The organism is Lentzea roselyniae (assembly GCF_039537795.1).
Taxonomy (GTDB): domain Bacteria; phylum Actinomycetota; class Actinomycetes; order Mycobacteriales; family Pseudonocardiaceae; genus Lentzea; species Lentzea atacamensis.
Genome location: NZ_BAABBE010000020.1, coordinates 1 through 54,416 on the forward strand (window position 1 = coordinate 1; position 54,416 = coordinate 54,416).

Below are 54,416 nucleotides of genomic sequence, written 5' to 3' on the forward strand. Positions count from 1 at the left end.
TGCGGCGCATCGGGCAGCAACGGCTGCGCCAGCAGCCACAACGGCTCCGGGCACCACTTCTCCACATCGTTCATCGCTGATCAACGATATAGCCTACCTTGCAACACACCCAAACGAGATGCGGTCTAAGCGGCCGCACCCGCAAGGGAGTGCTGCTCGTGCACATCCTGTCGGCGGCGGCGTGGCTGGGCATCGACCTCGCACTGGGCATCCTGGTGGTGGTCGCACTGTCCACAGAGGACACCGGCATCGCAGGCGTCGCCATACAGGCGATCGACCTGTTCGCGATCTGGCCGATGTTCGGCGCCAGCGTGGTCTGCATGATCTCCGGCGTGGTCCTGGGCCTCGGCAGCAAGTACGGCCTGGTCAGGTACTGGTGGGTCGCCACCAAGCTGTTCATGAACGTCGGCATGTCACTGCTGATCGCGTTCTCGCTGCGCCCGGGTGTGCGGGAAGCGGCCGAGATCGGCAAGCGCATGTTGGCAGGCGACCCGACGGCGGTCATCCCGCCCGACGTCATGTACCCGGTCGTGGTCGCGCCGACGTTGCTGCTGTTCGCCTACATCCTGTCGGTGTTCAAGCCGTGGGGCCGGATCCGCAGGTCAGCGCAGCCAGTCAAGCGCGAGCGCCGCGACCTCGTCGGGGCGGTCTAGCTGCAGGAAGTGCCCGGCGTCCGCCACGATCTCGACCCGCGAACCTGGGGCGAGACCCGTGGCGGCGTCGGTGTAGTTGTCGGGCGTGATGCAACCGTCCTGGGCGCCCGCCAGCACCAGCATCGGGATCGGCGCCGGCTTCTCGGTCGCCTGCGCCATCGAGGACAACGAAGGATCGTGCAGCGACCGGTCGAAGTTCGCCCGGTACAGCTTCAGCGCGTTGACCCTGAGCTGCGGATCCTCGTACATCGACAGCACGTGCGGCGGTACGGGGAGACCCGGCGACCAGGTCCGCCACAGGTACTCGATCAGTGTGGAGTTCAGCAGGCTCTCCGCGACCCCGGGCACCTGGAACATGAACAGGTAGAAGAACCGTTGCTGCTGCGCGGGATCGTCGAAGATGTGACGCAACGTGGCCGGCGGCGGCACGGACATCGTGATCACCCGGCGCACCCGCGAGGGCCAGCCGGCCGCCAGCCGCCCGGCCACACCGGCGCCGATGTCGTGGCCGATCACGTCCAGCGGCTCGGGCGACAGCGCGGCGTTCACCGCGGCGGCGTCGGCCGCCAGCGTCAGGCCGTCGGCGAACGGCAGCTGGTCGAACGTCGACGGGTGGTGCCCGCGCAGGAACGGCGCGACGACCCGGCGGCCGGCGGCCACCAGTCGTTCGGCGAGCGGGCCGAACGACGCCGGGTGGTCGGGGAAGCCGTGCCAGCACACCACGATCGGGCCCTCACCCGCGGCCAGGGCGGGGAAGGAGAGGCGCTCGGTCGGGATGACGATCTCTTCGAAGTCCATCAGAAGTTCACTCGCATCACGAAACGTCGTTTGGTGGGGTGGGTGACCTGCGTGAACCCGGCCTCCTCGAACACCTGACGCGCACCGACGTGCAGCTCGCCCCAGGTGACGGTCTGGCCGGGCGCGGCGATCATCGGATACGCCTCGACCGCGCGAGCGCCCTGTGACCGAGCGTGCTCGACGGTCGCGGCCGCCAGCTCGTAGGTGAGGCCTTGCCTGCGGAAGCCCTTGCGCACCACGAAACACGTCACGGCCCACACGCCGTCGTCGTCCTTGTCCTCGGATCTGCCCTTCCACGGGACGGGCAGGTCGAGCAGCTTCGCGTAGTCGCACCGGGGTTCGACGGCCACCCAACCGGCGGGCTCACCGTGCACATAGGCCACCAGCCCGCTGCCACGGGCGGCCTGCGACTCGTGCGAGGCGTAGCGCTCGTCGAACGTCGAGTCGCGCCACATCCAGCCCTTCACCTTGTAGCGCTGGCAGCGGCACTTGCCCGGCTCGGACCCGTCGAAGATCGCCTCGACGTCCTCCCAGGGCACCTCGCCAGACGGCACGATCCGGATCACGTCGCCAGACTAGTGTCCTGCGTCGGAAATCCGCCTGCAAAATCGGGCGAGTGACTCAAGGATCTCTTCGGCGGTCTTGGTCCAGATGAACGGCCGTGGGTGGGTGTTCCAGTCGGCGATCCAGGCGCGGATGTCCTTCTCCAGCGCCTGGACGCTGCGGTGGGTGCCACGGGTGATCTGCTGGTCGGTGAGGAAGCCGAACCAGCGTTCGACCTGGTTGATCCAGCTGGATCCGGTCGGGGTGAAGTGCATGTGGAACCGGGGATGGCGGGCCAGCCAGGTCTTGATCGCCGGGGTCTTGTGGGTGCCGTAGTTGTCGCAGACCAGGTGCACGTCCAGTTCAGCGGGGACGGTCTTGTCGATCGTGACCAGGAACTGGCGCGGCCCGGAACGTCGGCTGGGTGATTCACGCTCGGCAGGGCGCCTCGCGGCACCACGATGCACCCGTCTGACCGCGAATTCGCCCGGCAACGTTCCGGGCCGCGCCACTAGAGCTCCTGGGTGAGGTTCACGGGGTTTCCGTCAGGATCGAACACGTGGGCAACGCGTTGTCCCCACGGCATGTCGTTCGGCGGTCCCTGCACACGGCCTCCCGCGGCCTCGACCAGGGGCAGCAACGCGTCGACGTCGGGAACGTCGATGCTCAGCGCGATCCGGGGCGGCGCCGAGACGTCGGCCTTCTCGGCGACGAGCCCGAGCTCGGCATCACCGATCTTGAGCGTCTTGTAGAACACCGGACCGGACTCCGGGTACCGGAACACCTCGGTCGCGCCGAGAACCTGCTCGTAGAACGCCTGCAAGGGCGGAAGATCCGGGGTCACGATGATGGGCTGGATCGCCATGGTTCCTCCTAGTCGTCCACCGTTGTACGGGGCGGCTGGCCGGAACTCATCGGTGCACCGAACAACGGCAGGAGTTCGGGAACGTTGAGGAACGTCGTGGTGCCCGTGACCAGCCCATCGCGCACGTCGATGAACACCAGCCCGAACGGCCGGTCCATCCCCGGCCGCATCTGCCAGTACGCGGGCGACGCGTTCGCCCGCGCCGGCACCAGCCACGCGCCGGCACACGTCGCCTGGGGATCGTTCAGCGCGACCGAGATCGGGCCACGGCCCCGCAGCCACCAGCTGAACGGCGGCATCGACATCGTCGCGTCCTCGTGCAGCAGCGCCACCAGAGTCCGCACGTCGTGCCGGTCGAACGCCTCGCAGTATCGGCTGAGCAGTGCCTTCTGCTTCGGGTCGGCGGGGTGCAGCGGCTCGCCTGGATCGACCACCTGCATCGTGGCCCGCGCCCGCTGCAACGCGCTGTTGGCCGCAGCCACCGAGATGGAGAGCAGATCGGCGACCTCGGCGGCCTGCCACGCCAGCACGTCCCGCAGGATCAGCACCGCGCGCTGACGGGCCGGCAGGTGCTGCAGTGCCGCCACGAACGCCAGCCGCACGGTCTCCTTGCGGATCGCCTGGTCCTCCGGCAGGACCTTCGCGTCGGGCATCGGCTGCACGAAGGTCCGCTCGGGCAGCGGCGCCCCGAAGTCCCCGCCGGGCGATCGCAGGTCGACGGCCAGGGCCCGGCGCTGGGCGGACCGCAGCATGTCGATGCAGATGTTGGTGGCGATTCGGTACAGCCAGGTCCGCAGCGACGCCCGCGACGGGTCGAAGCTGTCGTACGCCTTCCACGCGCGGACGAGCGTCTCCTGCACGGCGTCCTCGGCCTCGAAACCGGAGCCGAGCATGCGGTAGCAGTAGCCGGTCAGCTCGATCCGGAACGGCTCCAGCTCCTCGATCACGAGAAAGACCCTACGCGGACCGATGAGTTTCCGTCGGCTGATCCGTACCCCTGCCATGACCGAAGAAATCCGGGCCGCCGTGGCGGCGGAACGACGTGACCAGGCAGAGCTCCTCGCCGGGCTCACCGAGGAGCAGTGGCACGCGCCGAGCCTGTGCGAGGGCTGGCGCGTCAAGGAGGTCGTCGCGCACACGACCCTGCCGTTCCGCAGCTCAGTCGGACGCGTGCTGCTGGAGACGCTCAAGTCCGCCGGCCGGTTCAACCACGCCTCCGACCGCATGGCCAGGAAAGACGCCGCGGCCCTGTCCATCGACGACCTGCTCGGCACCCTGAAGGCCAACATCGGCCACCCGTGGACCCCACCCGGCGGCGGCCCGGCCGGCGCGCTCTCGCACGACATCATCCACGGCCTTGACATCACGGTCGCGCTCGGACTCGACCGCCAGGTGCCGCACGACCGCCTCAAGATCGTCCTCGACGGCATGAACCCGCGCAGCGTCAAGTACTTCGGCGCGGACCTCGACGGCAAGAGGCTGGAAGCCACCGACATGGACTGGACGTTCGGCGAAGGCGAGCCGATCAGGAGGCCGGCCCAGGAGCTCCTGCTCCTCGTGTGCGGCCGCTCACTCGCCTGACGAGGTCACCGCTTCACGCACCCGCGCCGTCGCCTCTGTCGTCGTCGCGAGGAACCGGGCCACCACCTGACGGTCTTCCGCGCTGAGCCGCTCCCACGCCGAGGAGAACTCGCGCGCGAGCGGCTGGAAGAACGTCGACGCCAGCGCCGTCGCCGTGGAGAGCACGCGGAGCTCGACGCGGCGGCGGTCGTCCGGGTCCCGGTCGCGGACCACGTGACCGGCCCGTTCCAGCCGGTCCAGCACCGAGGTCGTGGCGGAGGCGCTCAGGTTCAGCGCCTTCGCGAGCGCGCCCGGTGTCATGGGGGAGCGGGCAGTCATGATCAGGTTCAGGGCCGTCATGTCGGTCGGGTGCAGCTCGTGCGCCGCGCTGAAGATCTCCAGAAACCGGTTCGACTCCGCGACCAGCGCACGCAGCAGCATGCTCAGGTCGTAGTCGCTTGCGTCGCTCACGGGGTCAGCATACTGTTTCGTCCATCGAAAGATTCGACGACCGAAGGAATGCGGATGCGCGTCCTCGCCGGGATCCTGCTCGTCGTCTGGCTCGCGCTGGGTGGGTTCACCGGGCCGTACGCGGGCAAGCTCTCGGAGGTCGCGGAGAACGACAGCAGCGCGTTCCTGCCGAACTCCGCCGAGTCCACGCAGGTCGCTGAGCTGCAGAAGAAGTTCCAGCGCGCCAACGCGATCCCCGCGATCGTCGTGGTCGAACGGTCCGGCGGGCTGACCGACGAGGACAGGAAGTACCTCGCCGACCGCGGCAAGGGCTTCCAGGCGTCACCGGTGATCCCAGCACCCGACGACAACGAGGCCGCCCAGCTCGTCGTGCTGCTCGACCCCGCGAAGGAGGTCCGCGACTCGGTCCTGCAGCTCCGCGACGGGGCGCGCGGTGCGCCACCAGGGCTGAAGGTGCTGGTCACCGGCCCGGCCGCGCAGATCGCCGACCTCGTCGAGGCGTTCGGCGGCATCGACGGGCTGCTGCTCGTCGTCGCGGGCGCGGTCGTCGCGTTGATCCTGCTCGTCGTCTACCGCAGTCCGCTGCTGCCGGTCGTGGTGCTGGTGTCGGCGGTGTTCGCGCTCGGGCTCGCCAGCTTCGTCGTGCACCTGCTGGCGAAGAACGACGTGCTGGCGCTGAACGGCCAAAGCCAGGGCATCCTCTCGATCCTCGTGTTCGGCGCGGCGACGGACTACGCGTTGCTGCTCGTGTCGAGATTCCGCGAGGAGCTGCGGGACACCCAGGACAGGTACACGGCCATCCGCACGGCGTGGCGCGGCACGATCGAACCCATCGCGGCCTCGGCCGGCACGGTGATCCTCGGCGTGCTGTGCCTGCTGTTCAGCGACCTCGACTCGAACAAGGGCCTCGGGCCGGTCGCCGCCATCGGCATCGGCGCCGCACTGCTCACCACGATGACGTTCCTGCCCGCGACGCTGGCGTTGCTCGGACGCGTGGCGTTCTGGCCGTTCGCGCCGAAGCTCGGCTCACCGCACCCGGAGACGACCGGGCTGTGGGGCCGCACGGCGGACCTGGTGCGCCGCAGGCCACGCGCGATCTGGATCGTCACGACGCTCGTGCTGCTCGTCGGCGCCGCGTTCCTGCCGCAGCTCAAGGCGTCCGGTACAGCGCAGTCCGACGTGTTCCTGACCGAGGTCGAGTCCGTTGCGGGACAGGAGGTCCTGTCGAGGCACTTTCCCGGTGGGACCGGCTCGCCGACCGTCATCGTCGCAGCAGAGGGCAAGACCGCCGAAGTGCTTCAGAAGTCCAAAGTGGACGGCGTCGCCGACGTCCGGCCCACCGGCACGGCGGACGGGCTCGTCCGCGTCGAGGCCACGCTGAAGGACGCGCCGGACTCCGACGCGGCGGTGGCGACGGTCGAGCGCATCCGTGCGGCGGTGCACGGGATCGGCGACGCGAAGGTCGGTGGGCAGACGGCGACGTTGCTGGACACCAGGACGACGTCGGAACACGACCGGCTGCTGATCATCCCGATCGTGCTGGTCGTGATCTTCCTGGTGCTGGCGCTGCTGCTGAGGTCGTTGCTGGCGCCGGTGCTGCTGATCGCGACGGTCGTGCTGTCGTTCGCTGCCACCATGGGCGTCTCGGCGCTGGTGTTCAACCACGTCTTCGACTTCCCGGGTTCCGACCCGGTGGTACCGCTGTTCGGGTTCGTGTTCCTGGTGGCGCTGGGCATCGACTACAACATCTTCCTGATGACCCGCGTCCGCGAGGAAACCCAGCGCCTGGGCACGGTCGAGGGCACGTTGCGGGGCCTCAGCCTGACCGGTGGCGTGATCACGTCGGCGGGTGTGGTGCTCGCGGCGACGTTCGCGGCGCTGGCCGTGCTGCCGATCCTGTTCCTGACGCAGATCGCGTTCATCGTGGCGTTCGGCGTCCTGCTGGACACGTTGCTGGTGCGGTCGTTGCTCGTGCCGGCGCTGTCGGTGGACATCGGTGGCCGAATCTGGTGGCCGTCGAAGCTGAGGTGAGTCAGGATTCCCGGCATGACCTACACGGCACGCCAGCTCAACCGCGCGACGCTCGACCGGCAGATGTTGCTGCGGCGTGAGCCCGTTGACGTGCTGACCGCGGTCGAGCGGATCGTGGCGATCCAGGCCCAGGAGCCCGCGTCACCGTACATCGCGTTGTGGAACCGGATTGAGGGCTTCGACCCTGCCGACCTGGACCAGGCGTTCACGAGCGGGGCGATCCGCAAGGCCGCGCTGATGCGGATCACGTTGCACGCCGTCACCGTCGCCGACCACGAGGTGTTCCACCACGCGATGCTGCCCGTGTTGCGCGCGTCCCGGCTGAACGACAAGCGTTTCAGGGCCATGGGACTCACGATCGAGCGGGCCGACGAGGTGCTGGCGCACCTGCTCGAGTTCGCCGCCGAGCCGAGGACCAAACCGGAGCTGGAAGAGCTGCTGCACTCGCACGTCGGCGACGTGGGGGAGCCGGGCATCTGGTGGGCGCTGGCCGCCTACGCGCCCATGGTGCGGGTGCCGACCGGTGGTCCGTGGGCGTTCGGGCCGCGGCTGTCGTTGCAGACCGCGGTGATCGAGCGGCGCGAGCGGATGGCGGCGCTGGCCGAGATGCTGCGCCGATACCTCACCGGGTTCGGGCCCGCGACCATTGCGGACATGAACCAGTTCACCATGGTGCCACGCACGTCCATCAAGGAAGCGCTGGAACGGCTGGACCTGGTGAAGACCGGCGACCACTACGACGTTCCGGATCGGACGGTTCCGGACGAGGACACCCCGGCGCCGCCGCGGCTGATGGCCATGTGGGACAGCACATTGCTCGCCTACGCCGATCGCAGCCGGATCATCCCCGATCAGTACCGCAAGGCCGTGATCCGCAACAACGGCGACACACTGCCGACTCTTCTCGTCGACGGTCATGTGGCAGGGGTCTGGCGTCCGGCCGAGGACGGCGGCATCGAGGCGACCGCCTTCCACGCCCTGAGCGAGGAACAGTGGGCCGGTCTCGCCGAGGAGGCCAGGGCGCTGCGCAAGTTCCTCGGTGACCGGGACCCACAGGTCTACCGGCGTTTCAACCGCTGGTGGACCGGTCTGCCGGTCTCCGACGTCCGAATTCTGTGAATACGTCAAGATCCACAAAGGGTCATGCACAAGTCACTGTTCCTCCACCCTGCATGGAGGAAAGCCCAATGTTCCAAACGAGAAAGCGCGCCGCTACAACCAGTTCACCCCTGGCCAGAACACCCGCATGCAGAGCGCCTGGACGGCGTACCGCAGCGGTAGGTGATCCAGCCCGAGTGGAGGGACGTCGCTCGATGAGCGGCGTCCCTTTCGCTTTCTTGCTTGGAGAGCTGCCAACGGCCAAGCTGTGACAGGTGACAGATCCCGTGCCGCACATGTCGGGCGTCGATCATCCCGAGGTCGACGAGATGCTCAGCGAGGTCGCGCACCAGCTCTTCGCGGCGAACCTCGACCTGCAGACGGTGCTGGGTGTGTTCAGCAGGCAGCAGGGCGCCGGCCGCGACCGCGTGCACGCCGTCATCGACCGGCTCGACGACACCATCGCCGCCATCCACCACGCGGGCGCGCGGCTGCAGATCTCGCTGGCCGACCAGGCCGCCCTCAACCAGGCCAGGGGAGTGCTGGCCGCGCGGCGGGACATCTCCGTCGCGGAAGCGTCCAACCTGATCACCGGCCACGCCGCACGGCACGAGCTGGACGTCTCCGCCGTCGCCCGTGCCGTGCTGGCCGGAGATCACCTGTAGCGACCCGGTCAGACCTTCTGCTGCTCGGCCGGCCGCATCTCGGGAACCGTTCCGTTGGGCGCAGCTTCGTGTGCCGTCTCGGGTGCGGCGAGCCGCTCGGTCATGGTGCCGCCCTCGGGAGCGCCGGTGGGTGACGGGATCTTGCTCAGCAGGTACCCGGCGTGGCTCACCGCGAGCAGCACGAGCAGCGTGTCCGAGAACGCGGGCAGCCCGCCGATGCCCGCGGGGTTGTCGACGGCCCTGAGCGCCGCCACCGCCTGCGCGCCGTAGGCCAGCAGCAGGAGGATCGTGATGAGGAAGTTCTGGAACTTCGCCAGGTCGATCGACTTGCCCGCCGACGCGCCTTCCTCGACGGTCAGCATCTCCCAGACCCGGCCGCCTCCCCTTCCCCGGGGTGGGCCGCGACCGAGTCCGGCCGCGTCGTGCTCTTCACGACCTTGATCGCAGCCGCCCCCACCGCGGAGCCGATCGCGATGCTGAGCAACGTCAGCACCTGACCGGCGATGGTGAACCCGGCGACGTCGACCTGCCCGGCCGCGAACCGCCCGAACGCCATGCCGCTGACGAGAGACAGCAGCACGACGGTCCACATCATCATCTGCAGGCGGGACAGGCTGTACCGGCCGCGCGCGTCCCGCAGGACGTTCTGCGCGCCGAGCGTGCCGGGACCGCGACCGCGAGCAGCACGATGACGAGAGCGGACACGAGCCAAGCCCAGAACGTGGTCGCCATGGCGGCCTCCTCGTTACGCCTTTCGGACGCTGTGAGGAGTACGTCGTCGCGAGGTGACCAGGTGTTATCACACCGGGTAACGATTCGGGGGGATCTACCAGTGGCAGGCGGTGTCCGGCTCGCAGCACGGCGCCAGGAACCGGCAGCTCGGGCAGATCCACTTGGAACCGTTGCCGTAAGGACGCAGGTCGTCGGACTCGCACTGCGGGCACTGGGGGAGTTGGACGGTCTTCCTGGCCGGCTCGGTCACGCGTGACACGGTACTTCAGGTGGTGCGCGGGCGCGGGTCGGCGAGGTCGTCGTAGTCGATCACGAGGCTCGCCCGCCTCGCCGGTTCGCACTTCGCGAGGTAGAGCCGCTGACCCTCGACGTACCGATGGTTGCGCGGGTCGTCCGGATCGGACGGACTGCCGTCGCGCACCGCCATCCGCGCGACGGAAACCGCGAAGTCGACGGACAGGAACACCGAGAAGTCCCAGTGCTCCACGAGCTCGTCGCGATGCAGGAAGATGCCGTCCACCAACAGGATCGCCGGACGTGACACGACTTCCTCCGGTGCGTCGACGTACTCGTCCGTCGCCAGGTCGTGGCTCGCGCGCCGGAACGGCCGGCCGGCGGCGAACGGCACGAGCAGGTGACCGGCGAACCTCTCGTGGTCGAAGCTGTCCAGGAAGAAGCCCTCCGGGGACGCCGGGCCGCGCCGGTGGCGGATCTCGCGCGGGTGGTGGAAGTCGTCCACGGAGGCGCGGACGACGGTGCGGCCACGGGACCGCAGCACCGCGGCGAGGTCATCGCAGAACGTCGTCTTGCCCGCGCCGTCCACTCCGTCCACCGCGACCAGGCCGTCGGCGGGCAGCAGGTCGGCAACGGTGTTCAGCACCCCGGTTCGCGTCACGGCACCGACGATCTCACGGAAGGTCACCGTGACGGGCCCCATCGGATGAGACCCACGTCTCCTGAGCATCAAGAACGCGTAAGGGCCGCCCCCAAGCCCGTAAGGACGTTGTCAGGTATCGCCTGATCAGGGATTTCCTGCCGCACGCTGCCGGGTGTCATCAAGAAGACCTCGTCGTTGAAGGGAGCGGCGTCATGGCCGACCTGGCCTGCGCGTTGCTGCTGATCGGGAGTTTCGTCGTGCTGGGCCTGACCGTGCGCGGACTGGAGAAGTTGTGAGCGGCACGGGACTCGTCGCGAACGCCGTCGCGGGCGTCCTCGCGCTCCTGCTGATCGTCTACCTGTTCATCGCACTCATCAGGCCGGAGAAGTTCTGATGCCACCTCTCGTGGCCGGCCTGGTGCAGGCCGGCATCCTCGTCGCGGCCCTGGCGGTCGTGTACCGGCCCCTCGGCGACCACATGGCTCGCGTGTTCGAGCACAAGAGCCACTCGAAGCTGGAGAAGGCGATCTACCGCTTCGCCCGGATCGACCCGGATGCCGAGCAGAAGTGGAGCACCTACGCGTACGGCGTGCTGGGCTTCTCGTTCGTCGGCATCGTGTTCCTGTACGTGATCCAGCGCGTGCAGGCCTTGCTCCCGTTCGGCTTCGACCGGGGCAACGTCGGGCCTGCAATGGCGTTCAACACCGCCATCAGCTTCGTGACCAACACGAACTGGCAGTCGTACGTGCCGGAAGCCGTCATGGGCCACACGGTCCAGATGATCGGGCTGACCGTGCAGAACTTCGTGTCGGCGGCGGTCGGGCTCGCCGTCGCGGTGGCGTTGATCCGCGGTTTCGTGCGGCACCAGACCGATCGGCTCGGCAACTTCTGGGTCGACCTCACCCGAGGCGCCATCCGGATCCTGCTGCCGATCGCCTTCGTCTTCGCCGTCGTGCTGATCGCACTCGGCGTCACGATGAGCCTCAAGTCCGGAGTGGACGTTGACGGGCAGACCATCGCGAACGCTCCCGTGGCGAGCCAGGAGGCCATCAAGGAGCTCGGCACCAACGGCGGTGGCGTCCTCAACGCGAACTCGGCGCACCCGTTCGAGAATCCCGGTGAGTGGACCAACCTGGTCGAGATCTTCCTGATCCTGGTGATCCCGGTGTCGCTCACCCGCACGTTCGGCCGGCTCGTCGGCCAGCACAGGCAGGGGTACGTGCTGCTGAGCGTCATGGCCACGATCTGGACCGCGATGCTCGCCGTGATCTGGGGAGCGGAGGCGAGCGGGCTCAGGCCGTTGGAGGGCAAGGAACTCCGCTTCGGCATCGCCGGCAGCGCGATCTTCGCGGACGCCACCACGGGCACGTCGACCGGCGCGGTGAACTCGTTGCACGACAGCTACACCGGGCTCGGGGGCGGCGGTGCGCTGCTGAACATGCTGTTCGGCGAGATGACGCCGGGCGGTGTGGGCACGGGCATCTACAGCATCCTGGTGATGGCGGTCGTCGCGATGTTCCTGGCCGGTCTGATGGTCGGCCGCACACCGGAGTACCTGGGCAAGAAGCTGGGGCGCAAGGAGGTCACGGCCGCCGCGGTGTCGATCCTCGCGATGCCGGCGGTGCTGCTGGTCGGCGCGGGCATCACGGCGATTCTGCCAAGCACACGGGGAGCGTTGAACAACCCCGGTGCGCACGGCCTGTCGGAGATCCTCTACGCGTACGCGTCGGCGTCGAACAACAACGGGTCGGCCTTCGGCGGCATCACCGCGACCAGCGACTGGTTCCAGTCGTCGCTGGGGCTGTGCATGCTGTTCGGCCGGTTCGTCCCGATCATCGCGGTGCTGGCGCTGGCCGGATCCCTGGCCGCGCAGAAGAAGGTGCCGGTCACGGCGGGCACGCTGCCCACCACCGGACCGCTGTTCGCGAGCCTGCTCACCGGCTCGATCGTGCTGGTCGCCGCGCTGACCTTCGTTCCCGCTCTCGCTCTCGGTCCCATCGCGGAGGCACTGCAGTGACCGCCACACTCGACCAGGCCGTTCCCGTGCGGACGAAGACGATCACACGGGCCCACCTCGTGGACGCGGTGCCCGAGGCGTTCCGGAAGCTCCACCCGCGCCACCAGCTGCGCAACCCCGTCATGTTCGTCGTCTGGGCGGGTTCGTCGCTGGGCACGGTCTTCACGGTCACCGATCCGAGCGTGTTCACCATCTCGGTGACGCTGTGGCTGTGGTTCACCGTGCTCTTCGCGAACCTCGCCGAGGCCGTCGCGGAAGGCCGCGGCAAGGCGCAGGCGGACTCGCTCAGGAAGGCCAAGAAGGACGCGGTCGCGCGGCTCGTGAACGGTGACGTCGTCGCCGGTACCGAGTTGAAGATCGGTGACCTGGTGGTCGTCGAGGCGGGCGAGGTCATCCCCGGTGACGGTGACGTCGTCGAAGGAATCGCCACCGTGGACGAGTCGGCCATCACCGGTGAGTCCGCGCCGGTGATCCGCGAGTCCGGCGGTGACCGGTCCGCGGTCACGGGCGGCACCACCGTGCTGTCCGACCGGATCGTCGTGCGGATCACCACCAGGCCGGGCGAGTCCTTCGTGGATCGAATGATCGCGCTGGTCGAAGGCGCCGAACGGCAGAAGACGCCGAACGAGATCGCGCTGACCATCCTGCTGTCCACGCTGACGATCATCTTCCTGCTCGCCGTGGTGGCGCTGCAGCCGTTCGCGATCTACTCCGGTGGCGAGCAGTCGGTCGTCGTGCTGACCGCGTTGCTGGTCTGCCTCATCCCGACGACGATCGGAGCGTTGCTGTCCGCCATCGGCATCGCGGGCATGGACCGGCTGGTGCAGCGCAACGTGCTGGCCACGTCCGGCAAGGCCGTGGAGGCGGCGGGCGACATCGACACGTTGCTGCTCGACAAGACCGGCACGATCACGTGGGGAAACCGCAGGGCGACCGAGTTCATCCCGGTCGGACCGACGTCCCACGAGAAGCTCGTGGCGGCCGCGCGGCTCGCGAGCCTGGCTGACGAGACGCCGGAAGGCCGCAGCATTCTGGAGCTCGCGGGCGGGCGGCCCGCCACCGATCACGAGAAGACGGGCGAGTTCGTCCCTTTCACCGCGCAGACAAGGATGTCCGGCATCGACCTGGACGGCAGGAGCATCCGCAAGGGCGCCGCGTCCGCGTTCGAGCTGACCGAGACGGCCCGCGGGGTCGTGGACGAGATCAGCGCGCAGGGCGGCACTCCGCTCGTCGTGGCGCAGGACGGCGAGGTGCTTGGCGTCATCCGGCTGTCCGACGTGGTGAAGCCCGGCATGAAGGAACGCTTCGCCGAACTGCGCGCGATGGGCATCCGCACGGTCATGGTCACCGGCGACAACCCGTTGACGGCTCGTGCGATCGCGGAGGAGGCGGGCGTGGACGACTTCCTCGCCGAGGCCAAGCCCGAGGACAAGATGGCCCTGATCCGCAAGGAGCAGGAGGGTAGCCGCCTGGTCGCGATGACGGGGGACGGCACCAACGACGCGCCCGCGCTGGCGCAGTCGGACGTCGGCGTCGCGATGAACACCGGCACGTCGGCCGCGAAGGAGGCCGGCAACATGGTCGACCTCGACTCGGACCCGACCAAGCTCATCGAGATCGTGGAGATCGGCAAGCAGCTGCTGATCACGCGCGGTGCGCTGACGACGTTCTCCGTGGCGAACGACCTGGCCAAGTACTTCGCGATCCTGCCGGCGATGTTCGCGGCGATCTACCCGGCGCTCGACCGGCTCAACATCATGCACCTGGCCACGCCGCGGTCCGCGATCCTGTCGGCGGTGATCTTCAACGCGGTGGTCATCGTGGCGCTGATCCCGCTGGCGCTCAAGGGCGTCCGTTACCGGCCGTCCAGCGCGTCCGCGCTGCTGCGGCGCAACCTGCTGATCTACGGCCTCGGCGGTATCGTGACGCCGTTCGCCGGGATCTGGCTGATCGACCAGCTCGTGCGACTCGTCCCCGGGATCGGCTGACATGGACAACTTTCTGAAGCAGTCGTGGGCGGGTCTGCGGATCCTGCTCGCGCTCACCGTGCTCCTCGGCGTGCTGTACCCGCTGGCGGTCTGGGGTGTCTCGCGGCTCCCCGGTCTGCACGACAACGCCGAAGCGGTCGGCACCACGCTCGTCGCCGTCACGCGTGAAGGCGACAAGTACTTCGTGCCGAGGCCGTCCGCCGCGACGCTGCCCGCGTCCGGTGGCTCCAACAAGGGGGAGCTGAACGAGGACTACACGAAGGTCGTCGCCAAGCGGCGGGCGGCGGTGGCCCAGCGTGAGGGCGTCTCCGAGAACCAGGTTCCGCAGGACGCCGTCACCGCCTCGGCTTCTGGTCTCGACCCGCACATCAGCCCGGAATATGCCGCGTTGCAGGTGCCCCGTGTGGCGCGCGCGTCCGGGCTGCCGGTGGAGAAGGTCCGGGAGCTGGTCGTTGCCAGCACCGGGGGCACCTTCACCACCACCGTCAACGTGACGGCGTTGAACCGTGCCATCGACGCTGCCACCCGTTGACGGTCGCCGGGGTGAGCTGAGGATCTACCTCGGCGCCGCTCCCGGCGTCGGCAAGACCTTCGCCGCGCTCGGCGAAGCTCACCGGCGCCGGGAGCGCGGCACCGACGTGGTAGTCGGACTCGTGGAGACCCACGACCGGGAGAAGACAGCCTCACTGCTCGACGGCCTGGAAGTGGTGCCGCGCAAGGTGATGCGGCACCGCGGCGTCGATGTGTCCGAAATGGACGTGGACGCGATCCTCGCGCGCAGACCCGAGGTCGCGGTGGTCGACGAGCTCGCACACACCAACGTGCCGGGCTCGCGCAACGAGAAGCGCTGGCAGGACGTCGAGGAACTGCTCGACGCGGGCATCGACGTCCTGTCCACTGTCAACGTCCAGCACCTGGAGTCGCTCAACGACGTCGTGGAGCGGATCACCGGTGTGCGGCAACGGGAAACCGTGCCGGACGAGGTCGTCCGCCGCGCCGAACAGGTCGAGCTGGTGGACATCACCCCGGAGGCGCTGCGCCGCCGGCTCGCCCACGGCAACGTCTACGCCGCGCACAAGATCGATGCCGCGCTGGGCAACTACTTCCGGCCCGGCAACCTGACCGCGTTGCGCGAGCTCGCCCTGCTGTGGGTCGCGGACCAGGTCGACGTGGCGTTGCAGCGGTACCGCAGCGAGAAGTCGATCACCGACACCTGGGAGGCGCGAGAACGGGTCGTCGCCGCGATCACCGGCGGCGCGGAGAGCGAGACGCTGATCCGGCGGGCCCGGCGGATCGCCGTACGGGCAGGGGCCGAACTGCTCGTCGTGCACGTGATGCGCGGGGACGGGCTGACCGGTGTGACCCCCGAACACATCGCCCGCTCGCGCAAGATCACCGAGGACGTCGGCGCGACGTTCCACTCCGTCGTCGGCGACGACGTGCCGACGGCATTGCTGGAGTTCGCCCGCGGGGTCAACGCCACCCAGCTCGTGCTCGGGACTTCGCGCAGGTCACGCCTCGCGCGGGCGTTCGACGAGGGCATCGGCGCGGCCGTGGTGCAGGAGTCCGGCGCGATCGACGTGCACATGGTCACGCACGACGAGGCGCGGCGCGGACCGCGGTGGAAGATCGGTGCCGACCCGTTGCCGTCACGGCGCCGGCTGATCGGCTGGGGACTGTCCCTGGTGCTGCCCGCTGCCGTCACCTGGCTGGGCATGCTGTGGCGCGACGAGCTCGACTTCTCGACAGATCTCGTCGCGTTCCTGCTGGTCACGTGCGTGGTCGCGATCGCGGGCGGCCTCGGCCCCGCGTTGTTCTGCGCGGTCGCCGGCGCAGGGCTGCTGAACTTCTTCTTCACCGAGCCGTACCACAGCCTCGCGGTGAACTCGCCGGAGAACGTGATCACGCTCGTGGCCATGGTGATCGTCGCGACCGTGGTGGCGCTGACGGTCGACAGGGCGGCCAGGCTGGCGGAGCAGGGTGCGCGGGCGCGGACAGAGGCCGCGTTGCTGGCCTCGTACTCGCGGACCGTGCTGACCTCGCCGTACCCGCTGGCCCGGCTGCTGGAGAAGATCCGCGAGAACTTCGGCCTGGAGTCCGTCGCGCTGCTGGAACGGCGTGGTGGCGCCTGGGAACGCGTCGCGTGCGTGGGCCCGCGGCCGTGCGACGAACCGGACGAGGGCGACGCGGACGTGCTGGTGACGCCGGACGTCCACCTGGTGCTGCGCGGCCGGACCTTGCCCGCGAGCGATCAGCGGGTGCTGGAGGCCGCGGCCGGGCAGGCGCTGATGGCGTGGCGGCAGCAGCGAATGGCCGACGAGGCACGCGACGCCCAGCGCAGGGCCGAGACGACCGAGCTGCGCACGGCGTTGCTGTCGGCGGTCGGGCACGACCTGCGGACGCCGTTGACGTCGATCAAAGCCGCGATCGGCAGCCTGCGGGACGAGACGCTGCCGCTGTCCGCGGAGGACGTCCGGGAGCTGATGGCGACGGTCGAGGAGTCGGCGGACCGGCTGACCGGACTGGTGGACAACCTCCTGGACTCGTCACGGCTCGCCACCGGTTCGGTGGAGCCGGTGCTGCGGCCCGTCAGCTACTACGAGGCCGTCGCCAGGGCACTGGCCGGCGTCGACGAGCAGGTTTCCGTTGTCGTGGACGAACATCTGCCGCTGGTGCTGGCCGATCTGGGCCTGCTGGAACGAGTCGTGGCCAACGTCGTGGACAACGCGTTGCGGCACGGGACGCCGGGACCGGTCGCGATCAGAGCCAGCCGCCACGGCTCGCAGGTGGAGCTGCGGGTCGTCGACCACGGCAAGGGACTGCCGAAGAAGACTGGAGACCGGATCTTCGCGCCTTTCCAACGACTCGGCGACCGTGACGCGACACCGGGCGTCGGCCTAGGGCTCAGCGTCGCCAAGGGCTTCACCGCCGCCATGGGCGGTGAGATCAGCGCGGAGGACACACCGGGCGGCGGGCTCACCATCGTGATCTCGCTGCCAGCTCACGAGGAGTCAGGATGACGTCAGTGCTGGTGGTCGATGACGAACCGCAGATCGTCCGGGCGTTGAGGATCAACCTCAGCGCGCGCGGATACAACGTGATGACGGCCTACGACGGCAAGTCCGCCCTGGGCGTCGCCGTGGAGGGCAAACCGGACGTCGTCGTGCTGGACCTGGGCCTGCCCGACATCGACGGCGTCGACGTGATCGCCGGCCTGCGCGGCTGGTCGACGATCCCGATCATCGTCCTGTCCGCCCGCACCGACTCCGCGGCCAAGGTCGAGGCCCTCGACGCGGGTGCCGACGACTACGTGACCAAACCGTTCGGGATGGACGAGCTGCTGGCCAGGTTGCGCGCCGCCGTGCGACGGGGTTTGGCGCGCGAGGCCGGCGATCCCGTGGTGCAGACGGCGTCGTTCGTCGTGGACCTGGTGGTGAAGAAGGTCTGGCGAGATGACCGCGAGGTGCACCTCACGCCCACCGAGTGGGGGCTGGTGGAGATCCTCGCGCGCAACCCCGGCCGGCTCGTGTCGCAGAAGCAGCTGCTGCAGGAGGTGTGGGGGCCGATGCACCTCAACGAGTCCCAGTACCTGCGTGTGTACTTCGCGCAGCTGCGGCGGAAGCTGGAAACCGATCCGGCGCGTCCCCGTCACCTGATCACGGAGCCCGGGATGGGGTACCGGCTGGAACTCTGACGGTTGACGTGGAGGGCGTGAGAGCGCTTCCATGGACGTAGCCGCCGCACGATCGTGACAGAGAGGTCATCATCGTGGCTCGAAAACTGCGGTACGCCCTGCTGGGCCTCCTGCTGGCGCTCCCACTCTCCGGCGCCGCGCAGGCAGCGGTCCCACCGACCCCACCCGGCTGGACCCTGGCCTGGTCGGACGACTTCAACGGCCCGAACAACTCGGCCCCGAACCCGAACAACTGGATCGTCGACATCGGCCACGGTTATCCCGGCGGCCCAGGCAACTGGGGCACCGGCGAGATCCAGCGGTACACCAACGACCGCGCCAACCTGCGCCTCGACGGCACCGGCAACCTCCGAATCGTCCCGCTGCGCGCGGCCAACGGCGAGTGGACCTCCGCGCGCATCGAAACTCGCCGCTCGAACTTCAAGGCACCCGCCGGCGGCGTGCTGCGCATCGAGGGACGCATCCAGATGCCGAACATCACCGGCACCGGCGCGCTGGGCTACTGGCCCGCGTTCTGGGCACTGGGCGCGCCCTACCGCGGCAACTACTGGAACTGGCCGGGCATCGGCGAGTTCGACGTCATGGAGAACGTCAACGGCATCAACAGCGTCTGGGGTGTGCTGCACTGCGGCGTGAACCCCGGCGGCCCGTGCAACGAGACCAACGGCCTCGGCGCGTCCCGTGCCTGCCCCGGCAGCCAGTGCCCCGGCAACTTCCACACCTACCGCTTCGAGTGGGACCGCTCGGTCAGTCCCAACCAGTTGCGCTGGTACGTCGACGGCCAGCAGTACCACGTCGTGCGGCAGAACCAGATGGACGCCGGGACGTGGAACAACATGACGTCCCACCAGGGTTACTTCATCCTGCTGAACGTGGCGATGGGTGGCGCGTTCCCGAACGGTGTGGCCGGCCGCGCCACCCCGACCCCGCAGACCACGCCGGGCCGTTCGATGGCGGTGGACTACGTGGCGGTGTGGACGCGCCCGTGACCGGCGCCACCGTGATCGTCAGAATCACGTCAAGGTGAGGGCCGGCGGTGTCAGGGTCCCGTCCGGGCGCTGGGCACGTGCCGGTGATCGGCGTGCAATCGGGACATGACACTCGCGGAGTTGCTGCCCAGCATCGGCTGTTCCACCGAGCCGGTGCTGGAAGAGGGTCTGTGGCCGGACGGGACGCACCTGTCCGGCTCGGACCTCGTCATCGGTGGAGTCCCCGCCACGCGGCTCGCGGCCCAGTTCGGCACGCCCTGCCAGGTGCTGGACGAGGCGACGGTGCGCAACCGCGCCAAGGCCTTCGTCGCGGCGCTGCCGGAAGCGGAGGTCGTGTTCGCGGGCAAGTCGTTGCCGTGCCCCGAGGTCTACCGGTGGATGGCCTCTGTCGGGCTGTCGCTCGACGTGTCCTCCGCCGGTGAGCTCGCCCTGGCGCGTGCCGCGGGCTTTCCGGCCGGGCGAATCGTCATGCACGGCAACGTGAAAACCGGCGAGGACCTGAAAGCCGCGCTGGAGTACGGGGTTTCGCGGATCGTCGCGGACTCGTTCGACGAGATCGCCCAGCTCGGTGCTCTCGCGCGGCACGGCCAGGAAGTCATGATCCGGGTGACGCCGGGAGTGGACGCGCACACCCATGCCGCTGTCTCGACCGGTGTGGAGGACCAGAAGTTCGGGTTCTCGCTGGCTTCCGGCGCCGCTCTCGAAGCCGTTCTGCGAGTGGTCGAGCAGCCCTCACTCAGGCTCGCCGGCCTGCACTGCCACATCGGCTCGCAGGTGCGGCACGTGGCGTCGTACGAGGAAACCGTGCGGCGCATGGTTGGCCTGATCGCTTCTTGCGGCGTCCGCATCGAGCAGCTCGACCTCGGTGGCGGCTTCTGCGCGCCGTACCTGCCGGGGGAGTCGTCGTTCGACCTCTTCGGCTTCGCGCAACGCGTTCGCGGCACGTTGAGCTACGAGTGCGCGCTGCATCGCGTGCCGGTACCGCGCATCCTGATCGAGCCGGGACGTTCGATCGTCGCGAACGCGGGCGTCACGCTGTACCGGGTCTGCGCGGTCAAGCGTGGCGTCCGCACGTTCGTGGCGGTGGACGGCGGCATGAGCGACAACCCGCGCCCGGCCCTGTACGGCGCCAAGTACGCGGTCCGGCTCGTCGGCCGTGGCGGGAAGCTGCGGCCGGTGACCGTGGTCGGACGGCACTGCGAGGCCGGGGACGTGCTGGCGGAGAACGTGTTGCTGCCCGCCGACGTGCACGCGGGTGATCTGCTCGCGGTGCCGGTGACGGGCGCGTACCACCACGCGCTGGCGTCGAACTACAACCAGGTCGGCCGGCCGCCCGTCGTCGCGGTGCGGGACGGGCTGGCGCGGCCGATCGTGCGGCGCGAGACCGAGGAGGACCTGCTGCGGCGCTATGTCTAGGGCTTGACGGCCTGGGCGACCAGCCAGCTGTCCTCGTGCATCAGGTAACGCGTGATCTTGCCGTCGCGGACGGTGAACTCCTGCACGAACCGCGTCTCGATCCACTTCCCGGTGGCCTGGACCTGCGAGCGGAGATCACCGGTGCGCACGGCCAGCGCACCGTCGACCAGCGTGGCGTCGACGGCGAACCGGTCCGGCGTCAGGTACTTCGGGACGTCCTCGGCGTAGAACGCGCGGACCTCGGCCCGCGTGGCGCGCTTGCCGATCCACGGCACGGTGGCGGTGTCGCCGGGGATCTCCCAGTCCACCTCCTCCGCGAACAGGGCGGCCAGGCCGTCCACGTCCCACGCCCGCATCAGGCGGTCGAACTCGGCGATCACGGCACGGGTTTCTTCGGTCGACATACCTCCACCCATACCAGGTTGATCGTTCTACTGCGAAGTCGAACGTGTGTTCCCGTAAACATCGCGCCGAACCGGGTCGTGCCGGGCCTCGCCAGGCCCGATCTGGGCCGACGTCGCCATCGCACTGCCGAAGCTGTGGACGCACAACCGGGTCGCGGACGTGCTCGAGCTCGCGGTCGAACTGGCACAGCAGGTCAAGCCGGACGGGAACGTCAGCGGCCTCGCGGAGGTGGCCACGCGCAAGGGTTCCAGCAAGGCCGTCGTGCAGGCGAAGCGCCTGGTGGCCGCACTGGAGCTGTCCGGCTGACGGCGGTCAGCCCGCGTACCGGCCTAGGATGACGGCATGGAGCTGGGACAGATCGTCGCGGAACGACTGATCGAGGGTGTGGCACCGGACGGATCACACATCGAGGTGGTGATCAGGTTCGGTGCCCCGCGCCCCGATCCGTTGAGCAGCAACGGTGACTGGCAGTGTCCACATCAGATCGTGGGCTTGGGCGACGACTCGGTCGGTGCCGCGCACGGCGTGGACTCGTTGCAGGCGTTGCTGCTCAGCGTCTACGCGGTGCGGCTGAAGCTGGCCGAGTCGGGCAGCACCCTCGACTGGCTGGGCGCGCCCGACTTCGGCCTGACCATCGCTCCCGCGCTCAGCTAGCGAAAACGGGGTAGTGGTCCGAGAAGTCCGTGTAGGTGTACTCGCGGCCCCACGACCAGATCGACCACTGAGGACTCTTCGCGCGCCGCGTTTCGTTGCGCAACACCGGTCCCTGGATCGTCAGCACGTAGTCGAGGTGCTCGGACGCGTACTCGGGCCCGTACTGGTCGCGGCAGACGCCGTTGTCCGCGCAGTCCCATGAGAACGGGTGTCCGGTCACCTCGGGTGTTGAAGCGCCCAGTTCGGCGACCATCCGCGGGAACTCGTCACTCGCCTTGACGACGTTCAGGTCACCCGCCACGTACACCGGCTCGGACGCCGGGATGTTCCTCGCGGCGAGGAACGCCTTGATCTCGGCACGTTGCTTCGTCCGGTAGCCGGCCGGAGCGCTCGTGCAGGTGGAGTCCTCCGCCTGCATGTGCGTGCCGATCACGTGCATCGGCCCGGCCGGCGCCTCGATCCGCACGTACGCGAAACCCTTGTTGGAGAACCAGTCCGCCCCGCACGCATCGCGGTAGACGTGCTGGACGCGCGTGGTGATCGGCCACCGGCTCAGCACCGCGACCCCGCCGTCCTCCGGCGTCGAGGAGCTGTAGGCACCCGACGTGACGTCCCACCCGGCGGTGCTGCGACCGAGCACCGGCGTCTGGTGCGGGTAGGTGTCGCGGAGGTTGGCGAGCAACCGGTCGGAGGCGGCGTTGTCGAACGCCTCCTGCAGCACGACGACGTCCTGACCGTTCAGCACGCCGGTGCTGTCGATCAGGTCGGCCCGCGCCAGCTGACCCCAGTTCGGGTAGAGGTTGCGGGACAGCATGAACACGTTGTGGGTGGCGATCTTCGGGGCGGCCGGTGCGGCGACCGCGGGGGCGACCGGGATCGTGAGCGCGACGGCGGCGGCGAGCGTGATCAGGCGCATGCGGCCGATGGTGAAGGACGTGAGGATCCTTCACAACCGTACAGCGGTGTCGTATCGATCAAGCGTTGATGAACTTCAGCGCAACCGGTCGAGGTCCGCGCCCGACTTGTCGACCAGGGCGCGCATCGCGTCGTAGGCGGCCTCGGCGGCCCGTGCGGTGATCGCGTCCAGCACCGCGCGGTGCGACGGCACCGGATCGTCGTCCACCGACCCGTGCACGAGCTTGTCCCGCTCGGCGAGGCCGATCGCGATGATCTGCTCGACCTGCGTCAGGAACGCGTTGTGCGTGGCGGCCATCAGCAGCCGGTGGAACTCCAGGTCTGCCCGGACGGTCGCGGCGAGGTCGCGTGCCGAGGCCATCCGGTCCAGGGCTGCGGACAGTGCCTCGATGTCCGCGTCGGTGGCGCGCTCGGCGGCCAGGCGGGCGGCGGCGGGCTCGACGATGACCCGCATCTCCGTGAGCTCCTCGAACAGGCTGTGATCGGCGTTGGCCTGGGTCTGCCAGCGCATCACGTCGGTGTCGAGCAGGTTCCACGACGTGCGCGGCTGCACGAACGTGCCGCGCTTCTGCCTGGCGTCGATCATGCCCTTGGCCGAGAGCACCTTCAGCGCCTCGCGCAGTGCTGTCAGCGACACGTCCAGTTCTTCGCGCAACGCCGGAAGATCGAGGGTGTCGCCCTCGCCGATCTCGCCGGCCAGGATCCGGCCGGCCAGCGCCTCGACGGTCTGGCCGTGCACGCCCCGCAGCCGCTTCTCGCTCATGGCGCCAGATCATACGGCACTCATAAATTATGAATTATTCTTGACTTGATCATGGTGGCAGCGCAGTCTGTCCGCCATGGACAGGCGTCACTTCCTCCGCGTCACCGCCGCCGCGGGAGCCGGGCTGCTGGTCGGCGGCACAGCTTCCTGCGCCACGTCGGCGTCCTCCGGCCCGGTCACGCAGACCGCGGGCACGGTCTCGATCCAGTCGAACCTCTCGGCGCCCGCGGCGAAGGCGGCGATCGAGGCACTGGTCAAGGCGTTCAACGACAGGAAAGGCGCGCAGGCCTCGGTCAACACCGTGGCCTCCGAGACCTTCCGCACCCAGCTGCCGAGCTACCTCACCTCGGCCAACCCTCCCGACCTGTTCACCTGGTACCCCGGCTCACTTCTCAAGGGGTACGAGGAGAAAGGGCTGCTGCTCGACGTCGGCGACGTGTGGCAGACCATGGGCGACTACTCGCAGCCGTTCAAGACGTTGAGCGGCAAGGTGTTCATCCCGACCACCTACTACTGGTGGGGCTTCTTCTACCGCAAGTCCAACTTCGCCAAGTGGGGCGTCACCCCGCCGACGACCTGGGCCGAGTTCGTCGCGCTGTGCAAGACGTTGCAGGGCAAGGGTGTCATCCCGCTCGGCATGGGTGCGGGATCCGACTCGCCGTGGACGGCGTCGAGCTGGTTCGATCACTTCAACATCCGCGTCAACGGCGCGCCGTTCCACCGTGAGCTCCTCGCGGGCAGGCAGCGGTTCGACGACCCGAAGGTCAAGGCGATCTTCACGCCGTGGCGCGAAGTGCTGCCCTTCACCGATCCGAACGGCACCGCGATCGGCTTCCAGGAGGCCACGACCGCGTTGCTGCAGGGCCGCACCGGCATGCTGCTCACCGGCGCGTTCTTCGCCGACGCGGCACCGAAGGACGCGCTGGAGGACGTCGACTTCTTCCGCTTCCCGATCATCGACCCGAAGGTGCCGCTCGCCGAGGAAGGCCCGACCGACGGCTTCTTCGCGAGCTCGAAGTCCCCGCACGTCAAGGAGCTCAAGGAGTTCCTGACCTTCGCGGCGACCGCGGAGGGCCAGGAGGTCTACATCAGGAACTCCTCCGGCACGATCCTGCCGACCAACCCGAAGGCGAAGGACTCCGGCACGCCGCTCGTGCAGAAGGGGCGCCGGCACCTCGAGGAGGCCGCGGAGATCACGCAGTTCTTCAACCGCGACTCGAGCGACGCGCTGCAGCCCACCGCCGACGCCGCGCTGGTCAAGTTCCTGCAGCAACCGGACCAGCTGGACACGATTCTCGCGGACTGGCAGAAGGCCGCGCAGCAGGTGTGGTCGGCCTGAGATGAGTCGCCGAGTCCCTCCTGTCCTGCTGCTGTTCGTGCTCGTCCCATTGCTGGTGGAGGGGTTCTGGGTCTTCTGGCCCGCGCTGCAGGGGTTCTGGCTCGCGCTGACGAACTGGGACGGGGTGTCAGCGCCCCGGTTCGTCGGTGCCGGCAACTTCACCCGGATGATCGACGACCCGGTGTTCCACACCGCCGTCACCAACACCGCGATCTGGCTGGTGCTGTTCGGCGGGCTGTCCGCGGCCGGTGGTCTGGGGCTCGCGGTGCTGCTGCAGAAGGAACGCCGGGGCGTCGGGATCTACCGGGCGGCGCTGTTCGTGCCGGTGGTGTTCTCGCTCGTCGCCACGTCGCTGATCTGGCAGGTGCTGTACCAGCCGGGCGGGATCTTCGACTCCTCGCCGCTGGCCGACCCCGGCACGGCGCTGTACGCGGTGCTGGTTCCCGCGCTGTGGCGGCAGGCCGGGTACGTGATGGTGCTGTACCTGGCCGGGCTCAAGGGAATCGACCCCGGTCTCTACGAGGCGGCCACTTTGGACGGTGCCACGGCCTGGCAGAAGTTCACCCACGTCACCTGGCCGCAGCTGCGGTCGGTCAACTCGGTCGTGCTGTCGGTCATCGTGATCGACTCGCTGCGCTCGTTCGACGTGGTGTGGTCGATGACGCGCGGCGGGCCCTACCACTCGTCCGAGCTGCTCAGCACGTACATGTACTCGACCGCGTTCCAGTCGCTGAAGCTCGGTTACGCGAGCGCTCTGGCGGTCGTGATCTTCGTCCTCGCGTTCGGCGTGATCGTGACGTACCTCGTCCGCGCGTTCCGGGAGAACTGATGTCCAATCGCGTTTTCCACGTCGTGGCGGGCACGATCTCCGTGCTCTGGCTACTGCCGATCGCGGCAGTGATCATCACCGCTTTCCGGTCGTTCGACGACATCGCCGCCAACGGGCTGGCCGCCGTCCCGCAGTCGTTCACGCTCGCCGGGTTCGCCGACGCGTGGACCAACGGCGGCGCGGGCGCGATGTGGAACAGCGTCCTCGTCACGGTTCCGGCGGTGTTCCTGTCACTGGCGCTCAGCTCCGCCGCCGCGTACGCGTTGAGCCGCTTCGAGATCCCCGGCCGGCGCACGGTCATCCTGCTGATGCTGGCGGGGAACCTGCTGCCGCCGCAGATCCTGCTGGTGCCGGTGTCGAAGCTGACCGAGCTGCTCGGGATCTACGACACCTTGTTCGCGCTGGTAGTGGTGCAGGTCGGGTTCGGTCTCGGCTTCTACACGTTCGTGCTGCAGGGCTTCATGCGCGCCATGCCGAACGAGGTCCAGGAGGCGGCGACGATCGACGGCGCCGGTCCCGTGCAGATCTTCTGGCGGATCGTTCTGCCGATGACCAGGCCCGCTCTGGCGGCGTTGGCCGCGCTGGCGTTCACCTGGATCTTCAACGACCTGCTGTGGGCGATCACCGTGCTGCGGTCGTCGTCCGTCATGCCGGTGACGCCCGCGCTGCTGGCGTTGCAGGGTCAGTACGTGTCGAACTGGAACGTCATCGCGGCGGGTTCGGTGATCGCGGCGATCCCGACGGTGGCGGTGTTCCTGCGGTTCCAGCGGCACTTCATCTCCGGACTCGCGGTGGGAGCGGTGAAATGACCTGGACCCTGAGGATGGCCACCACCTCCTACACGGTGGCCGTCGAACCCGGCGGCCGCTGGGCGGAACTGGTGGCCTGGGGCCCGCACGGGGTCGAAGCCGGGCCGTCGCCGCTCAAGAACCTCGGCGAGATCCACTTCATCACCGAGGCCGACGCGGCACCGGTCGAGTACGTGCCGCGCGGGCAGCGTCCGTTCACCGGCGCAGACCTGGAGCTGGCCGGCGACTCGTGGTTCACCTTCGACGGTGCCGCGGAGTCGGACGGCGTGCTGCGGCTGGCGTTCGTCGACGAGATCGCCGGACTCAGGACCGTGCTGTGCTACCGGCCGGAAAGCACCGTTGACGTGCTTTCGCGCTGGGTTGAAGTGACCAACACGTCCGGCCGGCCCTTGCGGCTGGACCGGATCGGATCGGCGGGCGTGTGCCTGCCGGTGCGCGGCCCACGACTGTCCTTTCTGCACGGTGAGTGGGCTCGCGAGTTCCAGCTGGACCACGTGGACCTGCCCGCGGGCGGGTTCCGGATCGGCAGCTCCTACGGCGTTCCCGGGCACAATTACGCGCCCTGGTTGTCCGTGGACGACACGTGGGGTGTGTCGCTGGCGTGGTCCGGTTCCTGGGAGATCACGGCCGAGGTCAAGCCTTCCGGACTCACGCGCCTGCGTGCCGGAATGCTCGGCCCGGTCGTGGTCGAGCCCGGGGAGACCTTCACGACGCCCGAGGTGGCGCTGGCGTGCTCGACGGACGGCTTGGCCCGCGTCTGGCACGCCTACGACCGGTTGCGATCGAGGCCCGTTCGCAAGCCCGTCCTCTACAACTCCTGGGAGGCGACGGGATTCGACGTCTCGCTGCCGGAACAGCGAGAGCTGGCCACGATCGCCGCGGATCTCGGGGCCGAGCTGTTCGTGGTGGACGACGGCTGGTTCACCGGCCGCCACGACGACACCGGCGGACTCGGCGACTGGTACCCGGAGTCGCCGGACTTCGGCGCGTTCGTCGAGGACGTCCGGGCGATGGGCCTGGAGTTCGGCCTGTGGGTCGAACCGGAGTGCGTGAGCCCGAAGTCGAAGCTCCACGCCGAGCACCCGGACTGGGTCTACCGCACCGAGGGTCGCGAACCCACGCTGATCCGCAACCAGCTGCTGCTCAACCTCGGCCTGCCGGAGGTGTACGAGTTCGTGATCTCCACCCTCGACCGGCTGCTGACCGGTTGTCGGATCAGCTACCTCAAGTGGGACCTGAACCGGCCCGCCACCGAACGCCCCGGCGAGCTGGACAACGCCCACGTCCGCAACTACTGGCGCGTCCTGGACCACCTGCGTGCGCGGCATCCGCACGTGCTCGTGGAGGGCTGCGCGGGCGGCGGCGGCCGGACCGACCTGGCCACGACGGGCCGCGTGGACGTGGTGTGGCCCAGCGACAACACCGGGCCGCTGGACCGGCTGAAGATCCAGCGCGGGTTCCTGCACATGCATGCCCCGCACCTGATGTCGTCATGGGTGACCGACGCGCCCGGCATGTTCGACGCCCGCCCGCGTTCGCTCAAGTTCCGCTTCGTCCTCGCCATGGCCGGTGTGCTCGGCATCGGCGCTGACGTCCGGCACTGGTCTCAGGACGAACGCGAAGAGGCCGCCGTGCTCATCAAGCGGTACAAGGGCATCCGCGACGTCGTGCACCACGGCGAGGTGCACCTGCTCAACGACGCGATCCAATACTCCGGGACCGACCGCGTGGTCGTGCTGGCGTGGCACACGGGATCGCTGACGGGCGTGCCGGTGGTGCCCGGCCAGTCCTCGCGGGTCAGGCTGAAGGGCCTGACCGCTCAGTCCTATGTGGACGAGAACGGCGACGTGTACTCCGGCGCGCACCTGACGCACGTCGGGCTGCCGTTCGACTGGTCTCGGACGAACGACGCCGACATGGTGGTGCTACGCCCGTACTAGGGCCTGGATGTCCTCGATCGGCGTGCGGGCGAGGGCCGACCCGACCCCGCACGCCACCGCGCCGGCCTCCAGCCACGCGGGAACGTCGGCCGGTGCCACGCCACCCGTCGGCACCAGCGGCGCGTACGGCAGCACTGCCAGCACGTCCCTGACCCACTGCGGTGTGGGCGCCGGAAACACCTTCACGGCGTCCGCCCCGGCCTCCAGCGCCCGCACGACCTCGGACACGGTGCCGGCGCCGGGCAGCACCGCTGCCCCGTACCGGTGCCCGGCCCGGATCACCGGTTCCTCCAGGTTCGGCGCCACCAGGAACTGTGCGCCCGCCCGCACGGCGGCCACGGCGGAAGCCTCGTCGAGCACGCTCCCGGCACCGATCGTCGCCGCGGGGTACGCCTCACGGAGCTGCCGGATCGCCTCCAGCGCACCGGGGTTGGTCAGCGGGAGCTCGAGAGACGTGAGGCCCGCGTCCAGCAGCGGAACAGCGGCCTTGACCGCCGAGGACGCGTCGGAGGTGCGGATGATCGCGATGATGCCCTGCCGCACGACTGCCCGGGTGATCTCGTAGCGGTAGCTCACGCCACCCAGGCTACTACACATAAATTAGGAATTATTCTTGACACTCACAGGTCACGCGGGCAGGCTCACCGCATGGAATCGGCACAGTCCGTGCTACTGCTGGACCGGACAGTGGTGCGCGGACCGGACAACAGGGTCCACCGGCAGAAGTTCTAGGAGAACGTGCATGAAGTGCGCGGTGGTGTCGGGTGCGGCAGCGGGAATCGGTGCAGCCACGGCACGGCACCTGACCGAGAACGGGTACCGGGTGATCGGCATCGACCTGACGGGTGATGTCGCCGTCCAGGGCGATGTCAGCGACCCCGGAACCTGGCGGCGGGCGGTGGAACTGAGCGGCGGCGGCGTGGACGCGTTGGTGAGCAACGCCTACACGGTCACCGTGGCTCCGCTGGACGAGACGACGCCCGCCGAGTGGGACCGTCAGCTCGCGGTCAACCTCGGCGGCGCCTTCCACGGCCTGCGTGCCTGCCTGCCGTCACTGCGGCAGCGGGGCGGCTCGGTCGTGCTCGTCTCGTCGGTGCACGCGCACATCGGCATCCCGGGACACGGCGCGTACGCGGCCTCGAAAGGCGGGCTGGTGGCTCTGACCCGCCAGCTCGCCGTCGAGTACGCCCCGCACGTCCGGGTCAACGCGGTCCTGCCCGGTCCCGTGCTGACGGCGGCGTGGGACCGGGTGTCCGTCGAGGATCGGGAACGCAGTGCCCGGGCCACCCCGGCCGGACGCCTCGGCGATCCGGCAGAGGTGGCGTCGGTGATCGGTTTTCTGTTGTCTCCGGGGGCGTCGTTCGTGACGGGCGCGGAGATTCTGGTCGACGGCGGCTGGTCCGCGGCGAAGGACTCTTCATGAAGGTGACGGCGGTCGAGACGTTCCTGGTCGAGCCCCGCTGGTTGTTCCTGAAGGTGAGCACGGACGAGGGGGTGACGGGCTGGGGCGAGCCCGTGGTCGAGGGCAGGGCCGGGACGGTCCGCGCGGCCGTGCACGAGCTCGCCGAGCTGGTGATCGGCCAGGACCCGTTGCGCGTGGAGGACCTCTGGCAGGTCCTGCGGCGCGGCGGTTTCTACCGCGGCGGCCCGGTGTTGTCGTCGGCGCTCGCCGGCTACGACCACGCGTTGTGGGACATCGCCGGCAAGGCACGTGGCCTGCCGGTCCACGAACTTCTGGGCGGCCCGGTCCGCGACCGCGTCCGCGCCTACTCGTGGGTGGCCGGCGACCGGCCCGACGGCGTCTTCGAAGCGGTGGCACGACAGGTCGAGGCGGGCTTCAGCGCGGTGAAGATGAACGCCACGGCCGAAATGCGGCCCATCGCCTCGCCCGCCGACGCCGAGGCCGTGCTGGACCGTGCCCGCGAGGCCCGCGAGGCGCTGGGACCTCGCGGCGACCTGGCGATCGACTTCCACGGCCGCGTTTCTCCCGCCATGGCACGACGTCTGGTGCGCACGCTCGAAGAGGTGCAGCCGATGTTCGTCGAAGAGCCGGTGCTGCCCGAGCTGCCGGTCGAGGTGCTGGCGTCGGTGGTCTCCGCGTCGACCGTGCCGATCGCGACGGGGGAGCGGCTCTACTCGCGCTGGGAGTTCAAGCCCGTGCTGGACGCGGGCGTTGCCGTCGTGCAGCCCGATCCCTCGCACGCCGGTGGGATCTCGGAGCTGCGGCGCATCGGGTCGCTGGCGGAGATCTACGGCGCTTCGATCGCGCCGCACTGTCCACTCGGGCCGATCTCGCTCGCAGCGTCGTTGCAGGTCGCGTTCACCACACCGAACTTCCTGATCCAGGAACACAGTGCGGGCATGCACTACCACGGCACCGACCCCGCGTACCTCGTGGACATGGCGCCGGTGCGGGTGGTGGACGGCTGGCTCGCCCGTCCCACCGGACCCGGCCTCGGCGTGGAGGTCGACGAGGCGGCGGTGCGGAGGGCCGCGGAGACCGGGCACGCGTGGCGGTCACCGATCTGGCGGCACGACGACGGCGGGTTCGCGGAGTGGTGATTGCTGTGCACGCATACGATCGTGCGCATGACGCAAGAAGACGGTGAGCTGGACAGCCTCGTGCGCAAGCGGATCCGTGCTCTCCGGGTGGCGCAGGGCTGGTCGCTCGACGAGCTGGCGAGCCGCGCCCGGCTCAGCCCGTCGTCGCTCAGCCGCATCGAGAACGGCCAGCGCCGCCTCGCCCTCGACCAGCTCGTCACGCTGGCCAGGGCGCTGGACACGTCGCTCGACCAGCTGGTCGAGACCGACACCGACGACGTGATCGTCAGCCCGATGATCGACGGCGCCCACGGTGGAATGCGATGGCCGATCAAGGCGGAGCCCGGCATGACCGTGATGCGCCAGCGGATGACGACCCCGCCGCCGGACAACCCCTCCGCCCTGCGCGCCCACCCCGGCCGCGAGTGGCTGGTCGTCCTGTCCGGCACCGCGATCCTGCTGCTGGGCAACCGCCGCCTGCGGGTGGAGGCCAACCAGGCCGCCGAGTTCCCGACGATGCTGCCGCACGCGATCGGCACCGCGGGTGGTCCGTGCGACGTCCTGGGCATCTTCGACCGCGAGGCCCGTCGCGGGCACCGCGACAGGAAGACTCCGGCAGACGCCTGATCTTGCGCGCCCGGCCTGCCGAACCTCGATCGTCTTGCCGAATTGGCAAGGTGTCGTGCGGATGGCGCACGGCCGTCCTACCTTGGCCCTATGAATCACGGACACGACCAAGCGGAGATCCTCGACCTGGACGCGGAGGTCGTCGCCGAACACACCGCGTCCATCACCGAGTGGCTGCCCATGGCGGACCCGCGGCAGATCGTGGACCTCGGGTGCGGCACCGGCGCGGGGACGTTCGCGCTGCTGGCCCGCTTCCCGGAGGCGCACGTCACCGCCGTCGACGCGTCGGTCGACCACCTGCAGCGCCTGCGGGACAAGGCCTGTGAGCACGGCCTGACCGGCCGCGTCAGCACGGTCCAGGCCGACCTCGACGCGGAGTGGCCGGACCTCGGCACTCCCGACCTGGTCTGGGCTTCGGCGTCCATGCACCACATGGCCGATCCTGATCGTGTACTCCGCCAGGTGCACGGCACGCTGGCACCCGGCGGCCTGCTGGCCGTCGTCGAGCTCGCCGGCATGCCGAAGTTCCTCCCGGACGACGCTCCCGAGAGCCGCTTCGAGCAGCACCACCACGACGAACGCGTGCCTCACCGGGGCGCGGACTGGGGCCCGAAGCTGACCGCTGCAGGCTTCACCGTCGAGGGCGAGCGCACGGTCTCCGTCCACATCGAACAGTCCGCTGCGGTGGAACGTTATGCGCGCGTTGTTCTGCAAAGGCTTCTCGACCCCGACGCCCTCGAACGAGTTCTGCGCCGCGACGACCTTGCCCTGCGCAGCGAACGCACCGTGTGGGCAGCTAGGAAGGAAATCGCGTGACCTACGAGGAATGGCGCCAGGCCAGATGGGACGAGGTCGCCGGCCCCGGCGGCAAGGCCAAGGTCGTCGCCAAGGGCACGGTGAGCGGTCACGAACCCCAAGTCCTGGCAGGGATTCCGGGGGAGTGGCGGGTCAACGAAGCGGGCGCGTTGATGCACGCGAACTCCGAAGTGCCCAGCGGCGTCGCGCTGGAGTTCGACGGGGGCCTCGTGGGCTTCGCAGGCGGCGCGGACGGTCACTACGGCGTGGTCGTCATGGACCCGAAAGCACCCGCCCCGAGCGACATCGACACCTACCCCTACGACCCGGCGTGGGTCTTCGAGGGCGAGTTCCGGGCGGCAGAGGGCCGCCGCGTCGAGGTGGAACACCTGACGTCTCCCCGCACCACCGAGTCCGTCCTCGCGCCGGTCGACCTCGTCGTCACGATCAACGGCACCGAGCACGTGTTGACGGTCATCGAAACCATGCCGGGCCAACGACTCGTCGTCTTCACCGACGAGACCAGCGGAACCGAGACGCCCGGCATCGGCCGCTGGCTGGTGCTCCCACAGCTGGAGCCCGGCACCAGGCTGACCGTCGACTTCAACCAGGCCACGCTCTCGCACCACCACCTGGCTCCGTCCATCTTCACCTGTCCACTTTCCCCTCCCGGCAACCATCTCCCCATCCGGGTCGAAGCAGGAGAACGCGCGTTCATGTACGACCTCAAGGACAAGGCCATCACCTACCTGCGCCACCTGGAGAACCGCGAGTGGGACGCCGCGCGGGCGATGTGCTCGCCGACGGCAACGGTCTGGCACAACGACGGGAAGGGTGACTCGTCGATCCAGGAGAACATCGCCGGCATGGCCGCCCAGATCGAGCCGATCGAGTCGATGCGCTACGACATCACCCGGCAGTTCGCGCAGGACGGTGAGGTGTTGCAGCAGCACGTCATCAACGTCGTGATGAAGGACGGGGCGCTGTTCCAGGTGGATGCCGCCGTGTACTTCCGGTTCGAGGAGTACGCGAGCCTGCCCGGCTAGCCGCGGGACGCCTCCACCAGCGCCGTCCTCAACCGGCTGAGCGCGTCGGCCCGCGCACCGGTCAACGACGGTTCGCGGACCGACGCCGCGGCCACCGCCACCGCCCGCGGCCCGGTGGTGATCAGATCAAGCAGTGCCGGACCCCACGGCCCGCCCACCACGACGACCGCTGGATCGGCGAGGGTCACCAGGGCGGTGACGACACCGCCGATCGCCCGCGCCACCACGCTCAGCACCTCGCCGTCCGCGGCCAGCAGGCGCGCCACGTCGATCGCGGTGGATCCGGTCTGCCGCAACCCGAGTTCGCCGAACACCTCGATGAACGGTGTGGCCACCCCGGACGGGCCGATCGTGACGAGGTGCGCGATCTCGCCCGCCAGCCCTGAATGTCCCCGCCGCACCTCGCCGTCGCTGACGAGCGCGCAGCCGAGGCCCTCGCCGAGGTACAGGTAGGCGAAGTCCGCGACACCGGTCGCGACGTGCTCGGCCTGTGCCGCCCAGTTCACGTCGTTGTCCACGATCACAGGGCCGCCGAGGAACGGCCGCAGCACCTCGACCGGGTCCAGCGCGCCGACGAGGAACGGTGAGTCGGGCAGCTGCACGAGCCGTCCGGTGTGCCGGTCGACCGGATCGGCCGCGCTCACCACGGCGAGCCGCACCTGCCGTCCCGCAACGGCTTCCACGGCCGCGACCGGCAGCACCCCGGCAACCTCGGCAGGGCCGGCGATGGGGTGATGCGACCGGGAAACGACGTCTCCGTAGGCATCGATGCACTCGGCCGTCACACCGCCGGGCGCGATCATGACCACCAGTGCGACGCCGACGTCGGCGAGGCTGTAGAACGAACCGACCCGCCCGCGCCCGCGCCCGCCCTGCGTGCGTTCGCCGGTGTCCGCCACCAGGCCGAGCTCGACCAGGCGGCGCACGCTCTCGCCCACGGTCGGCTTCGACAGTCCCGTGGTGACCGCCAGTTCGGCCCGCGTCTGCCTTCGGGAGGCCATCAACGAGCGCAACACGTGCTCGTCGGAGATCGAGCGCAGCAGCTCCTGGGACGGCTTGGTCACGCAGCACATTCTAGTTAGAGGGCTTGCCTACAAAGCGGCGACACGCCTATGGTTCTAAGTAAGGAGGCCTTACTGGAAGGAGTCGGAAGTGCTGCCGAACTGGGAGACCACCCCTGATGACCTGCCGAAAGCCATCCGCGAGGTGAAGAAGGCGATCAGGGCGAACATCGAGGCGTCCGGACGTACCGTCGAGGAGGTCTTCGCGGTCGTCGAGCAACGGATTCGCCGCGAGGTCGAGGACGTCAAGGCCGGCCAGGCCTGGCCGGTGATCGACTACGCGGACATCGAGGCCGGCACCGCGTCCGCCGACCTGGTCCGCAGGCGCGGCTGTCTGGTGGTGAGGAACCACTTCGGCCGCGACCAGGCACTGGCCTGGGACAAGTCCATTGTGGACTACGTGGAGAGCAACCGGTTCTTCGAGAACTACCGCGGCCCCGGCGACGACTTCTTCGGCAGCGTCGGCTCGAAGCCCGAGATCTACCCGATCTACTGGTCACCCGCGCAGATGGAAGCCAGGCGGCACGAACGCATGGCCACGGTGCGGCGATTCCTGAACAGCCTGTGGAAGAGCGACGGCTGGTTCGACCCCGGCCGCGACGTGTTGTACCCGGACCGCATCCGCCGCCGTCCGCCCGGAGCGAACTCCGGTGGCCTCGGCACCCACCTCGACCCCGGCACGCTCGACCTGTGGATGACGCGGGAGTACCAGCAGGCGTTCCGGCACCTGTTCAACGGCACAGTCGAGCAGTACGACCCGTGGGACGCCGCGCACCGCACCACGGGGCCGCAGTATCCGGGAACCACGATGTGTTCGGTGTTCCGCACGTTCCAGGGCTGGACCGCGCTGTCGGACATGGACCACGACCAGGGCGTGCTGCAGACCGTTCCGATCCCCGGCGCGATGGCGTACCTGATGCTCCGGCCGCTGCTCGACGACGTGCCGGACGACGACATGTGCGGTGTGACGGTCAACCAGGTCTTCCCGGTGAGCGCCGAACACCACCCGCTGCTGCTCGAAGCGTTGAGCGGCATCCCGGACGTCAAGGCAGGCGACTCCGTCTGGTGGCACTGCGACATGATCCACAGCGTCGCGCCGGTGACGAACCAGAAGGGCTGGGGCAACGTCATGTACATCCCGGCCGCGCCCTGGTGCCCGCGCAACGAGCGCTACGCCGAGGAGATCGAGCGCGCGTTCAGGACGGGCTCGAGTCCGAGCGACTTCCCGGAGGAGCACTACGAACGCGACTGGCCCAACCGCTCACGGCCCGAATAGCACCCGGAACACCGCGCCCTCACCCGGCGCGGTGTCCAGCTCGATCCGCCAGCCGTGCGCCGCGACCAGCGCCGCCACGATCGCCAGCCCCAGCCCGGTGCCGCCGGGCCCGCGCGCGGAATCCACGCGGTAGAACCGTTCGAACACCTTGGAAGCCTGCTCCGGCTCCAGCCCGGGTCCGTGATCGGCCACCTCGATCACCCCGGGAGCGAGCCGCACCTCGATCGGCGAACCCGCGGGCGTGTGGATCAGGGCGTTGTCGAGCAGGTTGGTCAGCACCTGCCGCACGCGAGCTTCATCACCGTCAACGAGCACGGGCTCACCAGGCAGTTCCAACGACACCGTGCGTTCCGGATCCCGCACCCGTGCCTCGACCACCGCGTCCGTGACGGGCACGACCAGGTCCACAGTGGACAGGTTCAGCGGTTGCTCGGAGTCGAGCCGGGCCAGCTGCAGCAGATCCTCGACCAGCAACCCCATCCGCGCGGCCTGGTCTTCGATGCGCCGCAACACCTCGGCGGCATCCGAAGCGGCACCCTGCCGGTAAAGCTCGGCATACCCCCGAATCGACGTCAACGGCGTCCGCAGCTCGTGCGACGCATCGGCGACGAACTGCCGCATCCGCTTCTCCGAGCTCACCCGCACCGCGAACGCCTGCTCGATCTGCCCGAGCATCGTGTTCAGCGCCGAGGCCAGCCGCCCGACCTCGCTGCCCGGCTGCCGCACCGGCACGCGGCGCGAAAGGTCACCGGCCGCGATCTCGCCGGCCACTTGCTCGACCTCCTCCAACGCCCGCGTGGACGCGCGGACGAGCGCATAACCGGCCATCCCCACGAGAATCAGCGCGCCCAGGCTGATCAGCAGGAACGCCAGCCGCAGGTCGGCGACCGCGTTGTCGACCTCCGACTGGTCGGCCGCCGCGATCAGCTCCTCCCCGTCGAACTGGCGCATCACCAGCCGGTGCGAGCCCACCGTGACGTGCTCGCCGGGCGTCAGCGTGCCGTACGCGGGCAGGTCCTCGACCGGGGTGCCGGCCAGCACTCCGTCGGCGTCGCGCAGCACCATGTTCTCCCGCAGGGGAAACGCCCTCGGCATCGACACCACCCGGTCCAGCCGCGCGTCGAGCTGGCCCAGCAGGTAGTTCTCCATCACCTTCGAGCCGATCAGCCAAGTGCTGAACAGGCCCGCCGCCACCAGGGCGACGAGCACGACCACCAGCCGCACGCGCAACGTCATGGGCGGATCATGTACCCGAGACCGCGGACAGTGTGGATCAAGCGCGGCTCGACCGCGTCCACTTTGCGCCGCAGGTACGAGATGTACGACTCGACCACGCCGACGTCACCGTCGAAGTCGTGCGACCACACCTGGTCGAGGATCTGCGCCTTGGACAGCACGCGCCCGCTGTTGCGCATCAGGTAGTGCAGCAGCCGGAACTCGGTCGGCGACAGCTCCACCACCTGCGAGCCGCGCCGCACGATGTGGCTCTCCACGTCCAGCGAGAGATCGCCGCAGGTCAGCTGCTCGCTCTCGTGGCCGGGCCGGGTGCGGCGCAGCACGGCCGTGACGCGCGCGATGACCTCCTCCAGGCTGAACGGCTTGGTGATGTACCCGTCGCCGCCGACCGTCAGGCCGGTGATCCGGTCGTCCGGGCTGTCCCGCGCGGTCAGGTACAGCACCGGCACCCGCACGCCACCGGCCCGCAACCGCCGCACCACCTCGAAGCCGTCGCGGTCGGGCAGCATCACGTCCAGCAGCACCAGGTCCGGCGTGTCGGTGCGGGCGGACTGCAGGGCCTCGCCGCCGGTCGCCGCGCTGGACACGGCGAACCCCGCGAACCGCAGGCTCGCGCACAGCAGCTCGCGGATGCTGGGTTCGTCCTCGACGACGAGCAACCTGCCACGTTCCACGCGTTGATCCTGCATGAGCCGTTGGGCGGGCGCTGGGTCAGCGTCTGCGCGGTCACCGTGCCGTCCTCGCCGGGCTGGCCCTGCACGACGACCTGCTGGCCCGGCTTCAGGTCGGTCAGCTTGCCGTCGGACGTGATCTGAACCTTCGTCGAGTCCGAAGTGGACACCTTGACGATCTCGCCGTTCTGGGTCTTCACGAACACCGTGGTGCCCTCGACGTGGTCGATCGTGCCGATGGTGCCGCGCCCGTTCGTCCGGTTCGTCCCGGACGGCGGCGTGCCGTTGAACTGCCGTGCGGCGTTCGGGCGGTTCGGGTTCTGCGCGGAGCCGAAGGACTTCTGCACGAACACCCCGCCGACGAACGCGACGATGGCGAGCACCGCGACGCCCAGGACGACCGTGCTCTTGCCGAAGCCGGTCCTGCGCTCTTTCAGCTCAGCCGTCAGGTCGTTCTCGAGCGGCTGGTCGAGTGGGTTGGTCACTTGCCGGACTCCTATTCGTGCCGGAGGGCTTCGATGGGACGGAGCTTCGCCGCGCGCGAGGCGGGGTAGCTGCCGAAGAACAGGCCGATCAGCGCCGACACCGCGAACGCGAGCAGCACCGACGACGGCACGAGCACCGGCTGGATGCCCGCGATGGTGAACCGGCTGCGGATCACGCCCGCCGCGACACCCAGCGCGCCGCCGAAGAGACTCAGCAGCGTCGCCTCGATCAGGAACTGGCCGAGGATCGACGAGCGCGGTGCCCCCACCGCCTTGCGGATGCCGATCTCGCGGATCCGCTCGGTGACGGTCACCAGCATGATGTTCGTGATGCCGATTCCACCCACCAGCAACGAGATCGCCGCCACCGACGCGAGCAGCACGGTGAACGTCTCCGTCGTCGCGGTCCGTGCGGTGAGCAGCTGGTCCTGGCTCAGGATCCGGTAGTCCGGTGTGCCGGTGACCTTGTGCCGGCCGTTGAGGATCGTCGTCACCTGGGCCGACGCGTTCGGCAACGCGTCGGCCGAGCGCGCCTGCACGACGATCTGGGTGAGGCTGCCGTAGCCGGTCAACGCGTTCTGCGTGGTCGTCAGCGGTGCCACGGCCATGTCGTCGGCGTCCTGCAACCCGCTGGACCCCTTCGCCGCGAGCACTCCGACGACGGTGAACGGGATGTTGTTGACCAGCATGGACTTCCCGACCGGATCGACGCCGGGGAAGAGCTGCGTGGCCACGGTAGCGCCGATCACCACGACCTTGCGCGCCTGCTGGACGTCGTTGTCTGAGAACAGGTTCCCCTGCGCGACACCGCTGTTCGTCGTGTCGAAGTAGCGCGGATCCGTGCCGATGAACTGGCTGATCGGGTAGCTGGTGCCGCCGAAACCCGCGGTCGCCTGCACGGACACGACCGGCGACGCGTACTTGACGTCGGGGGAGTCGGGGCCGACGAGCGCCGCCGCGTCCGCCGTGGTCAGCGGCCTGACCGTGCTGCCGGGCTGGGCGCGCTGCGGGCTGATGGTGAGGATGTTGGTGCCCAGCCCCGCGATGCTCTGCTGCACGGAGCTGGACGCGCCGTTGCCGACCGCGATCAGCAGGATCACCGAAGCGACACCGATGAGGATGCCGAGCGTGGTGAGGCCCGACCGCATCTTGTTCGCGGTCAGACCGCGTACCGCGAACGCCGCAATCTCCACGACTCTCACACCAGTACCCCTGCCACTCGGCCGTCGACCACGCGAACCGTGCGCATGGCGTGGGCGGCGACCTCGTCCTCGTGCGTGATCAGCACGACGGTGCGGCCGCTGGCGTGCAGGCGGTCCAGGATGCCGAGGACCTCGCGGCTGGAGTCGGTGTCGAGGTTTCCGGTCGGCTCGTCGGCGAGCACGATCGCGGGTGACGTGACGAGCGCACGGGCGATGGCGACGCGTTGTTGTTGGCCGCCGGACAGTTCGTTGGGGCGGTGGTGCGTGCGGTCGCTCAGGCCGACGAGATCGAGCGCGGCCAGCGCGCGTTCCCGGCGTTGGGCACGGCGGACCCCCGCGTACACCAGCGGAAGTTCCACGTTCGCGAGCGCGGTGGTTCTCGGCACCAGGTTGAAGGACTGGAAGACGAACCCGATTTTCCGGTTGCGCAGCAGGGAAAGCTGCTCCTCGTCGAAGTCACCGGTGTCGATGCCGTCGAGCAGGTACTTGCCGGACGTCGGCACGTCGAGGCAGCCGAGGATGTTCAGCAAGGTCGACTTGCCCGACCCGGACGCGCCCATGATCGCGATGTACTCGCCCTTCTCGACGGTGAGGTCGAGGCCTCTGAGAGCGTGCACGGCCGTGTCGCCGGAGCCGTAGGTCTTGCGGAGGTTCCTGACCTCGATGACAGGGCTCATCGGCCGAACCCGCCGTTGGTGCGCTGGCCGCCCGTGCCGGGGATGTTGCCTTGCTGCTGCTGGCGGTTCGTGTTGGTCGAGGTGGTCACCGGTGGCAGCACGACCTCCTCACCGGCGGTCAGACCGGACTTGATCTCCACGTACTGGTCACCGCGCACGCCGACCTCGACGGTCTTGCGTGTCTCCACGCCGTTCTCCATCACCTGGACCGTGCTCTGGTTGCCGACGGTCTGCACGGCGGCCGCGGGGACGGCGAGCACGTTCGACACGTGGCTGACGGTGATCTCGACGCTCGCCGACTGACCCGGCCGCAGCCCTGCAGGCGGGGCGGTGAGCGACAGCGTCACGCCGTACTGGACGACGTTGTTCGACGTGGTGGGGGTGAGGTCGACCTGGGCGACCTTGGCCTGGATCGGCTGCGTGGCCATGGCGTTGACCGTGACGGTCGCCGCCTGGTCGGCCTTGAGCTTGCTGACGTCGGACTCGGAGACGTTCGCGTGCAGCACGAGGTTCTTCAGGTCGGTGACGACGGCGAACCCGGAGGCGCTGCCGCCGACCTTCTGCCCGACAGAACCGGTGACCGAGGTGATCGTGCCGTCACCGGGGGCGGTCAACGTGGTGGCCGCGAGCGCGTCCTGCGCCTGCTTCAACGCGAGCTCGGCCTGCCGGTACGCCGTGGTGGCCGTGCCCTTCAGGGCCGCGGTGTCGAGGTTGCCCTGCGCGATGTCGACCTGCAGCTGCGCCTGCGTCGGGTCGAGCTTCGCGAGCTGCTGGCCCTTGGTGACCGCGTCACCGACCTTGACGTTAACCTCGGTGACCGTGCCGCTGGTGCCGAACGACGCGGTGGCGCTGAACGAGCTCTGCACCGTGCCCGCCGCCGTGACCACCTCGCTGACGTCGCGGTTCGCGGCCGTGGCGGTGCGTGCGGTGGGTTGAGCGTTGCCGGAGGAACCGAAGAACACCAGGTAGCCGGCCACACCGGCACCGAGGAGGACCACCACCAGCAGTCCGTTGATCAACAAGGATCTGCGACGTCGAGTCATGGGCTGGGATGGTCGTCCGCCAAGCTGTAGACAGGCTGCGAGATTCCTGGCAGTTCCCTGATGATCGGGCATTCCGTTTTCACCCGAATGAGCAGATTCGTGCTCAAAGAGCAAGCTCTAGCGTCGAGGTCATGGCCACGACTACTCCATCCACCGCATACAGCAGGGATTTGGGCGACGAGCTGCGCCGGTTGCGCGAGACTTGTACCGGTTTGACCGGTGCTGCGCTGGCTGTCCGGCTGGGCTGGGATCCGAGCAAGGTGTCGACCGTCGAGCGCGGCAAGTTCCGTCCCAGTGAGATCGACCTCGTGCAGTACTTGTCCATGTGCGGCAAGGACATCGACTTCTTCGAGGACTTCAGGCGGCGTTACCGCAACGCCTTCGAGGAATACATCGTCCAGGTCCCGGACAACCTGCGCACGATGGCGATGGCCGAGTCCACTGCAAAGAAGATCGTGGCCTACGACGCGCAGACAGTCCCGGGGCTCCTGCAGACGCCTGAGTATGCCGATGGTGTCTACCGGGTCGCTGGTCTGGTGACCGAAGAGCGAATCCCTGCACTCGTGCAGTTCCGGACGGATCGTCAGGCGATCCTGCGTCGACACAATCGGCCGACTTGCTTGTTCTACGTCCATGAGCATGCGTTGCAGACGCGAGTCGGCGACGACCGGGTCATGGAAGATCAGTACGCCCGGTTGCTCTTCAACGTGCACCTTGTTCGGATCATCCCCGCCGACACGGCTGTGATCGCATCCAGCTGCACGTTGTGGGAGTACGAGAAGGCCATGTCGATAGCGTTCGTCGAGACCGATCTTGCCAACGTGTTCGTGCAAGATCCAGGCGCGATCGTGCGGACGCGGCTGCTGTTCGACCGCTTGGCTGCGGTCGCCTTGGATGAGGAACAATCGCGGAGGATGCTGGCGGAGTACGTCGGCCGACCGCGAGAGGACCTCGATGACGCAGGAACGCGCATGGCGTAAGAGCAGCTACAGCGGCGGTGCGGAGGACGGGAACTGCGTCGAGGTGTCGCTGGCCCACGACGCACTCGTCCGCGACTCGAAGAACCCGTCCGGAGGCGTTCTGACCTTTGGTTTTGGTGCCTGGAAAATCTTCATCGAAAATCGTTGAACCGTCTCCCGTCTCACCACGTGTTCCCGCCGTCGAACGGGATCGAGGGGACGGGTCATGGACGAGAAGACGGTGCTGCTGGGCAAGGTCGGCCCAACGGTGATCCTGCCGCGCCAGGGCGGTCAGGTGGTGCCGTTGCGCCAGACCGCCCCGCTGCGGGTGGACGTCGCGGGCGGCGGTCCGGTGGGCCTCGCGTTCGCCTGCACCCTGAAGTCGCTGCTGGGTGACCAGGTCTCGGTGCGCGTCCACGACCGCCGCTGGATGCGCCGCGGCAACCGCGTCGTGTGGCGCGGCACCGCCGAGGGCAACAACCGCCGCGAGCAGGTGGTGACGTTGCAGAGCAACGTCTGGGCCGCCCTGCCTTCCGCCGTCCAGCAACGCCTCTTCGTGCCCGGCAAGTTCTCCGAGATGTGGCCGCTGGGCCCCGATTCCCCGGAGTCGAAGGGCCGCCCGCGCAACATCAAGATCCGCTGGATCGAGGATGCCCTGCTCGACATGGCCCAGGACACCTACGGCATCGAGGTGATCCCTGAGGCCTACGTCCGCCCCGACCGCTGGGACGGCCTGCACGTCCTCGCCATCGCCGACGGCGCTCGCTCCGCCACCCGCGACTCGCTGTCGGCCCACTTCGGCACCCCGAGCCGCGAACTGTTCTCAGTGGACGGTTCCCCGCTGGACGAGCGCGTCCTGGGCATCCGAGTGACGGCGAAGGTCCCCGACGAGCACACCGTGCCGCTGACCGTGGCGCAGAACCGTTTCCTCTTCAACTCGCTCGGCGGCGGCTTCATCAACATGCGCCTGACCGCCGAGGAAGCCTCCGAGATCGTGGCCCTGGGCGAGAACGGCCCGGTGTCGTGCATCGGCAACACCGGCTGCACGATGCGTCCCTCCGGCGGACGTTTCGTGTGCGACCGCCACCGCGCCGTCTTCAAGCCGTCCGTGGACAAGCTTTCCTACCTGTGGCCACGAATTCTGGACGGCCTGCGCTTCTTCGGCGTGGGCGCCGCCGACGTCGTCGGCATCACCTCGTTCACCCTGGGCATGACCCAGATGTCGAAGTTCACCGCCCAGCTCGCCCCGTCGACCTTCGGCTTCCTGCTCGGCGACGCCGCCAACTCCCTGCACTTCTGGCCGGGCCGAGGCCTGAACACCGGCCTGAAGAGCGCGCTGTCCCTCGCCGTGAACCTGCAGAAGCGCTGGCGCGGCAAGGCTTTCCGCGCCGCCGACTTCGCTGCGCACGAAGGCACCATGCAGCAGCTGCAGTACCGCGAGAAGTCCCGCGCCTGGACCACGATGCTCATGCCCGACTCCGAGGGCGTGCCGCGCGGCATCGAAGACCGCATCCGCGAGGGCCTGCAGGGCCCGTTCGACCGCGCGGCTCTGGTCTCGACGCTGTTCGAGCGCGTTCTCGACATCAAGAAGCGCCTCGGTGGCCGCATGGGGACTTTGGCGACCGACGAGTGGTACTACGGCCGCATCAACGCCATGGACGTCCGCACGCTGAAGGTCATGGTGGAGTCCGGCCCGTGGATCACCCGCGAGATCGGTGGCGAGGAAGTCGTCGTCCCCTCGGCCGAGGTTTCCTCGCCAGAGCCGATCCGGCGGGGACTGTCGCTGGTCAGTTAGCCAGGTACACCCAGGCGTCCGCGCCCGAACCGAGCCGCACCAGGGCTCGCCGGTAGTCGTCGACCTCGTAGATGTCGGCCGCGGCGAGTTCCGCGGCCGTCACCTCCAGCATCGTGCCGGAGGTCGCGTCCGCGGGGTCGCCGGTGTGCCGGACGATCGGATGCCGGTCCGTACCGCTGACCTCGACCACGGCCGGATCGGTGATCGTCACCCAGTCCTGCCGATAGCCGGGCAGCACGTCCTCCTTGCCGACCAGCGTCCGCCCGAAGTGCTCGATCTGCACCGACGGCGTTTGCAACGTCCCGTACGAGAAGAGGTTCACCACCGCATCAGCCGGCCCGCCGATCCGCCGCAACACGGGGTTCGCGACGTCCTCGTTGCCGAGCACCACCGTCGCGCTTTCCGCCGGCCCGACCTCGTCGAGGTACCGGCGGCTGGCCGCGTGATACCGCTGCTCGAAGGCACGACGAGCCTGGTCGAGCCCGCCGAGCAGTTCCGTGTCCCGGCGCGTGCCGCGTTCGTGCGCGACCTCGAACGGTGTGTCGACGAAGACCACCTCGTCCCACACCAGCTCCCGCTGCAGAAAGCTGCCGTCGACCACCAGCACGAGATCTTCCGGCGCCTCGACCGGCGGCTCGTCGATCGGCGTGTCCGAGGGCAGGTCGATGATCCGCTCCCGGTACTTACGATCTCCACCGGGCCCGAGCGGGTCGAGGACCAGAAGCTGGAACGACGCGAAGTCGTAGGCGTCGGTGTAGTAGCCGTCCGCCGAGTCCCGCCCTTGCCGATGCCTCACAGCCCGCGGGTTGTGGAACCCGTCCATCGACAGGTGCGCCGCGGCCCGCCCACGTGCGGCGACTGCAGCGGTCAGCTCACGGGCGAGCGTGGTCTTGCCTGCCGCGGTGATCCCGTCCACGGCCACCCGCAGCGGACGTCCGGGAAGCTGAGCAGTGAGGTGGTCGGCGATCCTGCCCAGTACGCGGGCCCGTGGTGTGATCATGAGCCCGAGCCTATGTCAGTCCTCGGCAGCGATGACGTCGGAGAGGCTCACGGCGGGACGGCCGAGCATCGCCGTCAGCACGCTGCGTTGGCGCCCGGTCAACGAGGCCACGAAGATCACGGCGCCGGCGTCGGCCTGCTCGCACACGGCAGCCACCTCGCGAACCTTCCCGTAGCTCAGCAAGGTTCGCGAGGAGCGGGGCAGGCTCATCTTCTTGACGCCGCCGTGCGACACACCACGTCTCTGCACGATCTGCGAGACGACTCGTGCGCCGCGTGCGGCCAGCGCCTCGGCTGCCGAGGCCATGAGCGCCGCGAAGTCCTTCTGCTTGGCGGAGAAGTAGCCCACCAGCACCACGTCGGTCCCCGCGACGTCGAGCTGCGGAGCCTCGCGTGGACGCTGCGCCGGACGCCGAGCCGAGCGCCGGTCGCGTCTGCGGGGCTGATGCATGCACCACAGGCTAGATTGCCGGGGTGCCGGGGCGACACGGGTTTTGCGGCGCGGCTAGTCCTCCTCGACCTCGCGCCGGGACAGCCGCACCTCCTCGACGTCGAGCTTGCGCTGCACCGCCCGCAGCACGATGTCGTCGATCGCCCGTTCGTCGCGCAACCGCACCACGGTCGCCCGCTTGTGCGCGATCAGCTCAAGCCTCAACGCCGTGTACTCGAGCTCGGACTGCGCCACCTCCTCGTCGCCGGCCTCCTTGGCCCGCCTGACTTCCAGGTGGTGTTCGTACTCGGCGAGTGCGCGTTTGTAGACGACGTCGCTCACGCCCAGCCTGTCGGCGAGGCGTGGCAGGGCCTCGTAGGCCTCTTCGGACGCCGTCGACTGGGCGAGTCGCAGCTCCTCGTCCAGCGCCGTGTCCTCGGGCAGCTGGGAGAAGCGGATGATCGAAGGCAGCAGCACGGCCTGCACGATCAACGTCAGCACGACCACGCCCGACGTGATGAGGATGATCTCCTCGCGGAACGGGAAAGGCGCGCCACCGACCACCGTCTCGGGCACGGCCAGCGCGGCCGCCAGCGACACCGCTCCGCGGAAGCCGGCGGCGGACGAGACGAGGCGTTGGCGTGCGCCCACGCGGCGAAGGCGTTGCTGGGGGCGGCGGTCGATCGCGCGGATGACGTACGGAGTCGTGTAGCCCCACAAAAGGCGCGTGCCTGCCACGGTCAGCGCCACCAGGCCGATCGCGCCGAACGCTGTGAGGATCTCGGAGCCGTCCAGCGTGCGGATTGCGCCGTTTGCCTGGAGTCCGATCAGGACGAACAGGGCGCCGTTGAGCAGGAACGTGGCGATGCTCCAGAAAGCGGTGCTCTGCTGGCGGGTGTCGGCCGGCACGATGCGCGGACCGACCTGCGACAGCGTCAAACCGCACACGACGACCGCGATCACGCCCGAACCGTGCGCCACTTCGGCCAGCAGGAAGGCGGTGAACGGCGTCAGGATGCTCACCACGCTCTCGTGCAACGGGCTGTCGAGCCGCTTGCGCACCTGGACGGCCAGCCAGGCGATCGCCAGACCCGCGAGCGCGCCACCCGCGTAGGAGAGCAGCAGCCGCAACCCGACCACGCCGGTGCTGAACTCCTGCTCACCGGTGGTGACGGCGACCGCGATCGCGTAGATCACGAGCGCGGTGCCGTCGTTGATCAGGGACTCGGCGCGCAGGATGGTCGTGGTGCGGCGCGGCATGCCCCGTGCGATGGCCGCCACGGCGGTCGCGTCGGTCGGGGCCAGTGCCGCGCCGAGCACCCACGCCGGGCCCCAGTCGAGGCCCAGCGCGTGGGCCACCGAGGCGACCGCGGCCGCCGTCACGAGCACCAGAAGCGTGCTGAGCAGCACGATCGGGCGCAGGTTGCTGCGGATCTCCCGCAGCGAGGTGTTGAGGCTCTCCCAGTAGAGCAGGGCCGGGAGGAAGATCAGCAGCATCGCCTCCGGCGGCAGGCTGACCGACTCCAGGGCGGGAACGAAGCCGAGCACCGCGCCGCAGACGACGAGCAGCACCGGTGCGGCGAGGCGCAACCGTCCTGACACGACACTGCTCGCCAGGATGCAGACGCCCAGCACCACCACGAGTTCGAGACCGAGCATGGCCTCAAGATAGGCCGATCACGCGCTCAGCGCGGCATCCAGTTCGGCCAGCAGCCGCGACTTGGGTCGCGCTCCCACGATCTGGTGGATCGGCACGCCGTCGCGGAACAACAGCATCGTGGGCAGCGACATGACCTGGTAGTCGCGTGCGGTGGCGGTGTTCTCGTCCGCGTTGATCTTCAGAACGGTCAGGTCGTCGCGTTCGCGGTCGATCTCGTCGAGCACCGGCGAGAGCATGTGGCACGGGCCGCACCACTGCGCCCAGAACTCGACGAGAACGGTGCCGGTGCTCACCTGCGAGGCGAACGTGGCGTCGGTCAGCTGCACTGGAACTCCTTGGGTTCGGCCACGAGGCACGGGTCTTGGAAGGCGAGTCTGGCCAGCAGGAACTCCCGCACCGCCTGGAGCCGCTCCAGGCACGCGTCCACCTCGGCGAGCTTGCGCCGGTAGACGTCCCGCGAGTCGGGACACGAGTCGCCGGACTCGTGCCCGGCGCGCAGGCACGCCACGAACGGCCTGGTGTCTTCGAGGGACATCCCGACCGCCTGCAGCGACTGGATCTCCCGCACCAGCCGCAGATCGTGCTCGTCGTACTCGCGGTAACCGTTCGACGTGCGCTGAGCCTCCAGCAGGCCCTGGGACTCGTAGAAACGCAGCGCACGGGTGGTGGTGCCGGCTCGCTTGGCCAGTTCGCCGATCCTCATGCACCGAACGCTAAACCTTGACGCGCACGTCAAGGCAACCTTTTCAGTCAGCGGCAGTGACGGGTGACCGGTGCCTGGTGGTCCGCATGGCCGCCGCGGACAGCAGCCCGAGCAACAACACGCCGATCGGCAGCAGGAGGGAGACCTTGACCGCGTCCGTCAGCCCGTTCTGCAGGACGTCGGTGGCGAGCTGTCGTGCCTGGTCTGCGACCGCCGGTGGCAGGTCCGGCGGGAGCGGGGGAGCGTCGTCCCCGAACCGGCCGATGCCGCCTCCCGCGTCGGCGAAGCCGCTGACGAAGGGTTGCCGGAACTCGGCGGGCAACGCGAGCGCGGCCTCGTCCGCCCTCCTGGCCGTGGACGCGGTGATCTGCGCCTGCAGCAGCGCACCGACCGCCGCGCTGCCGAGCACCCCGCCGGTCTGACGGGCGGTGTTGAAGATGCCCGACGCGCTGCCGACCAGTTCGCGGTCGACCGAGCCGATGGTCACGTTGCTCATCGGGGAGAAGATGAACCCGACACCGAGACCGCACAGCAACAGCCCGGGAAGCACGATCGACGGCGAGCTCACCGGGGTGATCAACAGTGCGATGACGCCGAGGCCCGTGGACAGCGCGAGCAAGCCGAACATCAACAGGTACTTGGGGTTCATCCGGTCCGACAGCCGGCCGACGAACGGTGCGGCGCTGCCGGACAGCACGGCCATCGGCGCGATCAGCAGTCCGGTGTCGGTCGGGGACAGTCCGAGCACCGACTGGGCGTAGATGACCAGCAGAAGCGGCATGCTCGTCATGACGAACCCGACGGCCACCGCGGACAGGCTGCCCGCGGAGAAGTCGCGGTTGTCGAAGACCTGCAACGGGAGCAGTGGCGCGCGGCGATTCATTCGTTGCCACAGAACGAAACCGACCAGCAGCAGCACACCCGTCCCGATGATGTCGAAGACACCGATACCCGCACCGACCGTGCTCCACTCGTACCTCTGTCCATTTTGGAGGCCGAAGACGACGCAGAACATGCCGGCGCCGGAGAGCAGGATCCCCAGAAGGTCGAACCGGTGCGCGTTCTTAGGTTGCCAGTCGGGGACGAGGAGAAGGGTGAGCACCAGCGCGAGCAGCCCGACCGGCACGTTCACGAAGAAGATCCACTCCCAGCCGAGCTGGTCGACGACCACGCCGCCGAGCAGAGGGCCGGTGACCATCGCGATGCCCGCGACACTGCCCCAGACGCCCATGGCAGGGCCGCGTCTGTCCGGTGGGAAGAGATGGGTGATGAACGCCGTCGTCTGCGGGGTCATCAGCGCGGCGCCGAAACCCTGGACCGCACGGGCGGTGATCAGCACTTCCACGCTGCTGGACAGCCCGCACCACAGCGACGCCCCGGTGAACACGAGGAGCCCGGCGACGAAGACGCGTTTCGGGCCGACCCGGTCGCCGAGCCTGCTCGCGGACAGCATCGGAATCGCGTAGGCGAGGAGGTAGACGCTGGTCACCCAGATCACCGCGTTCAGCTCGGTGCCGAGCTCCCGCACCATCGACGGCACCGCGATGTTCACGACGGAGATGTCCAGCATGACCATGAAGAAACCGAGACACAGCGGGAAAAGCGCGGACCACGGACCAGCTCGTCTTGTCATCGTGACTTCCTGTTCGCGTCGGCTGGAGAGACCGGCACACCCCGGCCGGGCGACGAGTGACGCGCGGGGTCGCGCCACTGATCGCCCGGCCGGGGCTCAGCCCGGCAGGCGGATCACGCCGCCAGCGGTGGCAACGGCTTCCGGCTGCCGTCCCGTGACACCGGACGACCGATGCCCTGATAGGAAAGGCCGGCGCGGTCCAGGACGAGCGGGTCGAGGTGGTTCCGGGTGTCGATGACGGACCGGCCACCCAGCCGGACCGCCATGCGCGGCCAGTCGAGGGCGCGAAACTCCGGCCACTCGGTCAGCACGACGATCGCCGCCGCGCCGTGTGCCGCGTGATAGGCGGTTCCCACGATCCGCACCTGGCCCGTCACACCCGCCACCGGGCCGCGGACGCTGGGGTCGTAGCCGGCCAGGTCCGCTCCTTCCGCGGCCAGCAGCTTCGCGATCGCCAGCGCGGGGGAGTCCCGCAGGTCGTCCGTCCCCGCCTTGAACGTCAACCCGAGCAGACCGATCCTGGCTCCGGCCAGGTCGCCGCCGACCGCCTTGCGAACCTTGTCCACCACCAGTTCCTGGTGCCTCTGGTTGGCGTCGATCGCCGCGCGCAGCACCGGGAACTCGCTGCCGACGGACTCGGCGGTCCGCAGCAGCGCGACGGTGTCCTTCGGCAGGCAGGAACCACCCCAGCCCGGTCCGGGCCGCAGGAACGAGTTTCCGATCCGCTCGTCGTAGCCCATGCCCGTGGTCACGTCGTCGATGTCCGCGTCGAGGTACTCGCACAGCTCGGCGATCGTGTTCACGAAGGACAAGCGAGTTGCCAGGTAGCAGTTCGACGCGTACTTGATCATCTCCGAGCTCGCGGAGTCGGTCACCAGAACCGGCGCGTCGATCTTCTCGTACAGACCGGCGACACGCTCGGCACCGGCCAGGTCATGACCTGCCGCGCCGATCACGATCCGGTTGGGGTTCAGGAAGTCGTAGACCGCGCTTCCCTCGCGCAGGAACTCCGGGTTGGACACCACCGAAACGTCGGCACGGTCGAGCAGCTCGCCGACACGGACCGCCGTGCCGACCGGAACCGTCGACTTGTTCACCACAACGCAACCGGGCGACAGCACATCCCGCAGCTCGGTCACGACGGCCTCCAGAGCCCTGAGGTCCGCCGCTCCGCCGGCGCTCATCGGCGTCGGCACGCACAGGAACACGGTGCCGGCCTCGGCCACCGCTGCCCGCGCGCCGAGAACGAACTCCAGCCGTCCGGACACCAGTCCTTCCGCGATCAACGCGGCGATACCCGGCTCCTGAATGGTTGCTTCGCCGCGCCTCAACATGTCGACCTTCTTCTGGCCGACATCCGCACACACGACCCGATGCCCCAGCGATGTGAGGCACGCGGCCGTGGTCAATCCGACATAGCCCGCGCCGACCACGGCGACGTTGGAACCGCGCATTGAACCCATCCCCCTTCACCCAGTGTGTGAATCGACGCCGCCGAGCGACGTTGTTTTCACGCTCGGCGGCGTCGATCCTCGTTCTAGTTCGTCAGATCAGTCAGAAAAGAAGCACGTGCATCGGCGGCGTCGCCGGGTCACTCGTCGTGCGGCAACGCCCGGATTCCCTGGTACGGGGTTCCTTCCCCAGGTAGTCCACGGTCTCGAACAACCCGACCGCGTGCATGGGGAACCGGGCGCCCGCTTCGGCGACGAAGGTGCACGGATGAATCCGCTTCCGCTCCGACGCCGCCGCTTCGCCACTTCCGCGGATGTGCTTGTGGGTGTGAATCAGGATGGGCATGAAACCACCGCCGAGGAACGATCCCTCCTGCAGGATCGCCCCGCCGACGCAGTCGATCACGATTCCCTTGCCGAGAATGGCATCGCGGCCCTGGTAGTAGTAGGACGGCGCGGAGAGGGTGCCGTGCTCCACGTGGAAGACACCGGCGGCGAGGCCGACGATGGAACGGCCGCCGGTGCGCAGCACGGAGCGGTAGAAATCGACCAGAATCGGCCGCACGGTCGTGTCCGGAAGCTTGAACTCCGGGCACATCAGCACGATCCGCATCAGCTCCGCGAGCGTGAGGTTCGTGCCGTTCACTCCGGGAAACTCCTGGTCCCACGGCACCAGGTAGTCCGACGGCGAAGCCATGCTCGTGCGGACGTCCTCGGCGATCAGCCGCTCCGCCTCCGACGCGGCAGCCGCCATACCAGGGCGCTGACCTGCTACTGGCACGCGGTATTCGCCCTGCGCTGGTTCCGGCAGCACGCCGACATCACCGCGCTGGCACGTGATCACGGCATCTCCCGCGCCACCGGCTACCGTGCGGTCCGCCTCCCGCGCATCGAATGGGCCGGCGACCAGGCCGGACGCGACGCCGCGACGCTGCCGAAGCTCGCCCCGCACCTTCCTGTCGCGGTTCCGGAACCGCTGGAACTGGGCGAGCCCACCGAGAACTACCCGTACCCCTGGTCGATCGTGCGCTGGCTCAGCGGTGACATCGCCCCGGTCGACGCGGTCGCCGGCGACACCGGGATCCGCCTGGCCGAGGTGGTCCAGGCGTTGCAGAAGATCGACACCGGCGACGAGCCGTGGACCACCTATCGCGGCCGGCTGGACCTCTCCACCGGCGACGAGGACGTGCGCAGGTCGATCGCGGAACTCGGCGACGACCCGAGGCTCGTCGCCGTGTGGGAGGAAGCGCTGAGCGCGCCGTGGTGGACCGGGCCGGGCCGCTGGCTGCACGCCGACCTGCACCGGGGAAACCTGCTGTTCACCGGCGGCGAGCTGACCGGCGTGATCGACTGGGGTGCCGCGGGCGTGGGCGACCCGGCGGCGGATCTCATGACCGCCTGGCTGTTCCTCGGCGAACGCGGCCGCGAGGCGTTCCGGCGCGAGCTGCGCGAGTTCGACGACACGACCTGGGCCCGCGCGCGTGGCTGGGCGCTGCACCTCGCCGTGCTCGCGCTGCCGTACTACCGCGACACCAACCCGTTGCTCGCAGGCATCGCGCGCCACACCCTGGGCCAGCTACTGGCGGAACGCTCCTGGTGACATGCCCGCCTCGCGGGTGAAGAACTTGGTGAAGTTGGTGGCCTCGCTGAACCCCAGCCGATGTCCGATCGCCGCGGACGACAGGTCCGTGTGCACGAGCAGGCGTTTGGCCTCCAGTGCCACTCGAGCGTCGATCAACGCCTTCGCCGACCGGCCAGTGGCGGCAAGGCAGATGCGGTTGAGGCTGCGCAACGAGTAGCCGATGCGCGCCGCGTACTCGGCGGCGTTCCGCGTGGCAGCGAACGAACGCTCGAGCTCCTGCTGGAAGCGTTCGAACCTGGCGTCGCTGTGCTCGGGGCCGGCGTCGTGCGGCAGGCGAGCGATGCGCAGCAGCAACGCGCCCAGCAACTGGCGGAGCAGGTCGACCGGCTCGTTCGTCAGCACGTTGCGGCGGTACTCCTGCCGGAGGTCCTGCACGGCGCGGGTGACGACCGCCCGCTCGGCCTTGGGGATGGTGCGCGCCGCCGGGCCGAACGGGCTGAGCAACGGGCGCGTGCCGTCGAGCGGTGGCGGGAACGCCGGGGTGAAAAGGACCATGAACGCCTCGGCGTCGCCCTGAGGGAGACGGAGTACGCGGCCGGGGCTGACGTGCAGCAGCGTGCCCGGCACGCACGTGTGGTCCACGAAATCGACCATGGTGGTGGAGCTGCCCGCGGTGACCAGCACCATCTGGTGGAAGTCGGTGCGGTGCACCTTCGTCAGCGTGTCGTCGGTGAGCCTGCGACGGAGCACGGCGAGGTCGAGCACCTCCATGCCGAGCCGGCCGCGGTCGGGGTTGCTGAAGCCGAACTGGGCGACCTGTCCACTTTTGACCATGGTGAGGCGTGATCCTACCTCGCCCCCCGGCTGGTTGATGGGAAAACTTCGGAGCCATGGACAACAAGGAACTCGTGCTCAAGGCCGCCGGCGAGCTCTTCGGTGACAAGGATCCGTCCGCTGTGGACCGTTGGGTCTCGCCGGACTACCGCCAGCACAGCGCGCTCATCGGTGACGGCCCCGAGGCGCTGCGCGGGCTTGTCGCTGATCTTCCCGAGGGCTTCCACTACGAACTGGCGCGCGTGATCGCCGACGACGATCTCGTTGCGCTGCACGGTGTTTACCACGAATTCGGTCCGGAGCCGCTGGTGGCGTTCGACCTCTTCCGGGTGGAGAACGGCAAGCTCGCCGAGCACTGGGACGCGCTCACCCCGGTTGTGCGGGAGACGGTCAGTGGACGGTCTCAAACGGACGGTCGGTCGTTCGGAGGTGACACCGAGCACTCCCGCGCTCTCGTCAGCGAGTTCGCGCAGCGCGTCCTGCAGGACGCCGACTACTCGGTGCTGACCGACTACATCTCCACCGAGACCTACCTGCAGCACAACCCGGACGCCGCCGACGGTCTCACCGGTTTCGGCGCCGCCGCCGCGAAGTGGGCGGGTGAAGGTAAGAACCTGGTCTACAAGACGATCCACAAAGCTGTGGCCGAGGGCGATCTCGTGCTGCTGCAGTCCGAGGGCGAGTTCGGCGAGCCGGTCGCGTACTGGGACCTGTTCCGGGTCGAGAACGGCAGGATCGTCGAGCACTGGGACGTGATCACGCCGATCCCGGCGTCGCTGCCGCACACCAACGGCCTTTTCTGACCACGCTCACCGCGGGCTGCAGGTTTCCGTTCGATGAACTCGTGCCGCGCGTCCTGTGCGGGCGGATCGCCGCGGCGAGGGAGACGACGGAAGGAGTGGAGATGGGCAAACCTGTGCTGCGGAGGCCATAGCACGTCGCGCCATCCGCGAACTGGCGTAATGCGCCCCGCCGTTCGGGGCCATTCGTCAGGTTACGTATATGAGAAAGTTTCACTACCCCTCTCGACGGCACCCGTGGTTTGTGCGTACGGTGAGGCATCGTAACGTACTGGCGAGTAGGTAGTGAGCTGAATTCCTTTCTCCCCACCCCTGCACGGTGAGGAAGCGAGCGCAGTGGACATGCTGTCGGATCGAGAACGGGTGCTGTGCCTGAGTCCGTTCGGCACCCCGAACCCGGCCCTCGTGGTCGCGGCTGAACGAGCGGGTGGAGTCGGTGTGCTCGATCTTGGAGCACATGCTGCCCGTGATCTGGGGCGCGTCACCGCGCGTCACCAGGGTGCGTTCGCGGTGCGGCTGCACGGGCCGTTGGCGGTGGACTTGCCGGACGCGGTCGACACCGTGGTGGTTGATCTCGTTCGGCATCTTCCGAACCTGGCTGAGCTGGGTGAACGCCGGATCCTCGCCGTGGTCACCTCGGTGGCCGAAGCTGTCGAGGCGATCGCGGCGGGCGCTACCGGGCTGATCGCCAAGGGTGCCGAGGCCGGTGGCCGGGTGGGTGGTTCGCCCGCCTTCGTGCTGCTTCAGCAGGTGCTCGCGCTGACCGAGCTGCCGGTCTGGGTGGCCGGGTCGATCGGGGCCGGCACGGCTGCCGCGGCGGTGGCCGGTGGGGCGCGCGGAGTGGTGCTGGAAGGGCAGCT

60 protein-coding genes and 1 pseudogene (1 of these 61 running past the window's edge) are annotated in these 54,416 nt (G+C 68.9%); 31 read left to right on the forward strand and 30 right to left on the reverse strand.

Annotation, left to right across the window (positions count from 1 at the left end; translation table 11 throughout):
• The first annotated feature begins 158 nt into the window (after window positions 1-158).
• Window positions 159-653, forward strand: coding sequence for a hypothetical protein (locus ABFX45_RS30530; RefSeq protein WP_346133641.1), 495 nt, complete (start codon window positions 159-161; stop codon window positions 651-653).
• Here ABFX45_RS30530 and ABFX45_RS30535 read toward each other — a convergent pair.
• The 5 genes and pseudogenes from ABFX45_RS30535 to ABFX45_RS30555 form a co-directional block, all read right to left on the reverse strand.
• Window positions 603-1,451 (reverse strand): alpha/beta fold hydrolase, encoded by an 849-nt coding sequence (locus tag ABFX45_RS30535; protein ID WP_346133643.1) that lies wholly within the window; start codon window positions 1,449-1,451, stop codon window positions 603-605. The two genes, ABFX45_RS30530 and ABFX45_RS30535, sit on opposite strands and share 51 nt — an antisense overlap.
• Window positions 1,451-2,017, reverse strand: a complete 567-nt coding sequence (locus ABFX45_RS30540; RefSeq protein ID WP_346133645.1) for a GNAT family N-acetyltransferase — start codon at window positions 2,015-2,017, stop codon at window positions 1,451-1,453. The genes ABFX45_RS30535 and ABFX45_RS30540 overlap by 1 nt, the downstream gene beginning before the upstream one ends.
• Before the next feature lie 9 nt (window positions 2,018-2,026).
• Window positions 2,027-2,392, reverse strand: a pseudogene (locus ABFX45_RS30545) (transposase); the annotation flags it as partial.
• Between the two features lie 113 nt (window positions 2,393-2,505).
• Window positions 2,506-2,859: a VOC family protein gene (locus tag ABFX45_RS30550; protein ID WP_346133647.1), complete on the reverse strand. Its 354-nt coding sequence runs from the start codon at window positions 2,857-2,859 to the stop codon at window positions 2,506-2,508.
• An 8-nt stretch (window positions 2,860-2,867) separates the two neighbouring features.
• Complete coding sequence (locus tag ABFX45_RS30555) at window positions 2,868-3,806, reverse strand: RNA polymerase subunit sigma-70 (RefSeq protein ID WP_346133649.1); 939 nt, start codon at window positions 3,804-3,806, stop codon at window positions 2,868-2,870.
• Between the two features lie 55 nt (window positions 3,807-3,861).
• Here ABFX45_RS30555 and ABFX45_RS30560 point away from each other — a divergent pair, with 55 nt between their 5' ends.
• Window positions 3,862-4,440, forward strand: a complete 579-nt coding sequence (locus tag ABFX45_RS30560; RefSeq protein WP_109638001.1) for a maleylpyruvate isomerase family mycothiol-dependent enzyme — start codon at window positions 3,862-3,864, stop codon at window positions 4,438-4,440.
• On the opposite strand, the gene ABFX45_RS30565 is transcribed toward ABFX45_RS30560, so the two are convergent.
• On the reverse strand, window positions 4,429-4,890 hold the full coding sequence (locus ABFX45_RS30565) for a MarR family winged helix-turn-helix transcriptional regulator (RefSeq protein WP_233439650.1): 462 nt from the start codon (window positions 4,888-4,890) through the stop codon (window positions 4,429-4,431). The genes ABFX45_RS30560 and ABFX45_RS30565 overlap by 12 nt on opposite strands.
• Before the next feature lie 48 nt (window positions 4,891-4,938).
• Here ABFX45_RS30565 and ABFX45_RS30570 point away from each other — a divergent pair, with 48 nt between their 5' ends.
• The 3 genes from ABFX45_RS30570 to ABFX45_RS30580 all read left to right on the forward strand — a co-directional run bounded on the left by ABFX45_RS30570 (window position 4,939) and on the right by ABFX45_RS30580 (window position 8,684).
• Window positions 4,939-6,921: an MMPL family transporter gene (locus ABFX45_RS30570; protein ID WP_109638002.1), complete on the forward strand. Its 1,983-nt coding sequence runs from the start codon at window positions 4,939-4,941 to the stop codon at window positions 6,919-6,921.
• A 15-nt stretch (window positions 6,922-6,936) separates the two neighbouring features.
• On the forward strand, window positions 6,937-8,040 hold the full coding sequence (locus ABFX45_RS30575; protein WP_109638003.1) for a winged helix DNA-binding domain-containing protein: 1,104 nt from the start codon (window positions 6,937-6,939) through the stop codon (window positions 8,038-8,040).
• A gap of 254 nt (window positions 8,041-8,294) precedes the next feature.
• A complete protein-coding gene (locus ABFX45_RS30580) occupies window positions 8,295-8,684 on the forward strand; it encodes an ANTAR domain-containing protein (protein ID WP_146231611.1) in 390 nt (129 codons plus the stop codon).
• A gap of 8 nt (window positions 8,685-8,692) precedes the next feature.
• Here the strand turns inward: ABFX45_RS30580 and ABFX45_RS30585 are convergent, their stop codons facing one another.
• The 4 genes from ABFX45_RS30585 to ABFX45_RS30600 all read right to left on the reverse strand — a co-directional run bounded on the left by ABFX45_RS30585 (window position 8,693) and on the right by ABFX45_RS30600 (window position 10,311).
• A complete protein-coding gene (locus ABFX45_RS30585; protein ID WP_109638005.1) occupies window positions 8,693-9,046 on the reverse strand; it encodes a hypothetical protein in 354 nt (117 codons plus the stop codon).
• Window positions 9,040-9,396: a hypothetical protein gene (locus ABFX45_RS30590; RefSeq protein ID WP_346133652.1), complete on the reverse strand. Its 357-nt coding sequence runs from the start codon at window positions 9,394-9,396 to the stop codon at window positions 9,040-9,042. The genes ABFX45_RS30585 and ABFX45_RS30590 overlap by 7 nt, the downstream gene beginning before the upstream one ends.
• A gap of 114 nt (window positions 9,397-9,510) precedes the next feature.
• A complete protein-coding gene (locus tag ABFX45_RS30595; RefSeq protein WP_170155012.1) occupies window positions 9,511-9,666 on the reverse strand; it encodes a hypothetical protein in 156 nt (51 codons plus the stop codon).
• 15 nt (window positions 9,667-9,681) lie between these two features.
• A complete protein-coding gene (locus tag ABFX45_RS30600) occupies window positions 9,682-10,311 on the reverse strand; it encodes a nucleoside/nucleotide kinase family protein (RefSeq protein WP_346133654.1) in 630 nt (209 codons plus the stop codon).
• A 274-nt stretch (window positions 10,312-10,585) separates the two neighbouring features.
• On the opposite strand from ABFX45_RS30600, the gene kdpF reads away from it, so the two are divergent.
• The 8 genes from kdpF (at window position 10,586) to lysA (ending at window position 20,396) form a co-directional block, all read left to right on the forward strand.
• Window positions 10,586-10,687: a K(+)-transporting ATPase subunit F gene (gene kdpF, locus ABFX45_RS30605; protein WP_109638008.1), complete on the forward strand. Its 102-nt coding sequence runs from the start codon at window positions 10,586-10,588 to the stop codon at window positions 10,685-10,687.
• Window positions 10,687-12,309, forward strand: a complete 1,623-nt coding sequence (gene kdpA / locus ABFX45_RS30610) for a potassium-transporting ATPase subunit KdpA (RefSeq protein ID WP_109638009.1) — start codon at window positions 10,687-10,689, stop codon at window positions 12,307-12,309. Before kdpF ends, kdpA begins: the two co-directional genes overlap by 1 nt.
• Before the next feature lie 26 nt (window positions 12,310-12,335).
• Window positions 12,336-14,297 (forward strand): potassium-transporting ATPase subunit KdpB, encoded by a 1,962-nt coding sequence (gene kdpB / locus ABFX45_RS30615; RefSeq protein ID WP_346133787.1) that lies wholly within the window; start codon window positions 12,336-12,338, stop codon window positions 14,295-14,297.
• 1 nt (window position 14,298) lies between these two features.
• On the forward strand, window positions 14,299-14,829 hold the full coding sequence (locus ABFX45_RS30620; protein WP_346133656.1) for a potassium-transporting ATPase subunit C: 531 nt from the start codon (window positions 14,299-14,301) through the stop codon (window positions 14,827-14,829).
• The gene (locus tag ABFX45_RS30625; RefSeq protein ID WP_346133658.1) at window positions 14,804-17,317 is read left to right on the forward strand and encodes a DUF4118 domain-containing protein; all 2,514 of its coding nucleotides are present in this window, start codon (window positions 14,804-14,806) and stop codon (window positions 17,315-17,317) included. The genes ABFX45_RS30620 and ABFX45_RS30625 overlap by 26 nt, the downstream gene beginning before the upstream one ends.
• Complete coding sequence (locus ABFX45_RS30630; protein WP_109638013.1) at window positions 17,314-17,991, forward strand: response regulator; 678 nt, start codon at window positions 17,314-17,316, stop codon at window positions 17,989-17,991. Before ABFX45_RS30625 ends, ABFX45_RS30630 begins: the two co-directional genes overlap by 4 nt.
• 74 nt (window positions 17,992-18,065) lie before the next feature.
• Window positions 18,066-18,980 (forward strand): glycoside hydrolase family 16 protein, encoded by a 915-nt coding sequence (locus ABFX45_RS30635; protein ID WP_233439653.1) that lies wholly within the window; start codon window positions 18,066-18,068, stop codon window positions 18,978-18,980.
• A gap of 105 nt (window positions 18,981-19,085) precedes the next feature.
• Window positions 19,086-20,396 (forward strand): diaminopimelate decarboxylase, encoded by a 1,311-nt coding sequence (gene lysA, locus ABFX45_RS30640; protein ID WP_346133660.1) that lies wholly within the window; start codon window positions 19,086-19,088, stop codon window positions 20,394-20,396.
• Here lysA and ABFX45_RS30645 read toward each other — a convergent pair.
• The gene (locus ABFX45_RS30645; protein ID WP_346133662.1) at window positions 20,393-20,800 is read right to left on the reverse strand and encodes a nuclear transport factor 2 family protein; all 408 of its coding nucleotides are present in this window, start codon (window positions 20,798-20,800) and stop codon (window positions 20,393-20,395) included. The genes lysA and ABFX45_RS30645 overlap by 4 nt on opposite strands.
• A 160-nt stretch (window positions 20,801-20,960) precedes the next feature.
• On the opposite strand from ABFX45_RS30645, the gene ABFX45_RS30650 reads away from it, so the two are divergent.
• Window positions 20,961-21,107, forward strand: coding sequence for a hypothetical protein (locus ABFX45_RS30650; protein ID WP_170155013.1), 147 nt, complete (start codon window positions 20,961-20,963; stop codon window positions 21,105-21,107).
• Between the two features lie 36 nt (window positions 21,108-21,143).
• Complete coding sequence (locus ABFX45_RS30655) at window positions 21,144-21,455, forward strand: DUF6968 family protein (RefSeq protein ID WP_109638017.1); 312 nt, start codon at window positions 21,144-21,146, stop codon at window positions 21,453-21,455.
• Here ABFX45_RS30655 and sph read toward each other — a convergent pair.
• Both sph and ABFX45_RS30665 read right to left on the reverse strand, forming a co-directional pair.
• Entirely contained in the window at window positions 21,448-22,371 is a 924-nt protein-coding gene (gene sph, locus ABFX45_RS30660; protein WP_346133665.1) for a sphingomyelin phosphodiesterase, read from the reverse strand. The genes ABFX45_RS30655 and sph overlap by 8 nt on opposite strands.
• A gap of 75 nt (window positions 22,372-22,446) precedes the next feature.
• Complete coding sequence (locus tag ABFX45_RS30665; RefSeq protein ID WP_346133666.1) at window positions 22,447-23,133, reverse strand: FadR/GntR family transcriptional regulator; 687 nt, start codon at window positions 23,131-23,133, stop codon at window positions 22,447-22,449.
• Window positions 23,134-23,209: 76 nt separating this feature from the next.
• On the opposite strand from ABFX45_RS30665, the gene ABFX45_RS30670 reads away from it, so the two are divergent.
• The 4 genes from ABFX45_RS30670 to ABFX45_RS30685 are packed head-to-tail and all read left to right on the forward strand — an operon-like array spanning window position 23,210 to window position 28,050.
• Window positions 23,210-24,472 carry an ABC transporter substrate-binding protein gene (locus tag ABFX45_RS30670; RefSeq protein ID WP_109638020.1) on the forward strand — a complete coding sequence of 421 codons (1,263 nt, stop codon included), beginning with the start codon at window positions 23,210-23,212 and terminating at the stop codon, window positions 24,470-24,472.
• A 1-nt stretch (window position 24,473) separates the two neighbouring features.
• Window positions 24,474-25,301, forward strand: coding sequence for a carbohydrate ABC transporter permease (locus ABFX45_RS30675; protein WP_109638021.1), 828 nt, complete (start codon window positions 24,474-24,476; stop codon window positions 25,299-25,301).
• On the forward strand, window positions 25,301-26,110 hold the full coding sequence (locus tag ABFX45_RS30680; RefSeq protein ID WP_109638022.1) for a carbohydrate ABC transporter permease: 810 nt from the start codon (window positions 25,301-25,303) through the stop codon (window positions 26,108-26,110). Before ABFX45_RS30675 ends, ABFX45_RS30680 begins: the two co-directional genes overlap by 1 nt.
• On the forward strand, window positions 26,107-28,050 hold the full coding sequence (locus tag ABFX45_RS30685) for an alpha-galactosidase (RefSeq protein WP_346133669.1): 1,944 nt from the start codon (window positions 26,107-26,109) through the stop codon (window positions 28,048-28,050). Before ABFX45_RS30680 ends, ABFX45_RS30685 begins: the two co-directional genes overlap by 4 nt.
• Here ABFX45_RS30685 and ABFX45_RS30690 read toward each other — a convergent pair.
• Window positions 28,036-28,626, reverse strand: coding sequence for a bifunctional 4-hydroxy-2-oxoglutarate aldolase/2-dehydro-3-deoxy-phosphogluconate aldolase (locus ABFX45_RS30690; protein ID WP_109638024.1), 591 nt, complete (start codon window positions 28,624-28,626; stop codon window positions 28,036-28,038). The genes ABFX45_RS30685 and ABFX45_RS30690 overlap by 15 nt on opposite strands.
• Before the next feature lie 166 nt (window positions 28,627-28,792).
• Between ABFX45_RS30690 and ABFX45_RS30695 the strand changes: the two genes are divergently transcribed.
• The 5 genes from ABFX45_RS30695 (at window position 28,793) to ABFX45_RS30715 (ending at window position 33,059) form a co-directional block, all read left to right on the forward strand.
• Window positions 28,793-29,473 (forward strand): SDR family NAD(P)-dependent oxidoreductase, encoded by a 681-nt coding sequence (locus tag ABFX45_RS30695; protein ID WP_346133671.1) that lies wholly within the window; start codon window positions 28,793-28,795, stop codon window positions 29,471-29,473.
• A complete protein-coding gene (dgoD, locus tag ABFX45_RS30700) occupies window positions 29,470-30,612 on the forward strand; it encodes a galactonate dehydratase (RefSeq protein ID WP_346133673.1) in 1,143 nt (380 codons plus the stop codon). Before ABFX45_RS30695 ends, dgoD begins: the two co-directional genes overlap by 4 nt.
• A gap of 27 nt (window positions 30,613-30,639) precedes the next feature.
• Window positions 30,640-31,218: an XRE family transcriptional regulator gene (locus ABFX45_RS30705; RefSeq protein WP_170155014.1), complete on the forward strand. Its 579-nt coding sequence runs from the start codon at window positions 30,640-30,642 to the stop codon at window positions 31,216-31,218.
• A 90-nt stretch (window positions 31,219-31,308) separates the two neighbouring features.
• Window positions 31,309-32,034: a class I SAM-dependent methyltransferase gene (locus ABFX45_RS30710; RefSeq protein WP_109638028.1), complete on the forward strand. Its 726-nt coding sequence runs from the start codon at window positions 31,309-31,311 to the stop codon at window positions 32,032-32,034.
• Window positions 32,031-33,059, forward strand: a complete 1,029-nt coding sequence (locus ABFX45_RS30715; protein ID WP_346133676.1) for a DUF1684 domain-containing protein — start codon at window positions 32,031-32,033, stop codon at window positions 33,057-33,059. Before ABFX45_RS30710 ends, ABFX45_RS30715 begins: the two co-directional genes overlap by 4 nt.
• Here the strand turns inward: ABFX45_RS30715 and ABFX45_RS30720 are convergent.
• Window positions 33,056-34,132, reverse strand: coding sequence for an ROK family transcriptional regulator (locus ABFX45_RS30720; RefSeq protein WP_428834203.1), 1,077 nt, complete (start codon window positions 34,130-34,132; stop codon window positions 33,056-33,058). The genes ABFX45_RS30715 and ABFX45_RS30720 overlap by 4 nt on opposite strands.
• Window positions 34,133-34,211: 79 nt before the next feature.
• Here ABFX45_RS30720 and ABFX45_RS30725 point away from each other — a divergent pair, with 79 nt between their 5' ends.
• A complete protein-coding gene (locus tag ABFX45_RS30725) occupies window positions 34,212-35,396 on the forward strand; it encodes a YbiU family protein (protein ID WP_346133680.1) in 1,185 nt (394 codons plus the stop codon).
• Here the strand turns inward: ABFX45_RS30725 and ABFX45_RS30730 are convergent.
• From ABFX45_RS30730 to ABFX45_RS30755, 6 genes are read right to left on the reverse strand one after another with little or no spacing between them, the layout of a single operon-like run.
• Window positions 35,382-36,632, reverse strand: coding sequence for a sensor histidine kinase (locus tag ABFX45_RS30730; RefSeq protein WP_109638032.1), 1,251 nt, complete (start codon window positions 36,630-36,632; stop codon window positions 35,382-35,384). The genes ABFX45_RS30725 and ABFX45_RS30730 overlap by 15 nt on opposite strands.
• Window positions 36,629-37,255: a response regulator transcription factor gene (locus ABFX45_RS30735; protein ID WP_346133789.1), complete on the reverse strand. Its 627-nt coding sequence runs from the start codon at window positions 37,253-37,255 to the stop codon at window positions 36,629-36,631. The genes ABFX45_RS30730 and ABFX45_RS30735 overlap by 4 nt, the downstream gene beginning before the upstream one ends.
• Window positions 37,141-37,788, reverse strand: a complete 648-nt coding sequence (locus ABFX45_RS30740) for a hypothetical protein (protein ID WP_346133682.1) — start codon at window positions 37,786-37,788, stop codon at window positions 37,141-37,143. Before ABFX45_RS30740 ends, ABFX45_RS30735 begins: the two co-directional genes overlap by 115 nt.
• An 11-nt stretch (window positions 37,789-37,799) precedes the next feature.
• Entirely contained in the window at window positions 37,800-38,990 is a 1,191-nt protein-coding gene (locus ABFX45_RS30745; protein WP_346133684.1) for an ABC transporter permease, read from the reverse strand.
• Window positions 38,987-39,667 carry an ABC transporter ATP-binding protein gene (locus tag ABFX45_RS30750; protein ID WP_346133686.1) on the reverse strand — a complete coding sequence of 227 codons (681 nt, stop codon included), beginning with the start codon at window positions 39,665-39,667 and terminating at the stop codon, window positions 38,987-38,989. The genes ABFX45_RS30745 and ABFX45_RS30750 overlap by 4 nt, the downstream gene beginning before the upstream one ends.
• Complete coding sequence (locus tag ABFX45_RS30755; RefSeq protein WP_346133688.1) at window positions 39,664-40,710, reverse strand: efflux RND transporter periplasmic adaptor subunit; 1,047 nt, start codon at window positions 40,708-40,710, stop codon at window positions 39,664-39,666. The genes ABFX45_RS30750 and ABFX45_RS30755 overlap by 4 nt, the downstream gene beginning before the upstream one ends.
• 131 nt (window positions 40,711-40,841) lie before the next feature.
• On the opposite strand from ABFX45_RS30755, the gene ABFX45_RS30760 reads away from it, so the two are divergent.
• The 3 genes from ABFX45_RS30760 to ABFX45_RS30770 are packed head-to-tail and all read left to right on the forward strand — an operon-like array spanning window position 40,842 to window position 43,464.
• The gene (locus tag ABFX45_RS30760; protein ID WP_170166439.1) at window positions 40,842-41,690 is read left to right on the forward strand and encodes a helix-turn-helix domain-containing protein; all 849 of its coding nucleotides are present in this window, start codon (window positions 40,842-40,844) and stop codon (window positions 41,688-41,690) included.
• Window positions 41,665-41,838 (forward strand): DUF397 domain-containing protein, encoded by a 174-nt coding sequence (locus ABFX45_RS30765; RefSeq protein ID WP_211337417.1) that lies wholly within the window; start codon window positions 41,665-41,667, stop codon window positions 41,836-41,838. The genes ABFX45_RS30760 and ABFX45_RS30765 overlap by 26 nt, the downstream gene beginning before the upstream one ends.
• Before the next feature lie 57 nt (window positions 41,839-41,895).
• Window positions 41,896-43,464, forward strand: coding sequence for an FAD-dependent monooxygenase family protein (locus ABFX45_RS30770; protein WP_346133691.1), 1,569 nt, complete (start codon window positions 41,896-41,898; stop codon window positions 43,462-43,464).
• Here the strand turns inward: ABFX45_RS30770 and ABFX45_RS30775 are convergent.
• The 8 genes from ABFX45_RS30775 to ABFX45_RS30810 form a co-directional block, all read right to left on the reverse strand.
• Window positions 43,457-44,464 (reverse strand): gamma-glutamylcyclotransferase, encoded by a 1,008-nt coding sequence (locus ABFX45_RS30775; protein WP_346133693.1) that lies wholly within the window; start codon window positions 44,462-44,464, stop codon window positions 43,457-43,459. The two genes, ABFX45_RS30770 and ABFX45_RS30775, sit on opposite strands and share 8 nt — an antisense overlap.
• Before the next feature lie 15 nt (window positions 44,465-44,479).
• Window positions 44,480-44,914, reverse strand: coding sequence for a hypothetical protein (locus ABFX45_RS30780; protein WP_346133695.1), 435 nt, complete (start codon window positions 44,912-44,914; stop codon window positions 44,480-44,482).
• A gap of 54 nt (window positions 44,915-44,968) precedes the next feature.
• Window positions 44,969-46,552: a Na+/H+ antiporter gene (locus tag ABFX45_RS30785; protein WP_346133697.1), complete on the reverse strand. Its 1,584-nt coding sequence runs from the start codon at window positions 46,550-46,552 to the stop codon at window positions 44,969-44,971.
• 18 nt (window positions 46,553-46,570) lie between these two features.
• On the reverse strand, window positions 46,571-46,879 hold the full coding sequence (gene trxA, locus ABFX45_RS30790) for a thioredoxin (RefSeq protein ID WP_346133699.1): 309 nt from the start codon (window positions 46,877-46,879) through the stop codon (window positions 46,571-46,573).
• Window positions 46,870-47,256, reverse strand: coding sequence for a MerR family transcriptional regulator (locus ABFX45_RS30795; protein ID WP_109638044.1), 387 nt, complete (start codon window positions 47,254-47,256; stop codon window positions 46,870-46,872). The genes trxA and ABFX45_RS30795 overlap by 10 nt, the downstream gene beginning before the upstream one ends.
• 43 nt (window positions 47,257-47,299) lie before the next feature.
• Window positions 47,300-48,889 (reverse strand): DHA2 family efflux MFS transporter permease subunit, encoded by a 1,590-nt coding sequence (locus ABFX45_RS30800; protein ID WP_346133701.1) that lies wholly within the window; start codon window positions 48,887-48,889, stop codon window positions 47,300-47,302.
• A gap of 113 nt (window positions 48,890-49,002) precedes the next feature.
• Window positions 49,003-50,343 (reverse strand): UDP-glucose dehydrogenase family protein, encoded by a 1,341-nt coding sequence (locus ABFX45_RS30805; RefSeq protein ID WP_428834204.1) that lies wholly within the window; start codon window positions 50,341-50,343, stop codon window positions 49,003-49,005.
• Between the two features lie 100 nt (window positions 50,344-50,443).
• Complete coding sequence (locus ABFX45_RS30810) at window positions 50,444-51,184, reverse strand: hypothetical protein (protein WP_346133793.1); 741 nt, start codon at window positions 51,182-51,184, stop codon at window positions 50,444-50,446.
• Between the two features lie 3 nt (window positions 51,185-51,187).
• Between ABFX45_RS30810 and ABFX45_RS30815 the strand changes: the two genes are divergently transcribed.
• Entirely contained in the window at window positions 51,188-51,940 is a 753-nt protein-coding gene (locus tag ABFX45_RS30815; protein ID WP_346133791.1) for an aminoglycoside phosphotransferase family protein, read from the forward strand.
• On the opposite strand, the gene ABFX45_RS30820 is transcribed toward ABFX45_RS30815, so the two are convergent.
• Window positions 51,917-52,756 (reverse strand): helix-turn-helix domain-containing protein, encoded by an 840-nt coding sequence (locus ABFX45_RS30820; protein WP_346133704.1) that lies wholly within the window; start codon window positions 52,754-52,756, stop codon window positions 51,917-51,919. The two genes, ABFX45_RS30815 and ABFX45_RS30820, sit on opposite strands and share 24 nt — an antisense overlap.
• Window positions 52,757-52,812: 56 nt before the next feature.
• On the opposite strand from ABFX45_RS30820, the gene ABFX45_RS30825 reads away from it, so the two are divergent.
• Both ABFX45_RS30825 and ABFX45_RS30830 read left to right on the forward strand, forming a co-directional pair.
• Window positions 52,813-53,559, forward strand: coding sequence for a nuclear transport factor 2 family protein (locus tag ABFX45_RS30825; RefSeq protein WP_346133706.1), 747 nt, complete (start codon window positions 52,813-52,815; stop codon window positions 53,557-53,559).
• Between the two features lie 339 nt (window positions 53,560-53,898).
• Window positions 53,899-54,416, forward strand: the beginning of a protein-coding gene (locus ABFX45_RS30830; protein WP_346133708.1) for an SDR family oxidoreductase. It continues 5,986 nt past the right edge of the window; only the first 518 of its 6,504 coding nucleotides appear in the window; its start codon is at window positions 53,899-53,901; its stop codon lies off the right edge, out of view.

What these genes read in the sequence shown, in the direction of transcription:
- ABFX45_RS30730 (WP_109638032.1), bottom strand. Translation starts at nt 36,632, where the DNA reads ATGACGTTGCGCGTGCGGCTGGTGGTCGTGCTCGTCGCCCTGGTGGCG.
- ABFX45_RS30675 (WP_109638021.1), top strand. Translation starts at nt 24,474, where the DNA reads ATGAGTCGCCGAGTCCCTCCTGTCCTGCTGCTGTTCGTGCTCGTCCCA.
- ABFX45_RS30775 (WP_346133693.1), bottom strand. Translation starts at nt 44,464, where the DNA reads ATGATCACACCACGGGCCCGCGTACTGGGCAGGATCGCCGACCACCTC.
- ABFX45_RS30770 (WP_346133691.1), top strand. Translation starts at nt 41,896, where the DNA reads ATGGACGAGAAGACGGTGCTGCTGGGCAAGGTCGGCCCAACGGTGATC.
- ABFX45_RS30665 (WP_346133666.1), bottom strand. Translation starts at nt 23,133, where the DNA reads ATGAGCGAGAAGCGGCTGCGGGGCGTGCACGGCCAGACCGTCGAGGCG.
- ABFX45_RS30620 (WP_346133656.1), top strand. Translation starts at nt 14,299, where the DNA reads ATGGACAACTTTCTGAAGCAGTCGTGGGCGGGTCTGCGGATCCTGCTC.
- ABFX45_RS30760 (WP_170166439.1), top strand. Translation starts at nt 40,842, where the DNA reads ATGGCCACGACTACTCCATCCACCGCATACAGCAGGGATTTGGGCGAC.
- ABFX45_RS30750 (WP_346133686.1), bottom strand. Translation starts at nt 39,667, where the DNA reads ATGAGCCCTGTCATCGAGGTCAGGAACCTCCGCAAGACCTACGGCTCC.
- ABFX45_RS30670 (WP_109638020.1), top strand. Translation starts at nt 23,210, where the DNA reads ATGGACAGGCGTCACTTCCTCCGCGTCACCGCCGCCGCGGGAGCCGGG.
- ABFX45_RS30710 (WP_109638028.1), top strand. Translation starts at nt 31,309, where the DNA reads ATGAATCACGGACACGACCAAGCGGAGATCCTCGACCTGGACGCGGAG.
- ABFX45_RS30560 (WP_109638001.1), top strand. Translation starts at nt 3,862, where the DNA reads ATGACCGAAGAAATCCGGGCCGCCGTGGCGGCGGAACGACGTGACCAG.
- ABFX45_RS30820 (WP_346133704.1), bottom strand. Translation starts at nt 52,756, where the DNA reads ATGGTCAAAAGTGGACAGGTCGCCCAGTTCGGCTTCAGCAACCCCGAC.
- sph (WP_346133665.1), bottom strand. Translation starts at nt 22,371, where the DNA reads ATGCGCCTGATCACGCTCGCCGCCGCCGTCGCGCTCACGATCCCGGTC.
- ABFX45_RS30800 (WP_346133701.1), bottom strand. Translation starts at nt 48,889, where the DNA reads ATGACAAGACGAGCTGGTCCGTGGTCCGCGCTTTTCCCGCTGTGTCTC.
- ABFX45_RS30695 (WP_346133671.1), top strand. Translation starts at nt 28,793, where the DNA reads ATGAAGTGCGCGGTGGTGTCGGGTGCGGCAGCGGGAATCGGTGCAGCC.
- ABFX45_RS30765 (WP_211337417.1), top strand. Translation starts at nt 41,665, where the DNA reads ATGACGCAGGAACGCGCATGGCGTAAGAGCAGCTACAGCGGCGGTGCG.
- ABFX45_RS30655 (WP_109638017.1), top strand. Translation starts at nt 21,144, where the DNA reads ATGGAGCTGGGACAGATCGTCGCGGAACGACTGATCGAGGGTGTGGCA.
- ABFX45_RS30795 (WP_109638044.1), bottom strand. Translation starts at nt 47,256, where the DNA reads ATGAGGATCGGCGAACTGGCCAAGCGAGCCGGCACCACCACCCGTGCG.
- ABFX45_RS30630 (WP_109638013.1), top strand. Translation starts at nt 17,314, where the DNA reads ATGACGTCAGTGCTGGTGGTCGATGACGAACCGCAGATCGTCCGGGCG.
- ABFX45_RS30720 (WP_428834203.1), bottom strand. Translation starts at nt 34,132, where the DNA reads ATGTGCTGCGTGACCAAGCCGTCCCAGGAGCTGCTGCGCTCGATCTCC.
- ABFX45_RS30680 (WP_109638022.1), top strand. Translation starts at nt 25,301, where the DNA reads ATGTCCAATCGCGTTTTCCACGTCGTGGCGGGCACGATCTCCGTGCTC.
- ABFX45_RS30685 (WP_346133669.1), top strand. Translation starts at nt 26,107, where the DNA reads ATGACCTGGACCCTGAGGATGGCCACCACCTCCTACACGGTGGCCGTC.
- ABFX45_RS30575 (WP_109638003.1), top strand. Translation starts at nt 6,937, where the DNA reads ATGACCTACACGGCACGCCAGCTCAACCGCGCGACGCTCGACCGGCAG.
- lysA (WP_346133660.1), top strand. Translation starts at nt 19,086, where the DNA reads ATGACACTCGCGGAGTTGCTGCCCAGCATCGGCTGTTCCACCGAGCCG.
- kdpA (WP_109638009.1), top strand. Translation starts at nt 10,687, where the DNA reads ATGCCACCTCTCGTGGCCGGCCTGGTGCAGGCCGGCATCCTCGTCGCG.
- ABFX45_RS30550 (WP_346133647.1), bottom strand. Translation starts at nt 2,859, where the DNA reads ATGGCGATCCAGCCCATCATCGTGACCCCGGATCTTCCGCCCTTGCAG.
- dgoD (WP_346133673.1), top strand. Translation starts at nt 29,470, where the DNA reads ATGAAGGTGACGGCGGTCGAGACGTTCCTGGTCGAGCCCCGCTGGTTG.
- ABFX45_RS30705 (WP_170155014.1), top strand. Translation starts at nt 30,640, where the DNA reads ATGACGCAAGAAGACGGTGAGCTGGACAGCCTCGTGCGCAAGCGGATC.
- ABFX45_RS30785 (WP_346133697.1), bottom strand. Translation starts at nt 46,552, where the DNA reads ATGCTCGGTCTCGAACTCGTGGTGGTGCTGGGCGTCTGCATCCTGGCG.
- ABFX45_RS30645 (WP_346133662.1), bottom strand. Translation starts at nt 20,800, where the DNA reads ATGTCGACCGAAGAAACCCGTGCCGTGATCGCCGAGTTCGACCGCCTG.
- ABFX45_RS30805 (WP_428834204.1), bottom strand. Translation starts at nt 50,343, where the DNA reads ATGCGCGGTTCCAACGTCGCCGTGGTCGGCGCGGGCTATGTCGGATTG.
- ABFX45_RS30585 (WP_109638005.1), bottom strand. Translation starts at nt 9,046, where the DNA reads ATGCTGACCGTCGAGGAAGGCGCGTCGGCGGGCAAGTCGATCGACCTG.
- ABFX45_RS30570 (WP_109638002.1), top strand. Translation starts at nt 4,939, where the DNA reads ATGCGGATGCGCGTCCTCGCCGGGATCCTGCTCGTCGTCTGGCTCGCG.
- ABFX45_RS30535 (WP_346133643.1), bottom strand. Translation starts at nt 1,451, where the DNA reads ATGGACTTCGAAGAGATCGTCATCCCGACCGAGCGCCTCTCCTTCCCC.
- ABFX45_RS30825 (WP_346133706.1), top strand. Translation starts at nt 52,813, where the DNA reads ATGGACAACAAGGAACTCGTGCTCAAGGCCGCCGGCGAGCTCTTCGGT.
- ABFX45_RS30755 (WP_346133688.1), bottom strand. Translation starts at nt 40,710, where the DNA reads ATGACTCGACGTCGCAGATCCTTGTTGATCAACGGACTGCTGGTGGTG.
- ABFX45_RS30780 (WP_346133695.1), bottom strand. Translation starts at nt 44,914, where the DNA reads ATGCATCAGCCCCGCAGACGCGACCGGCGCTCGGCTCGGCGTCCGGCG.